At 58.9% G+C, this 57,671-nt stretch carries 50 protein-coding genes and 1 tRNA gene (2 of these 51 cut by a window edge); 31 read left to right on the forward strand and 20 right to left on the reverse strand.

The window, feature by feature from the left end:
• The 4 genes in view from AC2FNC_RS03265 to AC2FNC_RS03280 are tightly spaced (each overlapping or abutting the next) and all read left to right on the forward strand, a layout consistent with a single transcriptional unit that may run on beyond the window.
• Nucleotides 1-537, forward strand: the 3' portion of a protein-coding gene (locus AC2FNC_RS03265; RefSeq protein WP_480519558.1) for an AAA family ATPase. It extends 471 nt beyond the left edge of the window; 537 of the gene's 1,008 nt are visible here — the last part of the coding sequence; its start codon lies beyond the left edge, outside the window; it ends in the stop codon at nt 535-537.
• Complete coding sequence (locus AC2FNC_RS03270; RefSeq protein ID WP_480623209.1) at nt 534-1,409, forward strand: DUF58 domain-containing protein; 876 nt, start codon at nt 534-536, stop codon at nt 1,407-1,409. Before AC2FNC_RS03265 ends, AC2FNC_RS03270 begins: the two co-directional genes overlap by 4 nt.
• Nucleotides 1,406-4,168, forward strand: a complete 2,763-nt coding sequence (locus AC2FNC_RS03275; protein WP_496714610.1) for a DUF4159 domain-containing protein — start codon at nt 1,406-1,408, stop codon at nt 4,166-4,168. The genes AC2FNC_RS03270 and AC2FNC_RS03275 overlap by 4 nt, the downstream gene beginning before the upstream one ends.
• Nucleotides 4,165-6,207 carry a hypothetical protein gene (locus AC2FNC_RS03280; protein WP_480623211.1) on the forward strand — a complete coding sequence of 681 codons (2,043 nt, stop codon included), beginning with the start codon at nt 4,165-4,167 and terminating at the stop codon, nt 6,205-6,207. The genes AC2FNC_RS03275 and AC2FNC_RS03280 overlap by 4 nt, the downstream gene beginning before the upstream one ends.
• Before the next feature lie 20 nt (nt 6,208-6,227).
• Here AC2FNC_RS03280 and pbpC read toward each other — a convergent pair whose 3' ends face one another.
• Entirely contained in the window at nt 6,228-8,285 is a 2,058-nt protein-coding gene (pbpC, locus tag AC2FNC_RS03285; protein ID WP_496714611.1) for a penicillin-binding protein 1C, read from the reverse strand.
• 36 nt (nt 8,286-8,321) lie between these two features.
• Nucleotides 8,322-13,748 (reverse strand): alpha-2-macroglobulin family protein, encoded by a 5,427-nt coding sequence (locus tag AC2FNC_RS03290; protein WP_496714612.1) that lies wholly within the window; start codon nt 13,746-13,748, stop codon nt 8,322-8,324.
• Between the two features lie 115 nt (nt 13,749-13,863).
• On the opposite strand from AC2FNC_RS03290, the gene AC2FNC_RS03295 reads away from it, so the two are divergent.
• Nucleotides 13,864-16,161 carry a response regulator gene (locus tag AC2FNC_RS03295; protein ID WP_496714613.1) on the forward strand — a complete coding sequence of 766 codons (2,298 nt, stop codon included), beginning with the start codon at nt 13,864-13,866 and terminating at the stop codon, nt 16,159-16,161.
• An 8-nt stretch (nt 16,162-16,169) separates the two neighbouring features.
• Here the strand turns inward: AC2FNC_RS03295 and yaaA are convergent, their stop codons facing one another.
• From yaaA to AC2FNC_RS03310, 3 genes are all read right to left on the reverse strand, one after another.
• A complete protein-coding gene (gene yaaA / locus AC2FNC_RS03300; protein WP_480606139.1) occupies nt 16,170-16,940 on the reverse strand; it encodes a peroxide stress protein YaaA in 771 nt (256 codons plus the stop codon).
• Nucleotides 16,941-16,972: 32 nt separating this feature from the next.
• A complete protein-coding gene (gene recQ, locus AC2FNC_RS03305; RefSeq protein ID WP_496714614.1) occupies nt 16,973-19,012 on the reverse strand; it encodes a DNA helicase RecQ in 2,040 nt (679 codons plus the stop codon).
• 78 nt (nt 19,013-19,090) lie between these two features.
• Entirely contained in the window at nt 19,091-19,378 is a 288-nt protein-coding gene (locus AC2FNC_RS03310; protein ID WP_170382138.1) for a YggT family protein, read from the reverse strand.
• 129 nt (nt 19,379-19,507) lie between these two features.
• On the opposite strand from AC2FNC_RS03310, the gene AC2FNC_RS03315 reads away from it, so the two are divergent.
• The 4 genes from AC2FNC_RS03315 (at nt 19,508) to AC2FNC_RS03330 (ending at nt 23,328) form a co-directional block, all read left to right on the forward strand.
• Nucleotides 19,508-20,875: an MFS transporter gene (locus AC2FNC_RS03315; protein ID WP_480474496.1), complete on the forward strand. Its 1,368-nt coding sequence runs from the start codon at nt 19,508-19,510 to the stop codon at nt 20,873-20,875.
• Nucleotides 20,872-21,735, forward strand: coding sequence for a penicillin-insensitive murein endopeptidase (gene mepA / locus AC2FNC_RS03320; RefSeq protein ID WP_480474498.1), 864 nt, complete (start codon nt 20,872-20,874; stop codon nt 21,733-21,735). Before AC2FNC_RS03315 ends, mepA begins: the two co-directional genes overlap by 4 nt.
• Nucleotides 21,708-22,592: an esterase-like activity of phytase family protein gene (locus AC2FNC_RS03325; protein ID WP_480494977.1), complete on the forward strand. Its 885-nt coding sequence runs from the start codon at nt 21,708-21,710 to the stop codon at nt 22,590-22,592. Before mepA ends, AC2FNC_RS03325 begins: the two co-directional genes overlap by 28 nt.
• Before the next feature lie 91 nt (nt 22,593-22,683).
• A complete protein-coding gene (locus tag AC2FNC_RS03330) occupies nt 22,684-23,328 on the forward strand; it encodes a queuosine precursor transporter (RefSeq protein ID WP_480494975.1) in 645 nt (214 codons plus the stop codon).
• Between the two features lie 338 nt (nt 23,329-23,666).
• On the opposite strand, the gene AC2FNC_RS03335 is transcribed toward AC2FNC_RS03330, so the two are convergent.
• Nucleotides 23,667-24,533 carry a LysR family transcriptional regulator gene (locus tag AC2FNC_RS03335; RefSeq protein ID WP_496714615.1) on the reverse strand — a complete coding sequence of 289 codons (867 nt, stop codon included), beginning with the start codon at nt 24,531-24,533 and terminating at the stop codon, nt 23,667-23,669.
• Nucleotides 24,534-24,789: 256 nt separating this feature from the next.
• Between AC2FNC_RS03335 and AC2FNC_RS03340 the strand changes: the two genes are divergently transcribed.
• Nucleotides 24,790-25,038: an EF-hand domain-containing protein gene (locus tag AC2FNC_RS03340; RefSeq protein WP_480474506.1), complete on the forward strand. Its 249-nt coding sequence runs from the start codon at nt 24,790-24,792 to the stop codon at nt 25,036-25,038.
• 48 nt (nt 25,039-25,086) lie between these two features.
• Nucleotides 25,087-25,422 (forward strand): SPW repeat domain-containing protein, encoded by a 336-nt coding sequence (locus tag AC2FNC_RS03345; protein ID WP_496714616.1) that lies wholly within the window; start codon nt 25,087-25,089, stop codon nt 25,420-25,422.
• A gap of 49 nt (nt 25,423-25,471) precedes the next feature.
• Here AC2FNC_RS03345 and AC2FNC_RS03350 read toward each other — a convergent pair whose 3' ends face one another.
• The 4 genes from AC2FNC_RS03350 to AC2FNC_RS03365 are packed head-to-tail and all read right to left on the reverse strand — an operon-like array spanning nt 25,472 to nt 28,198.
• Entirely contained in the window at nt 25,472-26,506 is a 1,035-nt protein-coding gene (locus tag AC2FNC_RS03350; protein ID WP_480474510.1) for a succinylglutamate desuccinylase/aspartoacylase family protein, read from the reverse strand.
• A 5-nt stretch (nt 26,507-26,511) separates the two neighbouring features.
• Nucleotides 26,512-27,417 carry a 30S ribosomal protein S6--L-glutamate ligase gene (gene rimK / locus AC2FNC_RS03355; RefSeq protein ID WP_480474512.1) on the reverse strand — a complete coding sequence of 302 codons (906 nt, stop codon included), beginning with the start codon at nt 27,415-27,417 and terminating at the stop codon, nt 26,512-26,514.
• The gene (locus tag AC2FNC_RS03360) at nt 27,414-27,914 is read right to left on the reverse strand and encodes an ATP-dependent zinc protease family protein (RefSeq protein WP_480474514.1); all 501 of its coding nucleotides are present in this window, start codon (nt 27,912-27,914) and stop codon (nt 27,414-27,416) included. The genes rimK and AC2FNC_RS03360 overlap by 4 nt, the downstream gene beginning before the upstream one ends.
• 5 nt (nt 27,915-27,919) lie before the next feature.
• The gene (locus AC2FNC_RS03365) at nt 27,920-28,198 is read right to left on the reverse strand and encodes a hypothetical protein (protein WP_480474516.1); all 279 of its coding nucleotides are present in this window, start codon (nt 28,196-28,198) and stop codon (nt 27,920-27,922) included.
• A 96-nt stretch (nt 28,199-28,294) separates the two neighbouring features.
• On the opposite strand from AC2FNC_RS03365, the gene mgtE reads away from it, so the two are divergent.
• Nucleotides 28,295-29,659 carry a magnesium transporter gene (mgtE, locus tag AC2FNC_RS03370; RefSeq protein ID WP_496714617.1) on the forward strand — a complete coding sequence of 455 codons (1,365 nt, stop codon included), beginning with the start codon at nt 28,295-28,297 and terminating at the stop codon, nt 29,657-29,659.
• 56 nt (nt 29,660-29,715) lie between these two features.
• Nucleotides 29,716-30,165: a CBS domain-containing protein gene (locus AC2FNC_RS03375; RefSeq protein WP_480606122.1), complete on the forward strand. Its 450-nt coding sequence runs from the start codon at nt 29,716-29,718 to the stop codon at nt 30,163-30,165.
• A gap of 40 nt (nt 30,166-30,205) precedes the next feature.
• On the opposite strand, the gene AC2FNC_RS03380 is transcribed toward AC2FNC_RS03375, so the two are convergent.
• On the reverse strand, nt 30,206-30,592 hold the full coding sequence (locus AC2FNC_RS03380; RefSeq protein WP_496714618.1) for a YybH family protein: 387 nt from the start codon (nt 30,590-30,592) through the stop codon (nt 30,206-30,208).
• A 361-nt stretch (nt 30,593-30,953) separates the two neighbouring features.
• On the opposite strand from AC2FNC_RS03380, the gene arfB reads away from it, so the two are divergent.
• From arfB to smpB, 6 genes are all read left to right on the forward strand, one after another.
• Nucleotides 30,954-31,373 (forward strand): alternative ribosome rescue aminoacyl-tRNA hydrolase ArfB, encoded by a 420-nt coding sequence (gene arfB / locus AC2FNC_RS03385; RefSeq protein WP_480474524.1) that lies wholly within the window; start codon nt 30,954-30,956, stop codon nt 31,371-31,373.
• 60 nt (nt 31,374-31,433) lie between these two features.
• The gene (locus AC2FNC_RS03390) at nt 31,434-32,180 is read left to right on the forward strand and encodes an SDR family oxidoreductase (protein WP_480487861.1); all 747 of its coding nucleotides are present in this window, start codon (nt 31,434-31,436) and stop codon (nt 32,178-32,180) included.
• An 82-nt stretch (nt 32,181-32,262) separates the two neighbouring features.
• Nucleotides 32,263-33,279 carry a P1 family peptidase gene (locus AC2FNC_RS03395; RefSeq protein ID WP_480606202.1) on the forward strand — a complete coding sequence of 339 codons (1,017 nt, stop codon included), beginning with the start codon at nt 32,263-32,265 and terminating at the stop codon, nt 33,277-33,279.
• A 113-nt stretch (nt 33,280-33,392) separates the two neighbouring features.
• On the forward strand, nt 33,393-33,806 hold the full coding sequence (locus AC2FNC_RS03400; protein WP_480474528.1) for a c-type cytochrome: 414 nt from the start codon (nt 33,393-33,395) through the stop codon (nt 33,804-33,806).
• A gap of 200 nt (nt 33,807-34,006) precedes the next feature.
• Nucleotides 34,007-34,549 (forward strand): isopentenyl-diphosphate Delta-isomerase, encoded by a 543-nt coding sequence (idi, locus tag AC2FNC_RS03405; protein ID WP_480606113.1) that lies wholly within the window; start codon nt 34,007-34,009, stop codon nt 34,547-34,549.
• Between the two features lie 58 nt (nt 34,550-34,607).
• Entirely contained in the window at nt 34,608-35,084 is a 477-nt protein-coding gene (smpB, locus tag AC2FNC_RS03410) for an SsrA-binding protein SmpB (protein WP_267365868.1), read from the forward strand.
• Here smpB and glpK read toward each other — a convergent pair.
• The 3 genes from glpK to panB form a co-directional block, all read right to left on the reverse strand.
• On the reverse strand, nt 35,081-36,559 hold the full coding sequence (glpK, locus tag AC2FNC_RS03415; RefSeq protein WP_496714619.1) for a glycerol kinase GlpK: 1,479 nt from the start codon (nt 36,557-36,559) through the stop codon (nt 35,081-35,083). The two genes, smpB and glpK, sit on opposite strands and share 4 nt — an antisense overlap.
• Nucleotides 36,560-36,628: 69 nt before the next feature.
• On the reverse strand, nt 36,629-37,480 hold the full coding sequence (gene panC, locus AC2FNC_RS03420; RefSeq protein WP_480519591.1) for a pantoate--beta-alanine ligase: 852 nt from the start codon (nt 37,478-37,480) through the stop codon (nt 36,629-36,631).
• Nucleotides 37,477-38,316 carry a 3-methyl-2-oxobutanoate hydroxymethyltransferase gene (gene panB / locus AC2FNC_RS03425; protein ID WP_496714620.1) on the reverse strand — a complete coding sequence of 280 codons (840 nt, stop codon included), beginning with the start codon at nt 38,314-38,316 and terminating at the stop codon, nt 37,477-37,479. The genes panC and panB overlap by 4 nt, the downstream gene beginning before the upstream one ends.
• A gap of 168 nt (nt 38,317-38,484) precedes the next feature.
• Here panB and AC2FNC_RS03430 point away from each other — a divergent pair, with 168 nt between their 5' ends.
• The 6 genes from AC2FNC_RS03430 (at nt 38,485) to AC2FNC_RS03455 (ending at nt 46,392) form a co-directional block, all read left to right on the forward strand.
• Nucleotides 38,485-39,972: an ABC transporter substrate-binding protein gene (locus AC2FNC_RS03430; RefSeq protein ID WP_496714621.1), complete on the forward strand. Its 1,488-nt coding sequence runs from the start codon at nt 38,485-38,487 to the stop codon at nt 39,970-39,972.
• A 168-nt stretch (nt 39,973-40,140) separates the two neighbouring features.
• The gene (locus AC2FNC_RS03435) at nt 40,141-41,100 is read left to right on the forward strand and encodes a ligand-gated ion channel (RefSeq protein WP_480519597.1); all 960 of its coding nucleotides are present in this window, start codon (nt 40,141-40,143) and stop codon (nt 41,098-41,100) included.
• A gap of 245 nt (nt 41,101-41,345) precedes the next feature.
• Nucleotides 41,346-42,596: a sarcosine oxidase subunit beta family protein gene (locus tag AC2FNC_RS03440; RefSeq protein WP_480519599.1), complete on the forward strand. Its 1,251-nt coding sequence runs from the start codon at nt 41,346-41,348 to the stop codon at nt 42,594-42,596.
• Between the two features lie 13 nt (nt 42,597-42,609).
• Complete coding sequence (locus AC2FNC_RS03445; RefSeq protein ID WP_480474536.1) at nt 42,610-42,897, forward strand: sarcosine oxidase subunit delta; 288 nt, start codon at nt 42,610-42,612, stop codon at nt 42,895-42,897.
• Nucleotides 42,894-45,839: a sarcosine oxidase subunit alpha family protein gene (locus AC2FNC_RS03450; RefSeq protein WP_496714622.1), complete on the forward strand. Its 2,946-nt coding sequence runs from the start codon at nt 42,894-42,896 to the stop codon at nt 45,837-45,839. Before AC2FNC_RS03445 ends, AC2FNC_RS03450 begins: the two co-directional genes overlap by 4 nt.
• Nucleotides 45,832-46,392, forward strand: a complete 561-nt coding sequence (locus tag AC2FNC_RS03455; protein WP_496714623.1) for a sarcosine oxidase subunit gamma — start codon at nt 45,832-45,834, stop codon at nt 46,390-46,392. The genes AC2FNC_RS03450 and AC2FNC_RS03455 overlap by 8 nt, the downstream gene beginning before the upstream one ends.
• Before the next feature lie 8 nt (nt 46,393-46,400).
• On the opposite strand, the gene AC2FNC_RS03460 is transcribed toward AC2FNC_RS03455, so the two are convergent.
• A complete protein-coding gene (locus tag AC2FNC_RS03460) occupies nt 46,401-47,405 on the reverse strand; it encodes a GlxA family transcriptional regulator (RefSeq protein ID WP_496714624.1) in 1,005 nt (334 codons plus the stop codon).
• A gap of 263 nt (nt 47,406-47,668) precedes the next feature.
• On the opposite strand from AC2FNC_RS03460, the gene AC2FNC_RS03465 reads away from it, so the two are divergent.
• The 4 genes from AC2FNC_RS03465 to AC2FNC_RS03480 are packed head-to-tail and all read left to right on the forward strand — an operon-like array spanning nt 47,669 to nt 52,507.
• Nucleotides 47,669-48,616, forward strand: coding sequence for an ABC transporter permease (locus tag AC2FNC_RS03465; RefSeq protein ID WP_480560124.1), 948 nt, complete (start codon nt 47,669-47,671; stop codon nt 48,614-48,616).
• The gene (locus tag AC2FNC_RS03470; RefSeq protein WP_480606098.1) at nt 48,613-49,428 is read left to right on the forward strand and encodes an ABC transporter permease; all 816 of its coding nucleotides are present in this window, start codon (nt 48,613-48,615) and stop codon (nt 49,426-49,428) included. Before AC2FNC_RS03465 ends, AC2FNC_RS03470 begins: the two co-directional genes overlap by 4 nt.
• Nucleotides 49,425-51,023 (forward strand): ABC transporter ATP-binding protein, encoded by a 1,599-nt coding sequence (locus AC2FNC_RS03475; protein WP_496714625.1) that lies wholly within the window; start codon nt 49,425-49,427, stop codon nt 51,021-51,023. The genes AC2FNC_RS03470 and AC2FNC_RS03475 overlap by 4 nt, the downstream gene beginning before the upstream one ends.
• A 32-nt stretch (nt 51,024-51,055) precedes the next feature.
• Nucleotides 51,056-52,507, forward strand: a complete 1,452-nt coding sequence (locus AC2FNC_RS03480) for an aldehyde dehydrogenase family protein (protein ID WP_496714626.1) — start codon at nt 51,056-51,058, stop codon at nt 52,505-52,507.
• A 444-nt stretch (nt 52,508-52,951) separates the two neighbouring features.
• Here the strand turns inward: AC2FNC_RS03480 and AC2FNC_RS03485 are convergent.
• Nucleotides 52,952-53,027, reverse strand: a tRNA-Lys gene (locus AC2FNC_RS03485).
• A gap of 220 nt (nt 53,028-53,247) precedes the next feature.
• Between AC2FNC_RS03485 and dapF the strand changes: the two genes are divergently transcribed.
• Nucleotides 53,248-54,081 (forward strand): diaminopimelate epimerase, encoded by an 834-nt coding sequence (dapF, locus tag AC2FNC_RS03490; RefSeq protein ID WP_496714627.1) that lies wholly within the window; start codon nt 53,248-53,250, stop codon nt 54,079-54,081.
• Nucleotides 54,078-55,334: a tRNA (N(6)-L-threonylcarbamoyladenosine(37)-C(2))-methylthiotransferase MtaB gene (mtaB, locus tag AC2FNC_RS03495; protein WP_480625082.1), complete on the forward strand. Its 1,257-nt coding sequence runs from the start codon at nt 54,078-54,080 to the stop codon at nt 55,332-55,334. Before dapF ends, mtaB begins: the two co-directional genes overlap by 4 nt.
• Here the strand turns inward: mtaB and AC2FNC_RS03500 are convergent.
• The 4 genes from AC2FNC_RS03500 to AC2FNC_RS03515 all read right to left on the reverse strand — a co-directional run.
• Complete coding sequence (locus AC2FNC_RS03500; protein ID WP_496714628.1) at nt 55,316-55,861, reverse strand: helix-turn-helix transcriptional regulator; 546 nt, start codon at nt 55,859-55,861, stop codon at nt 55,316-55,318. The two genes, mtaB and AC2FNC_RS03500, sit on opposite strands and share 19 nt — an antisense overlap.
• Complete coding sequence (locus AC2FNC_RS03505; RefSeq protein WP_480606087.1) at nt 55,858-56,433, reverse strand: cytochrome b/b6 domain-containing protein; 576 nt, start codon at nt 56,431-56,433, stop codon at nt 55,858-55,860. The genes AC2FNC_RS03500 and AC2FNC_RS03505 overlap by 4 nt, the downstream gene beginning before the upstream one ends.
• Nucleotides 56,434-56,438: 5 nt before the next feature.
• Entirely contained in the window at nt 56,439-56,690 is a 252-nt protein-coding gene (locus tag AC2FNC_RS03510) for a PepSY domain-containing protein (protein ID WP_480519674.1), read from the reverse strand.
• Nucleotides 56,691-56,890: 200 nt separating this feature from the next.
• Nucleotides 56,891-57,671 carry the 3' portion of a cytochrome c1 gene (locus AC2FNC_RS03515; protein ID WP_480474560.1) on the reverse strand. 11 nt of this gene lie beyond the right edge of the window, so the window shows 781 of its 792 coding nt (coding positions 12-792); its start codon lies off the right edge, out of view; its stop codon occupies nt 56,891-56,893.

Genomic DNA, 57,671 nt, shown 5'->3' on the forward strand with positions numbered 1-57,671 from the left:
GCCACGCAAAACCCGATCGAACAGGAAGGCACCTATCCCCTGCCCGAAGCGCAGCTGGACCGGTTTCTGGTGCAGATCGATGTAGAATACCCCGACCGCCAGACCGAACGGGATATTCTGCTGGCCACGACCGGTGTTGAAGAAGACAAAGCGTACCAGATTTTCAGCAAGGAAGAACTGCTGGCTGCGCAGGTCCTGTTGCGTCGGATGCCGGTCGGGGACTCGGTTGTGGAGCTGATCCTTGATCTGGTGCGGGCCTTCCGCCCGGAAGAAGCTGGCGTATCCGAACGGGTTGCCGAAACCGTCGCGTGGGGTCCTGGTCCACGCGCTGCGCAGGCGCTGATGATGACGGTTCGGGCACGTGCGATGTTGCAGGGGCGTCTGGCACCCAATGCCGAGGATGTGCTGGATATGGCGCGCCCGGTGCTTAGCCACCGGATGGCTCTCAACTTTGCGGCACGGGCACGCGGTGACAGTCTGGCTGACCTGATCGACTCGACCGCTGTCGGGTTGATCCGGACCGAGGCGGCGGCGTGAATGCCGCGCTGACCCTTCGCGAAAGATCCGAGGCCGAGGCATCGCGGCTGCCGCCCCTTTTGGCGCGGGCCGAACATCTGGCTGGCACCGTTCTGCTGGGAGACCATGGTCGGCGGCGCTCTGGCATGGGGGATGATTTTTGGCAATACCGCCCTGCGCAGATCGGGGACAGCCGCCGGATGATCGACCACCGTCGTTCGGCGCGTGGAGATCAGCAATATGTGCGGGAACGCGAATGGCAGATCGCGCAATCGGTAATGCTTTGGGTCGATCAGGGGGCGTCGATGCGGTTTGCGTCCGACATATCGTTGCCGACCAAGGCGGATCGCGCCCGGCTATTGGGACTTGCAACGTCCATCTTGCTGGTCCGCGGCGGTGAACGTGTGGGCCTGACAGGGACGACCTTGCCACCCCGGCGTGGCAATGCACAGATCATCCGGCTGGCGCAAGCCTGGTCCGAGGATGATCAATCGGATTACGCGCCACCCGAACATCGCGCCATGATCCCGCATGCCCGTGCCGTGTTCATTTCAGATTTTCTTGGTCCAATGGATGAAGTTGAACTGGCCCTGACCAAAGCTGCCGACCGTGGTGTTCGCGGCGTGATCCTTCAGGTGCTTGATCCGGGAGAAGAGACATTTCCCTATCGTGGACGTACGATTTTCGAAAGCGTCGGTGGGTCCGTCCGACACGAAACGCTCAAGGCGGCAGAGCTGCGGGACCGCTATCTGCAACGCCTCGCCCACCGTAAGGATGCGCTGACGCAACTTTGCCGGGCGACTGGCTGGCAAATGGGCCTGCATCACACGGGCGATAGCGCACAAGCGGCACTGTTGTGGATATACCGTGCGCTGGACGGGGGAACGCGATGACGGTTCTGGCAGGCATCGGCTTTACCGCTCCATGGGTGCTGCTGGGTCTTCTGACCCTGCCGATCCTGTGGCTGATCCTGCGCGCGGTGCCGCCCGCGCCGATCCGCCGGATGTTCCCGGCGGTGACGCTGCTGCTGGGCCTGAAGGATGACGAAAGCGTTTCGGACCGCACGCCGTGGTGGCTCTTGCTGCTGCGGATGCTGGCAGCTGCGGCGGTGATCATAGGTCTGGCCGGTCCGGTTCTGAACCCGTCGCGGGATGAGATCGGGTCCGGGCCGCTGCTGATGGTGCTGGACGCCAGTTGGGCAGGCGCGACCCGATGGTCGGCCACGCTGGATCAGATCGATGCGCAACTGACCGAGGCCGGTCGCGCAGGGCGCACGGTGGCTATCCTGCGCCTGACCGAACCGGAAACACCCGTTTTTCAGGGGGCCGAGGCTTGGCGGGGACATTTGCCGGGACTGATGCCCAACCCATGGCAGCCGACCGAACCTCAGATCGCACAGGCCATTGCGGCGTTAAATTCGATTGATGGGGGGTTTGACACCCATTGGTTCAGTGACCGGCTGGATTATGTGGATCATGCGGCGCTGGTCTCCAGCTTGCAGGCTCGTGGCGATGTCGTGGTGTATCAGGCGGCGTCCCGGCCCATGGCGATCCTGCCAGCGGCTTATCAGGATGGGCTGATCAAAGTGACAGTGCAGCGCGCAGGCCCCGGCCCCGAGGAACGTGTGACAGTATTGGCACAAGGGCGCGACCCGGCGGGAACCGCCCGAGTGCTGCATTCTGTGGAACTGACCCTTGAAGCCGGGGATTCATCGGCGCAGGTCGATCTGGCGCTGCCATCCGAACTCCGCGCCCGGATCACGCGGTTCGAAATCCAGGGCCAAAGGTCCGCCGGGACCGTGACCTTGACCGATGACAGCCTGCGTCGCCGTGAGGTCGCGCTGATTGCCGGGAGTTTGAACCGCGAAGGTCTGGAGCTGCTGTCACCCCTGCATTATCTGACTCAGGTCCTGAGCCCCACGGCGGATTTCGTCGATGGCGGTCTGACTGAGGTTCTGCCCGCCAATCCGGATGTCATTGTTCTGTCAGATGTGGCCCAGATGTCGGAACCTGAAAAGGCGGACCTGATTGAATGGGTCGAACAGGGCGGTTTGCTGCTGCGCTTTGCCGGCCCGCGTATGGCGGCCAGCGATCTTGGGCGTGACACCGAAGACACCCTGCTGCCTGCGCGGCTGCGCAGCGGTGGGCGATCTGTCGGCGGCGCGATGAGCTGGGGTGAGGCCAAGACCCTGGCACCATTCCCCGAAACCTCGCCTTTCTATGGATTGGACATCCCTGATGACGTGGTCGTTTCCACTCAGGTCATGGCGCAACCAGACCCTAACTTGGCGGATCGTGTGATTGCCTCGCTGTCTGACGGCACGCCTTTGGTGACACGTAAGGCGCTGGGATTGGGGCAGGTGGTGTTGTTCCATGTGACCGCCGATGCAGAATGGTCCAGCCTGCCACTGTCGGGCCTGTTCGTTGAAATGCTGGATCGGCTGGCCGTGGCCTCGGCCGCAAAGTCACGGCAAGAGGCTCAGTTACTGGGAACAACATGGGAGCCGGTACAGATCATGGACGGGTTTGGCACATTGTCAGATGCCGGAACCCTGGCCGGTGTCGACGGGGTTGAGCTGATATCGGGCCAGATCGGGCCGGAACTGCGCCCGGGTCTTTATGAAAGTGGCAAGCAGAAGCTGGCGTTGAACGTCGTCTCGGAAGAAACTCAGCTGCGTCCTGTTGTCTGGCCCGCAAATGTGCCGATCAAAGGGCAGGAGGTCAGCACGGAAATGCCGCTCGGCGGTCTGTTGCTCAGCCTTGCGCTAATTTTGCTGACGATCGATGTTATTGCATCGCTTGCTTTGTCGGGCAGGTTGGGTCTGGCCCGGACGACGGCCTTGGCGCTGGCCGGTTTCCTTCTGGTACCCGAAGGTCACGCACAAACGCCTGAGGACACCAAGTTTGCATTGGCTGCGACCCACGAACTGGTATTGGCGCATGTCCTGACTGGCGATGCGCAAGTAGATGATATTGCGCAAGCCGGGTTGCGGGGGCTTGGTCAAACCCTCCTCTATCGCACATCGGTTGAACCGGCAGACCCCATCGGCGTTGATCTGGAACGGGATGAACTGGCGTTCTTTCCGTTGCTTTATTGGCCGATCTCAGCGAACCAGTCGCAACCTTCGGCCGAGGCCTATGTCAAGCTGAACGCCTATCTGCGGTCCGGAGGGATGATCCTGTTTGACACGCGTGATGCGGATATCGCAGGTTTCGGTGCCTCCAGCCCAAATGGCCGCAAACTGCAACAACTGGCCGGGCCGCTGAATATACCCTCATTAGAGCCGATTCCGCGCGATCATGTTCTGACACGCACGTTCTACCTTTTACAGGATTTTCCGGGCCGATATTCAGGCACCGAGGTTTGGGTCGAAGCCGCGCCGCTGGATGCAGAACAGATCGACGGGATGCCCTTCCGCAATCTGAACGACAATGTGACGCCAGTGGTCATTGGCGGCAATGACTGGGCCGGTGCTTGGGCGGTGGATCGCAACGGGCAGGCCCTGTTGCCCGTCGGGCGCGGTTATGCCGGGGAAAGGCAACGCGAGTTGGCCAATCGTTTTGGTGTCAATCTGGTGATGCATGTGCTGACGGGGAACTACAAATCCGATCAGGTTCACGTGCCCGCCCTTCTGGACAGGTTGGGACAATGACAGGAACCGTCATCTTTGATCCGCTGATCCCGTGGGCGATACTGCTTGTCGTGGGTATGATTGCCGTGGCCGGGGTCGCGCTGGCCTTGTGGCGCGGATTGTCGGGATGGGCCTTGCGTGGGTTGGCGGTGCTGGTGATCATCGCTGCGCTGTCCGGCCCGGTCTACCAGATCGAGGATCGTGCACCGCTGACAGATATCGTTCTGATGTTCGAGGATGAAAGCGCCAGCCAGACGCTTTCAGACCGGGTGGTACAAACGGCAATGGCCGCAGAAGATCTGGCCGCCGAGATCGAGGCACGCGACAATACAGAACTGCGACGCATCCGGGTCGGCGATGGTGAAGGCGATGAGGGCACGCAGATCATGGCAGCCCTGAACGAAGCCCTGGCGGAAGAGCCGCGCGCGCGCATCGCCGGTATCCTCGTGGTGTCCGACGGGATTGTGCATGATGTCGATCAGGCCCTGGATCTGCCCGCACCGATGCACCTGCTGCAAACGGGGCGGGAAAGCGACTGGGATCGCAGGCTTATTGTCCGAAACGCCCCTGCTTTCGCCATCATTGGTGAATCGGTGACGTTGACCCTGCGCGTGGAGGACAGCGGAGCAGCCCCTGCAGGTGCAACATCAGCGCCGTTGGAAATTTCGGTGGATGGGGGCGAGCCCGAGCAGTTCAGCATTCCAATCGGTCGCGATGTCGAACTGCCCGTCACTTTGCCCCATGGTGGGCGCAACGTGATCCAGTTTTCTGTCCCTCAGGCTGAAGGCGAGTTGACTGATCGCAACAACACGGCCCTGATCCAGATGAACGGCGTAAGGGACCGCCTGCGTGTGCTGCTGGTCTCGGGTGAACCGCATCCGGGTGGTCGCACGTGGCGTAACTTGTTGAAATCTGACAGTTCTGTTGATCTGGTGCATTTCACTATCCTGCGCCCGCCTGAAAAGCAGGACGGTGTGCCCGTTGACGAGCTGTCGCTGATCGCCTTTCCGACTCGCGAGTTGTTTCTGGAAAAGATCAACGATTTCGACCTGATCATCTTTGACCGCTACAAGCGGCGCGGGATTCTGCCTGCGATCTATCTGGACAATGTCACAAGCTACATCAACGAAGGCGGCGCGGTCCTGGTTGCCGCCGGTCCCGATTTCGCCGGTGCCGACAGCATCTTCCGCTCTCCCTTGGCGCCAGTTCTGCCGGCCCAGCCAACCGCGCGGGTGATCGAGGAACGATATGTGCCGATGGTCAGTGATCTGGGGCATCGTCACCCGGTCACGACCAATCTTGGAGAGTCCGAGGATTGGGGGGCGTGGTTGCGTCAGATCGACGTGAAACACCGCTCGGGCGACGTGCTGATGACCGGGGTCGAGGATCGTCCGCTGCTTGTCCTGAACCGTGTTGGCGAAGGGCGCGTTGCGATGCTTGCGTCCGACCACGCCTGGCTTTGGAGTCGCGGTTTCGAAGGAGGTGGCCCGCAGCTGGAGCTGTTGCGCAGGCTGGCCCATTGGATGATGAAAGAACCGGAACTTGAAGAAGAGGCGTTGTGGGCCGAGGCCAACGGTCAGTCCATGCGCATCATTCGTCAGACGCTTGGGACAGAGGTCGGCCCTGTAACAGTCACCTTGCCGAATGGCGAGACGTTGGAGATTACTTTGAAAGAGGTTTCTCCGGGTCGGTTTGAAGCGCAGTATTACGGCCCTGAGATCGGCCTTTATCGCTTGCAGGAAGGTGACCACATGGCTGTGATCGGCCTTGGCCCTGCTGCACCGAAAGAGTTCGAGCGTACCATCGCGACAGGTGATGTCCTCGAACCGGTGCTGGCCGGGTTGCGGGGCGGTGTGATCCGATTGGAAGATGGGCTGCCATCGATCCGCAACGTGCGCGCAGGACGCCCCGCCGCCGGTCGGGGCTGGATCGGTCTGACCCCACGCAACGCGTATGAAACGCGGGATGTCACGCAGGCCGGGTTGCTGCCACCCTGGCTTGTCTTGCTGCTGGCTGGGGGGTTCCTGCTAGGCGGTTGGCTGCGGGAAGGGCGGCGTTAACGCTGGCCCGTTGCTGTTTTTTAACGGGAACCGGGCGCGCTCTGGTCGATCCGGAACGAGGCCCGGTCGGATTGGCCCTGTGCATCCACCACAACAAGTGAGGTAAACCCGGGTCCGGGATTGGGAATTTCGAATTCTCGCTGCCGTTGCCCGGTCAATACAGGCACGCCGTTAGTCAGAACGGAAAACGGCCCGACACCACCGCGTAGTTTCACTGTCAGAGGGCTACCGAAAGTCTCTAACAGAGCGTTTTCCGGTGGAAACAACAGATCAGGTGCGGTTTGGTCCGTTTCGAAAGCCGCCGCGCGGGGCCGGAAACGTTGCAACGGTTGCGGCAATTGTGCTGCGCCAACCAACAGTGTTGATGGCGGCGGTGGGCGCAGGGGCGTGAGTTCGGGTTTCAACAGACCAAAAGCCTCGGTCAGAAGCGGCGCGGCAACGCCGCCTCCGAATGCGCCGGGAACAGGTGTGCCATCCGCGCGTCCCAGCCAGACCCCGATGACATGCTGCCCGTCAAAGCCAATGGCCCAGGCATCGCGGTGCCCATAAGAGGTTCCCGTTTTGAAGGCCAGCGCCCCTGAAGTGCTGCCCGTGGGTGCTGTGATCCCGGACAAGATATCCGCAATCTGCCATGCTGAGTTTTCGGACAAAACACGAGAGGTGAGCCGTGCATCAGCCAGGGTGTCATGGCGCAGGATCGGGCCTTGCCCACCAGCGGCCAGCGTCACGTAGATCTGTACGAGATCATGCAGGCTCAGCCCGACGCCACCCAAGGATATTGCCAATCCGGGTGTACCACTGCTCAGGCGCGGTTCTGATCCTGCTGTCCGCAGTGCCGCCATTACGCGCGCGGGGCCCAGCTCGTGCGTCAGGCGTACGACAGGGATATTCAGTGACAATTGCAGCGCGTCCCGAACCCTTACATCGCCCCGGAAAACGCCATCGAAGTTTCGCGGGGCGTAGCGCCCGAACATCACCGGGCTGTCGCTGATCAGGGTTTCCGGATGGGCCAGCCCCTGATCGAATGCCAGCCCGTAAACCAGAGGTTTCAGCGTCGATCCGGGCGACCGCACGGCTTGCGTCATATCCACGAAACCTTGTCGCGCATCCCGATACCCGGCAGACCCGACCGAGGCCAAAATCTTGCCGTCGCGATGATCTGCTGCGATCAGGGCTCCGGACACGCGCGGCCCTATGCGCGCCGCGGCCCGAGCGACCAAAGTTTCCAACCGGGCTTGCACCTCTGCATCCAGGGTCAGATCAAATACACCGTTTGCAAGGGTTTGGCCTTTCACGCGGTCGGTCAGATGGGGTGCAAGGCGCGGGAACGGGACCGTTCGATCAGGAATGGTCTCCGTCAGGGCTGCGTGCATCTCAGCCTTGGTCAATACGCCGTAGCGCTCCAACCTGCGCAAAATCCGATCTCGGGCAATTTGGGCTGCCTCGGGTCTGCGATCCGGACGTCGCGCTTCCGGGGATTGCGGCAAAGCGATCAGTAGGGCCGCCTGTGCGGCAGTCAACCGGGTCGCTTCTTTGCCGAACCATGCGCGGGCACCGGCACGGATACCTTCCAGATTGCCGCCATAGGGGGCATGGGTCAGGTAGAGGTTCAGGATCTGTGTCTTGCTCAGCTGCCGCTCCAATGCCAATGCGACCCTAATCTGGCGAAATTTGCCACTCCAGCGTCCGGTCGATCCATCTTCGATCAGCCGCGCGACCTGCATGGTCAGAGTTGAACCGCCTGAAACCGCGCGCCCATTCCAAAGGCTTTGCCCGGCTGCGCGCAGCAATGCGACAGGGTCCACGCCCGCGTGGGTCCAGAAACGCTTGTCTTCGTACCGGAGCAGCATGGCGGTGAAATTGGGATCGACCGCACCGGGTTGCAGCCTCCAGATGCCATCTGCAACCGGAAACACGCGCAGGAGGTCACCGTTACGATCCCGTATCTCGACCGAAGTTTCAGTCAGAACAGGCGGCAGCACTGTGGCGTCGACCCAGCGGTCAACGCCATCCCGCGCCAATGCCGCCAGATAGAGAGCGCCGGCCAACGCAAATAACAGGCGCGGCACCCTAGGCATGAGCGCCGCCCAAACAAGGATATGAACGATGGCCGGTCACTGCACCTCGACCCGTCCCGTCGCCGTTCGTGCGCGGTTCTGGGGGCGATACATATCTTCGACCGAGGCCGCCGGATGGTGGAACACGCCCGGTGTGACGGCACGGGCGACGTAAGCCAGCGTCACGGTCTGGCGCCCCGACAGGTCAACCGCAGCCAGGAACCTGTCCGATCGGAACTCGGTATGCGTGGCATCAGACAGATTCAACCAGTCCAGCGACCGTACATCGCCCGATCGCAGCAGGTTCGGGTTGTCAATCTCGATCCCGGCGGCAAGAGGATCGTCTACCATCAGACGCGCCCCACCGCTTTCAAACGGCGTGACCGTCAGAACCGTGACGAACCGGTCCCCCACGGCAAATCGGCCCGCGTCAATCAGATCGCCGTCCATCGAATAATACTGCCGTTCGATTGCATAGCCGGTGCCACCGGCCCCAGGCGGATCTTCGGGAATTCCGGTCACCGTCAGGGTGATATCGGTTGCCTGACCGTCGGTCGCAGTGATGTTGACCTCTTCCGCCTGCCCGGATTGCAGAACCTGAACAAAGGGGCCGGATACTGACACGCCATTGACCGTCAAACCGGAGCCGGACGGATCAGACACCAGCGCGTGCGCCGCCAGCAGGGACCATGTGGCCTCTTGCGTGGACAGGGGAGTGCGGCCCGTGCTTACCCGTTGGATCAATGCGTTGCGGTCAATCGCCTCGCTGCCCGCATCTACCGCCAGAGTCAGCAGGCCCGCCGCATCCCGCAGGCGGGTGCCGTAATCCGCGCGCCAGTGGTTTTCCTGATCGTTCGGCACCTGTTGCAGCATCCGCGCCGCACGGACGAACATCGCGTCTGCGCGGGTCTGGTCCCCGTACGAGGCCAGCGCAGCGCCCAGTTGCGCTGCAGCCAACGGCGTGTCGAAAGCATCCCCTTTGACATCCGCATAATAGCGCAGATCGCCCATCGCCGCCGCGCCTTCCCGCGCCAGAACCATCAGGGCATAAGCGATATCCTGACCACCTTCGTCAAAATCCGGCGCATAATTGACCCGATTGCGCAGGTTATCCATGGCCTGCGCAAAAGCCTGATCCGGCACCGGGTGTCCCTGCACGCGGGCGCGTGACAGGAAATCGGTCACATAGGCGTCCAGCCAGAAATCACCGCTGCCTGCGCGCCACAGGCCAAAGGCACCGTTTGCAGCCTGACGAGTCAGGATACTTCGGATCGAGTCCGTGATGCGCTGATCCACCTCCGGGCTATTGCCCAGCCCCGAGGCCTGCGCGACAGATGACAGGTAAAGCAGCGGCAGTGCCTTGCTGGTGATCTGCTCGGTGCATCCATAAGGGTAACGGTTCAACTGATCCAGCAGGCCGGGCATATCGAACTTTGCCAGCGCTCCGGCTGACAGGATGGCCTTGGCTGAGCCGGGTTGAAACCCGTCAAAAACATCCTGCGAAAACAGAAAGCTGTCACCCGCACCCAGCGAAAAGCGCCGTGTCCGGGCAATTACGGGATCGTTGGCCCACACCGGCATCCGCAGGGTTTGCGACAGATCGCGCCCATCTGGCGTGGTGATGGAAACGCTGATCTCTGGATTGCCGATGACATGGGCAGTTACAGGGATGTCGAACACCGCTTTGCCACCATCCTCCAGCAGAAAGCGTGCCGGTACCGGGCCCAGTTCCAGCCCACCGGTGGTGGTCAGGCCAAGCGCCATGTCTCCGGATGCACCATCCGCATGGACAATCTCAAGCCGCATCCGGCTTTGATCGCCGGGGGCCAGAAACCGCGGCAAGCTGGCCGTAACCACCACCGGGTCGCGGACGATCATGTCAGCCTCGGCCTGCCCGACGGCTTTTTGTGACCACGCGACGGCCATCAGGCGGACCGTACCATTGAAGGCGGGCAGAGGGATGTCGACCTCAACCTCGCCACCCACACCGACCTGAACCGGGCCGCTGAACACTGCCATCAGATCTTGCGTCGGTGGCGGGGACTGGCGGCGCATCCCGTTGTCATTGTCGCCGCCAGAGCGAACTGTACCTATCGTTCCGTTCATGCCGTCGATCAACCGCCCGTAAACATCACGCAGGTCCACACCCAGCCGGCGTTGCCCGAAATAGTACTCTTGCGGGTTTGGGCTTTCGAACTCCGTCAGGTTAAGGATGCCCACATCCACAGCGGCAAGGGTTAGCCAGACTGGATCATCGCTTGTAACATTTTCGACCCTAACAAGGGCCTTCTGTGTATGACGGGGTGAGGTAACCTCGGGCACCTCAATGGCAACCGACAGCGTGCGATCCGCAGGATCAATGGCGGCATAGGCGACGCCCATGGCGCGTGCCGGGTTCTGACCGGCCGCAACATCCATTGGTCGGATCACTGTGGCCGTGACATAGGCACCTGCACCCCAATCTTCTGTCACCTCTATCGGGATAACTGTCTCGCCTTCCGGCACGGCAACCATTTGGCGATGGATCAGGCGGTTCGACAGCACCTCGACCTGGGCGATACCTGCCATGCGCGGAACGATGCGCAGTTGTGCGGTTTCCCCGGCCCGATAGCTGTCGCGATCCAGCGACATCTCAAGCCGGTCAGGCGTGGTCGAAGCATCTGCGGCCTGATACCAGCCTGCATGGAAATCGACAGCGGTTTCCGTAGAGGTGCCGTCTACGCGTTGAACCACCAACTCGTAACGGCCCCAGTCCACGGGCTGGGACAACGTCAAAGGGTTAGTGGCGACGTCAACGTCTCCGGTGGCAACACGAGTGCGTCGGGTTGTCGGTTCCCAATTCCAGTTTCCGTAAAGCTGATACCATTGATACCGCGTTTCGATCTTGTTCAGCGTCCAACGCATGCGCATCGGGCTGGGGGTCAGGTCGGGTGCAAGGCCAATGATCTGAAATGCGGCCTCGGTACCTTCGGGGATTACGTCCTCGAACATGGGTTTGACACCGATCACAGGTTGCGACGGCAGGACAGGAACGCTCAGGCGACGTTCAACAGGGCGGCCCGAGCCATCGGCCAGTCGCGCAATAACCTCGGCTTCAATTGGCTGCCCTTCCGTCTCTAATGCAGGGATTTCAACAGCTATGGATGCTTTGCCGTTTGCGTCTGTGCGCGTGTCACCGAAATAGGTGCTTTTGATCGATGTCTCGGCGTCATAGCGGCCAAAGCGATACCCCTCGTAGCCTGGCACTGTGTCCGCCGGGCGTCCGATAACCTGACCGTCGATGCTCAGGTCGGACCCCGGCGCACCAAACAGATAGCGCGCGTCGATCGAAAGCGGTGGGCTGTCGCCGGTACGCAGGGGCGCGTCCGGCAGGTTCAGCTCAAAATCTATACGTTCCGGCAGGAAGTCTTCTACCAGCACTGTTTGTCGCGCCAGCGCATCGCCTTTGGGATCTGATCTGATCTCGATCCGCCAAGCGCCGCGTGGTGCATCTGCCGCAACAGGCAGACGAAAGATATGCCCCCCGGCGACGCCGCCATCCGAGACGGTTCGGCGGTATTCCACGCCGTCAGGGCGATACAGAATTGCGGTTAGGGGCAGACCCTCGATAGCCTGCGCCTCACCATCGCGCGACAGGGCGGTGAGGTGGATCACCTCTCCGGCCCGGTAAGCGCCGCGATCCGTGGCTAGAAAAACATCGACCGGCCCCGCGGGCGCACGCCCTTCAACACCGCGATCTGACAGGTCAAAAGCAGGATCGGTCAGGGATAGAAAGCTGAAATCGCTGTCCCCGGTCGACGCCATCACCAGTGCGGGCGCGCTGGCCCCCTTGCCGCGCGTCAGACCGGGGTCGAACCGGACATAACCCGATTCATCCGTCCGCGCTTGGGCGATGACCGCATTTGCGCTTGTGACCAGTGAAACCTCGACACCTTCACGGGGAGCCGCGTCGCTCAGCCCGCGCACCGTGACGTGCAGCCCATCGGTGCCAAGCACGCTGCTGATCCCAAGATCGGACAGAACAAACCATTGCGTCGCGCCCGGGTCGTCATAGGGATCGGCCCCCGGAACACGGGCGGTCAGCGCATAGATGCCAGCGGGCTGATCCGCGATCGCTTCTACCATGGGCAGGCGCGCAGTCATGGTCTGATTCAGTTCGTTGGCCACTTCGGCGGTGCCGGTCCAGATATCCTGGGCAATTTCATCGGAAAATTCTGCTTCCTGCCATTCACTGAGCGGGCGGCCGAAGAAATCCTGCTGAACCGCGCGCAACAGGTTCCGGTCGCTGACCCTCCGCAGGATCAAATCCAGCTCGGTGACGTTGACTGTTTCAACAGGCAAAGCGGCGTCAGCGGATTTCGGCAAAACGTAGCTGCGCCCGGGAAACCGGACCGAAGGCGCCCGGTCGCGCACGTAATGGGCAAGCTCAACATTGCGGTTCAGCGCCTCGCCCGAGGCGGAGGGCAAGCCTTCGCGTAGCGTCAGGCGATAACGCTGACCATGGGCGACACCGTCAACGCAAAGCTGCCTGCCCTCAGCCTGTACCACCAACCCGTCATCGCTGCGCTGGACAAACGGGTCATAGTCGACCCCCGCCTTGACCAGCGGTTCTGAAAACTCGACGCAGATCCGCGGTGCGGCGGCGTCGCTTTCAACAGAACTGTCGACCACGCGAAACCCGTATTTCCCGATGGCATCATTCAGCGCGGCCAGTACATCCTCGCGCGGTTGGATTTCCTGGGCCAGCCGCAGCACGGGGATCATATCGCGCCCACGCTCGACCTCTTCCAAGGCGCGGGCCAATGTCATCAGGGCGGCAATCTGCGTGCCGGGAGCGTCCGCGCGCAAATAGCCATTGGTTGCGGCATTCAGCGCACGGTTGTGCAGATCGCGCCCTTCACTCCGGTCCGTAGGGTTTATCGCCAATAACAAGCGCGCGTATTCCACCCATAGATCGGGCGCGTCACTGAGCGATACGGCCACACCAGTCCAAATCATTGCCAGTCGCGGGCTGCCGGCGCTGCGTGCCGCGTCCAGAACAACCTGCAGGTCGTTACTTTGCGCCATATGAACAAAGCCCAGATCGCGCGCCTGATCAACGGCTTGCTTCAGGTCGGCGGCACCAAGTGCGCTTAACGCGTTTGCACGCGCATCAGCCAATGCTTGGGTCTGATCTGGGGTAGTTACTTTCTGCGCAGATACTGCCCCCTGATAGGCCTCTTGCCGGTTTACACCGCTTTTTGGAAAACAGGCATTGGATCGGGTGTTGTAGGTAAACGCGGTGCAAAGCGTATTGGCGGAACAGGCCTGAATGCAGGACTTCAGATCGGTATCGAAAAGGGCATCCAGATCCGAGCCGTAAAAATCTGCGTCCCGCGTCGTGACATAGCGGAAATCAGGCACTGCATCCTGCGCCTGGGTGGCGCTGGGCAAGACTAAAAGTGAAATGATGTAAGTTATTGAAATAAAAACAAAGCGGCGCATGGTGCCCTCCTCTTTGGGCACAGCGTTGCATGGCGTGCGCCTGTTGTGCAACGGCTTAAACAGTTTTTCATCCTCTGCCGGGATGCTGTGCGCAGAGCGTTCTGGAATCAATCAAATGACTCTTGCACATAAATTGGCACAGGAACGGCGCGCGCGTTTGGCAGCTGAACGGATGCTGGCCCTGAAACAGGTCGAGCTTTCGGCAGCCAATCGCAAACTGGGTCAACATGCCATGGCATTGACCAAACGAATTGGCGAAACGCAGGCTGAGGTTGAAACCGTTCGGGATGAAAACGCAAAGGTCAAATCCGATCTCTGCGTGGCCAACGCCAAGATCGAGGTTGCCGAACGCCGTTTGTTGCACTCGATTCAGACAATTCAGGACGGGTTTGCCTTTTTTGACGGTGACAACCGGCTGATCGGCGCAAACACCGCGTATCTGAGCGTTTTTGAAGGTCTGGACGAAGTCGCGCCGGGAATATCATACCCGCGTATTCTGCATTTGCTGACGTCAGAAGGTATTGTCGATATCGGGGACGAATCCGCGGAAGACTGGCAGGACAGAATGCTGGCCCGCTGGAGCCGCGCCAACCCGCCTCCAATCGTTATGCAGCTTTGGAACGGTCACTATATCCGCCTGATCGACCAGCGCGGCAGCGGCAATGATATGGTGAGCCTTGCTCTCAACATCACAGCGTCGGTCCGGCATGAAATCGAGCTTAAGGCGGCGCGCGAGCGAGCCGAAGCGGCAAACCGGGCCAAGTCGGCCTTTCTGGCCAATATGAGCCATGAAATCCGTACTCCGATGAACGGCATCGTTGGCATGTCCGAATTGCTGGACGAGACAACGCTGGACGAAGAGCAGCGGCTATACGTCAACACGATCCGAAATTCGGGCGAGGCGTTGCTGGTCATCATCAACGACGTGCTGGATTATTCCAAGATTGAGGCGGACAAGCTGGCTCTGCACCCTGAGCAGTTCGATCTTGAACGCTGCATTCTTGAGGTTGCGATGCTGCTACAGCCCAGTGCGCGCGATAAAGGCCTGACATTGCTGGTTGATTACGATTTGTTCTTGCCAACCCTTTTTGTGGGCGATCCTGGTCGGATACGGCAGGTTCTGACCAATCTGGTCGGCAACGCCGTCAAGTTCACCTCCGAAGGGTATGTGCTGGTCCGGGTGACAGGGGTGCCCAATCCGGATGCGCAGATCTGTGATATCCATGTTGCGATCGAAGATACCGGTATTGGCATCGACGCAGAAAAAACCGGCCATATTTTTGGCGAGTTCAATCAAGTCGAAGACGAGCGTAACCGCCAATTTGAAGGCACCGGGCTTGGCCTTGCCATCACCAAGCGGCTGATCACCTTGATGGGTGGCACGGTCTGGGTCGAAAGCGAGCCGGACCAGGGATCCTGTTTCGGTTTTCGCGTGACACTGCCCACGGTAGAAGGCCCGCGACCCGAACCTCCGAACCTGGCGGATTGTTTGAAACATGTCCTGCTGGTCGAAGATCTTGCCGTGAACCGGGCCATTCTTGCCAAACAGCTTGGGCGACTGGGGGCTGAGGTGACGGTTTGCACGTCGGGGACCGAGGCGCTGTCACAGATGAATGATCAGATTGATCTGGTTCTTTGTGACCACGATCTGCCGGATATGGATGGGCTGGATCTTGCGGTCGCGCTCAGGGATCGCGGGTGGGGTGACATTCCGGTGGTCGTGATGTCTGCAAGCCCCGGTTTGATTCACGCGCATCCTGCCCGTGACCTGATCGACGGTGTCTTGCAGAAACCCATCCCTCGATCCGAGTTGTATGGCAGGCTGATGGCACTCGACGGCACATCGTTGGAAAGGGGCGCTCTGGATTTGGACAAAACAGTCTCTAAAAAGCAAGATTCTGAATCTGTGCACCCCCGACACATGAGGGTTCTTGCCGCCGAGGACAACCGCACTAACCAATTGATCCTGAAGAAGATGGTCAAGGATCTGAATATCGATCTTCGCTTTGCCTCGAATGGGATTGAAGCGGTTGAGATCTATCAGGAGTTCGAGCCAGATCTGATCTTCATGGATATTTCCATGCCGAAGATAGACGGCAAACAGGCAACAGCGGAAATTCGCAGGCTCGAGGTTTCAACTGGTCACCACGTTCCAATCGTTGCCCTGACGGCCCATGCCATGGCGGGGGATGATCAGGGAATTCTGTCAGCCGGCTTGGACCACTACCTGACCAAACCGCTACACAAGAACCGCATTCACCAGATGATCCTGCAACACCAACCCGATTGCGTCTGCTCGGTCGCAGACACCATGCCCGGCGCCAAAGCCCGGCGTGAGCGTGGCGCAAACCCGGACCCAACCTCGCCTGGCGGACTCTTCAGGCGATTAACACCGGGTTGCAAGTTCAAGTGACCTGGGTTTCAGGCCGCATATGGTCTGACGAAAACGGGCTTATCCGCTTCCGACAGATCAGGGCGGTATTCATAGCCGCCACTGTCGAAATCCAGCAGCGCCTTAGGATCGGTCAGGCGGTGTTGGATGACATACCGCGCCATGGCACCGCGTGCCTTTTTGGCAAAAAAGCTCACAATCTTTGGGGTGCCGCCCCTATCTTCCATGAAGACCGGTGTGATGACGCGCAGGTTCAGGGCATTCAAATCCACCGCACCAAAATACTCCTGACTGGCACAATTCACCAGAATGTCGCTGTTAATTTCGGCTCCTTGCGCGTTCAGTGCCTTGCTGAGCTGATCGCACCAGTATTCGTAAAGGTTCTTCCCTCTTCGGGTTTTCAGCTTGCTGCCCATCTCAAGCCGGTAGGGCTGTATCGCGTCGAGTGGCCGCAACACACCATAAAGGCCGGAAAGGATGCGCAAGTGGTCTTGCGCCCATAACAGCTCGTCTTCGTCCAGCGAAGCAGCTTCAAGCCCTTGATATGTGTCGCCAGCAAAAGCAAGCGCAGCCGGGCGTGTGACCTTGGCGTCGGGTGCATCCGAAAAAGCGCGATACCGGTCGCGGTTCAGGCGTGCCAGATCGTCGCTCAGGTCCATCAGTTTCTTCAGATCACCCAGCGTCAGGTTGCGAGCGGTTTTGGACAGCCGGATCGCATCCTCCTGAAAATCGGGCTGCGTTACCCCGACATTCCGCTCTGCCCAGTCCAGCCGTTTGGCCGGGGAAATCACGATCAGCATATCCGCCCTCTTTCTTGCCTGTTCGGGGGTATCTAGCCCGGCTCACGCAGCACGTCCAGAAAAGCGGCGCCAAACCTTTCGTGACGTCGATCACCCAGCACCTGTGCAATTCCACGGGGATCATCGGGGCGCAGTTGCGCAACTTTTGCCAATTGTGAGGCCGAGCAGGTCAGGGGCTTGTCGATCCCGGCTGGACCGCGCGACAGCAAAGACTGAACTTTCATCAAGCGGTCGTAAATCTCACCCTGATCGCGTCCAGCCAGCTTTCGCCGCGCCGGATGAACGCTTCTTGCTTCGCCCGCGATTACTTCAAGGAACGTATCGCCATAGCGTTCCAGCTTTTTGGCGCCAACACCGCCGATCCGGGCCATATCGTCCAGCGTTACAGGGCGCTTTTCAGCCATCTCGATAAGCGTGCGGTCGGGAAAGATCACATAGGCCGGAACACGTGCAGCTTCAGACAGGGCACGGCGTTTGGCCTTGAGCGCTGACAGCAGCGGGGCGTCCTCTTCGGAAACCATTGCCTTGACCGCAGGCCGACGTACCGCATTGCGCAACGTATCCTTGCGTAAGTTGATTTGCGCCTCGCCTTTCAGGATTGGTTTTGCCGCCTCGGTCATGCGCAATGCGCCGTGACGGTCGGGGTCGGGGCGGACCAGATCGTGGCCCATCATCTGCCGGAAAATGGCCTGCCATTGCGGGCGCGTCCAATCCTTTCCGATGCCAAAGGTGGACAAATCCTCATGGCGGCGGGCGCAGATTTTGTCGGTCTCGTTTCCCAACAGGATATCGATCAAATGGCCTGTACCGAACCACTCCTCGGTCCGCAGGATCGCGGACAGGGCCATACGTACCGGAGTTGTGCCGTCGAAAACTTCGGGCGGGCTGTCGCACAGATCGCATTTGCCGCAGCGTGCTATGGTCTCGCCAAAGTAACCTAACAATGTCTGACGGCGGCATTCCAAGGCTTCGGCCAGACCCAGCAAGGCGTTCAGGCGCGCATGATCGGCCATGCGGCGCTCGGGCGGCGCTAGACCCTCGTCAATTTGTGAACGCCGCAGGCGAATGTCATCGGGGCCGAACAGGGTCAGCGTTTCGGCCGGGCCGCCATCGCGTCCGGCACGTCCGATTTCCTGATAATAGGCTTCGATCGATTTGGGCAGGTCCGCATGGGCGACCCAACGGATATCGGGTTTGTCGATGCCCATGCCAAAAGCCACTGTGGCGACGACGATCAACCCGTCCTCAAGCGCGAAACGGGTTTCGACAATGCGGCGATCTTCGGGGTCCATTCCACCGTGATAGTAGCAGGCCGAGTGTCCCTCGGCGCGCAGGGCCTGAGCAATCACCTCGGTTTTGTTTCTGGTGCCGCAATAAACGATGCCGGACTGGCCTTTGCGCGCATCTGCGAAATCAAGGATCTGCTTGCGCGGCCCGTCCTTTGCGGCAAAGGCCAGATGAATGTTTGGCCGGTCAAATCCGCGCAGAAATTTGCGCGGCTCAATGCCATCGAACAGTTTTTCGACAATCTCATCCTGCGTTTCGGCGTCCGCCGTGGCGGTAAACGCGGCCAGCGGCACTTTCAGGGCGCGCCGCAACTCTCCGATCCGCAGGTAATCAGGGCGAAAGTCATGCCCCCATTGACTGACGCAATGGGCTTCGTCCACAGCGATCAGGCTGACGTTGATCCGACGGAGCATCCCAAGCGCAGACCCGGCAGCCAGACGTTCGGGCGCCATGTAAAGCAGCTTCAGCCGCCCGTCCTCCAGCGCATCCCAGACGGCCTCGGTTTCCTCGGGCGTGTTGCCGGATGTCAGCGCACCGGCCTCGACCCCGGCCTCTTGCAAGCCGCGTACCTGATCGCGCATCAGGGCTATGAGTGGAGATATAACCACCGTCACCCCGTCGCGGAGCAGGGCAGGCAATTGAAAACATAAGGATTTACCGCCACCCGTGGGCATGATCGCCATCACGTTTTCACCTGCCTTCACGGCGTCGACAATCTCTTCCTGCCCAGGGCGGAAGGCGTCGAATCCAAAGACATCTCGCAGCAAGGGTGCGGCGTCGAACATATGCGGGGGTGCCCTGTTTTAAGGTTTATCTGCTCTTAAGACAGGACAATCACATACTAAGATTCAGTGAACAAGTGGTCAGTAAAAATAGGGCGCGTTGTTGATAAGGATGATCCGCAAAGCATAGACGCCGATCAGCACCACCAGCGGGGTCAAATCCAACCCACCCATATTGGGTAGAACGCGGCGGATCGGCCCGTAAATAGGCTCTAAAATGCGATTTAACCCGTACCAGATTTGTGCAACCAGTTGTTGGTGCAGGTTGAGCACCTGAAAGTTAATCAGCCAGCTCATGATCACATGGGCCAGAATGATGAACCAGACAATGTCCAGGATCAGCAGCAGGATTTGGATCAGCGACAGCATGGGGTCTCCGTTTTCTTGTTGGTCGAGACCTAAGCACCCTTTCAGCAAAGAGCAAGTAGGCTGAACTCTGCGCTTGCGAATTGCCCCAAAGCCCCGTTTTATGACCACAACAAGAAAACAGGGGCAGAAATGGCAGAAATATCCAAGCGCAGGCGTATCTGGGGCTGGTGGTTCTTCGATTGGGCCAGTCAGCCCTATCACACCCTTTTGGTAACGTTCGTGTTCGGCCCTTATTTCGCAGGTGTCGCTGCGGAGTATTATCTGGCATCCGGCCTGGACGCAGGGTCTGCAGACGCACAGGCACAGGTGGTCTGGGCCAACTGCATGACCATAGTCGGTTTGATTATTGCCTTCGGTGCGCCGCTGATGGGGGCGATGGCTGATGTGTCGGGTCGGCGCATCCCCTGGATATTCGCCTTTTCCGTGATGTACGCCGTAGGTTCCGGCGCGCTTTGGTACACGATGCCCGATGGCTCGAACATGTGGTTGATGCTGTCTGCCTTCGGTCTGGGTTTCATCGGTGCGGAGTACGCCCTGATTTTCATCAATTCCCAACTGCCCGATCTGGGTGATGACAGCGAAGTGGGCGAAATCTCCGGCTCGGGCTTTGCTTTTGGCTATTTCGGTGGCCTGATCTCGCTGGCGATCATGCTTGCGCTGTTTGTGGAGCAGGCCAACGGCAAAACGCTGATCGGAATGGACCCCTTGTTTGGGCTGGATGCGTCGCAACAGCAGGGCACGCGCTTTGTTGGCCCGTTTACTGCTGGGTGGTTCATTCTGTTCATGGTGCCCTACTTCCTTTGGGTCCATGACGACGAACCGAAAAACAAAAAGGGCAGCGTTGCCGAGGCGCTGCGACTGTTGGCAAAATCAGTGTCTAACCTGCGCCATCGCACCAGTTTGGCCAGTTACCTGGGCTCATCCATGTTCTATCGGGATGCGCTGAACGGGCTTTACAGTTTTGGCGGGGTCTATGCCCGGCTGGTGTTGGAATGGGACCTGATCAAGATCGGTGTTTTCGGCATCGTCAGCGTTCTGGCCGCAGCGGCCTTTTCCTGGGTGGGCGGCAAACTGGATAAGAAATATGGCCCCAAGCCCGTGATTATCGTTGCGATCTGGGTGTTGATCCTTGTCTGCATCACCATCGTCTCAATGGATCGGTCCCAGATTTTCGGTATCGCCATGTCCGAAGGGTCAGGCTTGCCGGATGTGGTTTTCTTTGGCTGCGGTATCCTGATCGGAGGCATGGGCGGCATTCTACAGTCCTGTAGCCGGTCGATGATGGTCCGGCATACGGACCCGGCAACCCCCGTCGAGAGCTTTGGCCTTTATGGTCTGTCGGGTCGTGCCACCGCCTTTGCTGCGCCACTTCTGATCGGGATCGCCACCACGGTGACCGGTAGCGCTCGTCTGGGGGTGTCACCCATCGTTCTGTTGTTTATTCTGGGTCTATTCCTGATGCGCTGGGTGAGACCTGAAGGGGATCAGAGCAGATGAAAATAAAACGTTTTTTGATCGTTTTGGCTGCGCTTGCTTTTGCAGGCACTGCGGCGGCAGAACCGCTGGCAAAGCAGTTGTTCGGGGCACAGAAACAAGCTTCCCAGCAAAAACCGGCCGCTTTCGGCAGTTATTCGCGCGGATGTGCTGCGGGGGCAATTCAACTGCCTGAAACGGGGCCTACATGGCAGGCAATGCGCTTGTCGCGCAATCGCAACTGGGGGCATCCGCAGACGATTGACTACGTGCAGGACCTCAGCAGGTTTGCAGCCAGCCAGCCGGGATGGAACGGTCTCTATATAGGGGATATCAGCCAGCCACGCGGCGGGCCGATGACCTCGGGCCATCGCAGTCATCAGTTGGGGCTAGACATCGATGTCTGGATGTTGCCCGGCGATAACATGCGCCTGAGCCGCAAGTCGCGCGAAAACATCTCGTCCATCTCTCTTCGTCGTTCCAATGGCGCTTACGTCAACGGAAACTGGACCAAGCAGCATCATGCGCTATTGCGCGAAGCGGCAAAAGACAAGCGCGTCGCCCGGATCTTCGTGTTTCCTGGGGCCAAGGTTCAGATGTGCGACGATGAAAAGGGGAACCGCGACTATCTACGTAAGATAAGGCCCTGGTGGGGACATCACTATCATTTCCACGTGCGACTGAACTGTCCCAGAGGGTCAAAGGGCTGTGTGAATCAAGACCCACCCCCCAAGGGCGATGGCTGCGCTGAGGCCCGTCAATGGGTGCACAACATCCTGAACCCGCCGCCACCCGATCCGAATGCGCCGCCGCCGAAGAAACGCCGGGAATACGTTCTGTCCGACTTGCCGCAACAATGCTCCGCCGTTTTGCAATCCAACTGAGTGTAGCGCTGTTTCTTGCCCCGGTGGCCGCCGCGCTGGATGTGAAATCCGCAGCCCACCTGAATAGTTTCGTTTGGCGGCATCCAGCAAGCTGGTTTGGCGGGTTTTCAGCGCTTCACATCTCGGACGACGGACGCCATATGATTGCGCTTAGCGACCGGGCGCGGATCGTGACTGCGCTGATTGAGCGGAGCGAAGGCCATATCGCGGATATTCACGTTCTTGGTCAATGGCCGGTGCTGTCCAGCCAAGGACACATCATGAAAGGCGGCGTAGGTGACTCCGAAGGGATCGCAGTGACGCCGGATAGCGGGATATTCATCTCGTTCGAAGGGGTGCACCGTGTCGCCTATTACCCTGCGCAGGGCTCCAGCGCGCGCGTATTGCCACGCCCGAATGCGTTCCGGAACCTTGCCGAAAATGGTTCTTTCGAAGCTCTGGCCATTGATGGACGCGGCTGGCTTTACACTTTGCCGGAAAAGAACCGCACCGCTAAGGGGGACATTCCGGTTTACCGTTGGAATGGCGACACATGGTCGACCCCGTTTGTTCTGCCACAGCGTGGCGGCTTTAAACCCGTTGCCGCGGATTTCGGTCCCGATGGGCGGTTTTACGTTTTGGAACGCAAGGTATCCTTGGTCGGTTTCCGATCACGGCTGCGGCGATGGGTCGTGGTAAACGAGAACCCAGGCGCCGAGGAAACCCTGTTCGAAACCGGAACGGGCGCGCATGACAACCTCGAAGGATTGTCGGTCTGGCGCGACGGGCAGGGCCTGTTGCGCGCCACGATGATCTCTGATGACAACTTTCTGGCGGTGCAGCGGACCGAACTTGTGGAATACCTGCTGCCCGATTGACAGGGCGCAGGCAAAGGTCTAAAGGCACGGCTTGCCTTGGGACGGTCCCTTGGCCAAGTCGCCGCTACCTTGTCAAAACGGGCATCAAAACATGCAACGTAACTTTATTCCCGGCATTATTGCCATGGCCGCCATTGTTGTGGCCTCGAACATTCTGGTCCAGTTCCTGATCCTTGACGGGCTGCTGACTTGGGGTGCTTTCACCTATCCGCTGGCCTTTCTGGTCACTGACATCATGAACCGCGTCTATGGCGTTGGTCCGGCCCGCAAGGTCGTGTTTGCCGGATTTGTCACCGGTGTCATCTGTTCGCTGATCGGCAGCCAGATCATGTTGCAGGGTGACGGGTTCACCTATGCTGCCGTACCGCTGCGCATCGCCGTTGCATCGGGAACCGCTTTCCTGATCGCGCAACTGACGGATGTTACCGTGTTCAATTCCCTACGCGGTGGTCGCTGGTGGCGTGCGCCGCTGGTGTCGACGCTGGTAGGGTCGGCACTGGATACCGCGATCTTCTTCACGCTTGCCTTTTCGGCTTCGGTCACCTTCTTCGGCGCCAATGCCGACGCTGCAATCAACTGGGCGTGGGAACCTGTTCCTTTCATGCTGTCCGGCCCGATGGCACCGCTTTGGGTGACGCTGGCTTTTGCGGACTGGATGGTGAAGCTTTCACTGGCGCTGATCGCCCTGATCCCGTTCAAGGTGATCGTTGCGCGGCTGACTGCGCAGCCTGTGTAAAAAAACGCTTTGAGAATGGCACAACTTGTGGCACGCTTCTTTTCAACCGCAACAGATAGAAAAGGAGGTGATCCAGTGTCAAGAAAGAGATTGGAGAGAGGTGTCGGAACAACCGGGGGGATCGCCCGTTAGGGCAGCCCTTGGCGGAGCGCTCGCTCCGGCTGGTCGATTGATCTAACCGACCCGACCTCCTGAACTTTCGAAGGGCCGTCCTGCTGGGGCGGCCCTTTTTGTTCCCGTCACCTTCTGGGGGCGGTCAAAATTCACTATGCGCTGGGGCTGGCTGAGTTCGATCCAATGTTAGAACCCGATCGCGGCAAAGGCGTGAATACGTGTTGTCAAAGCTTCGGTGCCTGGCCGCGTGCACTTGATGTCTGGCAAAGCTGCCGAGCGGCCTGACCCGGATATCCTTCTTCCTCACTTTCATCGAACACGACATAGGCGGCATAAGCGAATCTGGGTGCCGTTTCGACCAGCTTGAGCCACCCGTTGCAAAGTTCCGGTTCGACAACGCGCCTTGGGAAATATCCGGCCGAGGGAACCGACCGAAGATATTGCAGGCCGAGGGTGCCTATGCCCAACTGAAGGCGCGGCGCATCAAGCCCTGGAAAGTTCAGCATATGATCGGCGCGAAACTCCGGGCCCCAGTCTATCAGGATATAAGCGTTACCCAGATCAGCGGGGAGGGCTTCCGGGCCGCTGCTGACAAGGACAAACTCGTCCTCGAAAAGCTGGAGCGCGGTCAAGCCAGGTGCGTTTCGCGGCCGGTACATGATGGCAAGATCCAGGTTGCCTTCCTCGATCTCGCGCGTGAGTGTTTCCGACGGGGCCGCTGTCGCCCGGATAGCGACGTCAGGTAGTGCCGCCATCAACTTGGGAAGGGCGTTGATCAGATAGCCGTCCCAAAGGCTTGGTGTTGCGCCGATTTCCAAAGCAGCTGCCATCGAGGCAGGCAGACCGGCATCCAGCTTGGCCTGGGTCCACGTTCGCACCAGAACCTGTGCATGTTTGAGGAAATGTCGACCGGCAATGGTCAAGGTCGCACCAGACTTGCTGCGTTCAAACACGGGCTGTCCAAGCTGTTGTTCGAGCGTTCGGATTCGCATGCTGACGGTCGATTGCGTAACATGGACCTTGTCCGCTGCATCAAGAAAAGTGCCGGTTTCAACGACCGCAAGGAAGGTTCGGGCGAGTTCAATATCCATCGTTCACCTATTTGAATATTCGATATTATTGGCGATATAAATTCGTTATTCAACGCTATGCGAATGTGCGATATACGCCTTGTAGCGCGAAAGTGCCCCCACCGGATCGGACCGCCAATCAACAGTTTTCATCGCAAAGTGGACAACCCGATCTGCGGAACAGGTGCAATCTGTCTGCCTTAGATAAGCCTCCGACACCCTAGCGCTGCACCAACCCCTCAATGGGTAAACCGCCCATTCCCTGATGGAGAACAAAATGAGTCGAGTTTCTGTTGTTGCTCTGCTCGCGTCATTCCTTGCCCTTCCGGCCGCTGCCTTGCCGGTAGGACTGGACACGGACGGTGATGGTCTGGCTTCGCTGACCGAGCTACAGACAAAGTACCCCGATATTACCAGTGAGAGCTTTGCCGAAATTGACACGGATGCCGATGGTTTCGTCAATGACGAAGAAATGGTCGCCGCGGTCGAGGCCGAGTTGCTTCCTGATCCCAAAGGTGACGAATAAGCCGGGGTTGCCAAGAACATGAGAAACCCCTCTCCACCCTACAGGTGGATGCTTGCCGGGATGGGTATCTGGTTAGTGCTGTCCCCATTTGTACTGTTCAGCCAGAAAACCCTAGCTCACGGTTCGTCTGACCGTGAGTCGCTCGCCTTCATGACGATCGGTATTGGTGTGTTGGTCATGTCAGGCGCTAGCGGCCGGGGCCACCTTCTCGCACGGGTGGCTCCGGTATTGGCGGTTGGGGCAATACTGATCGCCGCGCCGGAGGTGCTGCATTTTACCGGTCATGGTGTGGCAGTGGCAAATGCTTGGCTCACGGGATCTGCGCTGATCGCGCTCGCCGCTTGGGAGGCGCTGGCGAGCAACAGATTGCGTGCAATCCTGTAGGCTGGCGCGGGGCGGGCAACTGCCCCGCGTTTTCTTTTGGCTCCAAAATCTAAATGATCTCGTCCTCATCGAACATCGGATCGCCGTCAAGCTGGCTGGCAATCGTATCGACCCGCATTTCGACATCCGAGCCGGTCGTTTCAGCTATATGAAACAACGCGTCGCCTTCATGAACGACAGGCAGATTTGTACGCCCAACGATGATACCCGTGGTTTCGCAGATGATATCGGTCCTGAGTTCTCCGAACGGGTCGGAAATGCGTCCAAGCAGGTCACCAGCGGCGACGTATTCTCCGGCGGCTTTGAAAGTCCGCAACAGGCCACCGGCGGGCGCGCGCATCCACGAACTTGACCTGACATGGACAGGCTTTTCGCGCACAGCGGCGATGCCACGCTTGGCAACCATTCCCTTTGCGTTCATCACCCGAAGGATGCCTGCAACCCCCGCCCGCGCAGACAGTTCGTCGAAACGCAGACCCTCACCACCTTCGAACAGCAGGATATCCACACCACGCTCTTGCGCGGCCTTGCGCAGTGACCCGTCGCGCAGCTTTGAAATCAGCACAACAGGCGCACCGAACGCATCAGCGTATTTGAGGGTGACATCCGAAGCCGGAGAGACGCGGATCTGCGGCAGATTGGTGCGGTGTATCGCGGCAGAATGAAGATCAATCCCCAGGTCCGACCGCTCGACGATCTCGGTCATGAAAAGATGCGCCAGCCGACCGGCCAGCGACCCTCCTTCGCTGCCGGGGAAGGATCGGTTCAGGTCGCGCCTGTCAGGAAGGTATCGGGAATGTGTCATGAAACCAAAGGCATTCACGATCGGGATAACCAGCAAGGTACCCGCAAGCTTGTCAAGCTGTGGCGCCCGAAGCAGCCGCCGTGCGATCTCCACGCCGATCACCTCATCGCCGTGAACGGCGGCACTGACAAACAGGACCGGTCCGGGGCGGCGGCCGTGAACCACGTGTACTGACATGCTCACTGGGGTATGATCCGACAGCACGCTGACCGGCAAATCCAGAGTGGTTCGTGTACCGGGCGGTACGCGAAAACCCCCGATTTCAAAGGGACCGCGCATCGCCTCTACCCACGGCCTCGTGTCTTCGTGTTGCCTTTGGCCGCATTCTTTTCGAGAAATTCGATGATTTTGCCCGCGACATCGATGCCGGTGGCCTTTTCAACGCCTTCAAGCCCGGGTGAGGAGTTCACTTCCATAACCACGGCACCGTGATTGGCCCGCAGCATATCGACACCACAGACATTCAGGCCCATCGCTTTGGCCGCACGCACGGCTGTCGAGCGTTCCTCGGGCGAGATTCTGATGGGCTTGGCGCTGCCACCCCGATGCAGGTTTGATCTGAACTCGCCCTCGGCCCCTTTTCGTTGCATCGCCGCGATCACCTTTCCACCGACCACAAGCGCACGAATATCCGTGCCGCCTGCTTCCTTGATGAACTCCTGTACCATGATGTTGACCTTGGCACCGCGAAACGCCTCGACCACGGATTTTGCCGACCGGTTTGAATCCGCAAGCACCACGCCGATGCCCTGCGTGCCCTCCAGCAGCTTGACCACCAGCGGAGCGTCCCCTGCCAGTTTGAGAACTTCGTCGGTCTGTTTCGGGTCATGCGCGAAGGTGGTGACCGGCAATCCGATCCCGTCACGTGCCATCAGCTGCATGGACCGCAACTTGTCACGGGATCTGCCAATTGCAACCGACTCGTTGAGCGGAAAGACACCCATGATTTCGAACTGCCGCAACACGGCCAGCCCATAGAATGTGACCGAAGCGCCGATCCGTGGGATCACCGCGTCATAGCGCCCAAGCTTCTTACCGTCGTAATAAACCTCGGGTCGGCGCGACGCGATATTCATGTAACAGCGTAGCGTGTTCACGATATCCAACTGGTGCCCGCGTTGTTCAGCAGCCTCTTTCAGACGCTGGTGGGAATACAGGTTTGGATTCCGGGCAAGCATGACAAGCTTCATTGATGTCGTCCTTCTGCGTCCTTGGATCTTGTCTTGCTTTTCATCTTTTTCGGATCTTTTCGTGCATCCAGAAGATATGAGTGGCCGGGATCGACAAGGATCCCACGCCTGCGAATGGCGGTACGGCCAAGGATCAGATCAAACTCCATCCTCGCGCGATTGGCCAGCGAAACGTCGATTAGCCACCGATGCCGTCCAAGCAGAAGCTGTGTTCTGACGATCAACCGGCGTTCCGGAATGCCACCAGTGTTCTTGATTTCCCGCTCGTCTACAACCCGCGTACGCACCCGGCCCGATGACCGGCGGTTATGGACCGGGATCATGAACTCGACCCATCGTTCGCCATCAACCTCGAACACGGTCTGGTCCACGGCATGCAGGGCTGCGGTTCTGGCACCTGTGTCTATCTTTGCCGGAATATGCTCGATCCCGAAATCAGGCAGGCTGATCCGCTCGCGCCATCCTATGACTTCGGGGTATCCTGTTTGTTTGACCATGGCGACTAAGCCACGCTGTCATCATTGGCGCGCCGGTAATTCACAAACGAATTCGCGCTCATTACAACGTAAAAACTATCCATATCGATTAACACGTACCCAAGTTCAAAAAGCGCGATCGACAGGGCGCGGATATCTGTTTCATACAAACGCCTGCGCCTGGCGATCCGACGCACCAGCTTGTCCGGAATGCGATACCGTCCGCTGACCTTGCCGCCAAACTCCTGATCGTACAAGGCGGCCAGACGTTCGGCTGCGGCTGATATCCAGTCATTTTCCTGCATGCACTTTCTTACAAATCAGAAATTTTTTTGTCTATAGGCAAATATTTTCTGTTATATGGGTGAAAGTAAGAAACTTTTACCCCCACAGGTCGGCGGATGAGCGATACGGACTCCTTACCAAGGGAAACAGGGACGCAGCTTCAGCTGGCGTTGGAAAATCGCGACGGGGCGGCGCTGGCAGACCTGCTTGATCCGCTTTCGCTCAGCGATGCCTTGCGGGAATTGCTCAACCTGCCCGTTGACCAGCGAAGCGCCGCGCTCTCGTTGCTGCCGCCGGAACGTGCGGCCGAACTGGTCGAAGAAGCGCCAAACGCGCTGGCGGTCGATCTTGTTGAACGCATGTTTTCCGATCAGGCCGCCGAAATTATCCTTGAGCTGGATTCCGACATTCAGGCGGATGTCATCGGGGAACTTGAAGACGCCGATGCAGAAGCGATCCTTGCCCGGATGAATCCGGAAGATGCGGCGGATGTCCGGCGACTGGTCGAGTATGACGACGATGTCGCCGGTGGTCTGATGGTGGCCGAAGCCTTTACCTTTTCCGATGGTGATACAGTCGGAAAGGTTCTGCGGCGTTTCGCTCATGAAGAGTACGACCTTGAACGTTACCGTGGCCAGCACCCTTACGTTTTGAATTCCGATGGCGTGCCTGTCGGGGTGCTTTCATTACGTAGCCTGCTGTCCACACGGCGAAGCATCAAACTCACCGATATCATGGTGCCCCCTATCACGGTTCCGGCCAGCATGCCGCTGGAAGAACTGGAGGACCTTTTCGATGAGCACCCTTTTCTTGGGTTGCCGGTTGTCGAAACGGACAGGAATCTTGTGGGTGTCGTTTCCCGCTCTGCCGTGAATGAGGCCCTGCTGAAGCGCGCGGAATCGGCAAGCCTGAAACGCCATGGTGTCTTTGGAGACGAACTGCGATCGATGCCTTTGCCGCTCAGGGCGCGGCGGCGGCTTCAATGGCTGTCGGCCAACATCGTGCTCAACGTAATCGCGGCCAGCGTGATTGCCGCCTACGAACAGACCCTTTCTGCCGTGATCGCTCTGGCTGTGTTCCTGCCGATGGTCTCGGATATGAGCGGTTGTTCCGGCAATCAGGCCGTTGCGGTCAGCATGCGCGAGCTGTCGCTTGGTCTGGTCCGGCCCATTGATGCTATGCGGGTCTGGCTAAAAGAGGTTTCGGTCGGCATCATCAACGGCTGTGTCCTTGGCCTGCTGATCGGACTCGTTGCCTGGATGTGGAAAGGAAACCCGTTTCTGGGTTTGGTGATTGGCGGCGCGCTGGGTTTGAACACGATCATCGCGGTATCGATCGGTGGCGTTCTGCCTTTGCTGTTAAAGCGCATCGGTCAGGACCCGGCGGTCGCCAGTGGCCCTTTGCTGACAACGATCACAGACATGGCAGGGTTTTTCCTGGTCCTGAGCCTTGCAACAGCGATGATGCCGCTCCTGAATTAGTGTTTTTCATGCACCCCGATCAACACAGGGGTCGGGCGCTCAACCACGAGGAAGACATGACGATCTCAAGCATTGTCAAAACGCAGAACCTTAAAAAGCCGCCATTTTGCGACACTGACACAACGGTGTTCGATGCGGCCGTCACCATTGCGTTGCTGGATGTGAACGCGCTGGCGGTTCTCAGCGAAGGGAAGCTGGTCGGGATAATCACGGATCATGACGTGCTGCTGTGCCTGGCGGATTCCGGCTCAGCTTTCTACAAGCAGACAGTGGGTGACTGGATGACGGAAAAACCTGTCACCTGCGCGCTGGGCTCGAAGTTGTCCAATGGTCTTAATCTGATGGCCAAACACAAAATCCGAAATCTTGTCGTAACTCAGAATGGAAAAGCAATTGCCATCGTCAGTAGTAAAGAAATCCTGGCACGGGTGCATGAGGAAGACGAGTTGGAGCTGAATGTGTTGCGTGACATCGCCCGCGGTGCTCAGGGCCAATCAATAGCCTGACACCCCGGTTCCATGTCTGCTCACTCTACATTCAGGGCCGCTATGGAAAGTCACTGTTAAAGATGGAAATGCTGACTTTCCAGGTGCCATCCGTCTGGCGTTTCAGGACGTTCACAAACTTCCCTTTCTCTGGCGGGTCAGAATCAGCGATAGCAAAAGACCCGACCTGATAGGCGGTATCTCCATCCACACTGAAATCGATCAACTCATTTGTATGCGTTCCACCGGTGTTTTCTTTAATTCTTTCCCGATAGGCTGCGATGAACGCCTCGCGCCCGCGCAGCAGGGGTTCTCCGGGCGCCAACAACATGACGTCTTCGGTAAAGAACGCAGCGCAGCCAGCAGCATCGCCTCGGTTAAATGCCTGATTGTACGCTTCATCAAAGTCTTCGAGCACGCGCCTCATATCCATGACGATCCCTTTCACAACCAACATTCACGAAAGATCGTTGCAGCCCTTCGCGCATTCGATTCTGCATAAGTAACGCAATATGGCCACAGCGTTGGCGGCACCTGACGTTAAATGAGCTGGGCTTGGAATACCTGACGGCGAACGCAACTGATGCGAACGGACGTCCCAGCCACCGCCAGGATTCTGCATTGCGCGAACTGCCAAAGCAGGCTTGATCGCACATATGCACTGCGCTAGGCACCGAGGATGAGGAGACTTGCTGAAATGCTGTGCCGCTATGGCTTACGCCCGCCCGCTTGTTGCGGGTTTCCGACGGCTCGGGTCAGGATCGCGACTCTTCCTTTTTATTCGCCCAAGTCACCAAGCTGACACTGACATGCTGCGCATCACCGAAGATATTGCTCTGCAAGACTGGGAAATGACCGAAAGTTTTGTACGATCGTCCGGTCCCGGAGGGCAGAATGTCAACAAGGTGTCGACCGCAGTCGAGCTGCGCTTCGAAGCGGTACGCTCACCGTCCTTGCCCGATCCGGTCAAGGCCCGGCTAAAGCGACTGGCCGGGCGACGCTGGACCAAAGATGGCGCAATCATCATTCAATGTGAGGAAACACGCTCGCAGGCCCGCAACCGTGAAATCGCGCGCGCGAGGCTGGCAGAACTGATCGCCCGCGCGCTGGTCAAACCCAAACGGCGGATCGCAACGAAACCGACCTATGGTTCGGTCAAGCGTCGACTTGCCGCGAAAAAGGCGCGTGGCGACGTCAAGGCGCTGCGGGGCAAGGTGTCTGAAGATTGATCTGGCATCTTGCCGGGGCGTTGATAGTCTGGCCCGCAAAGGCTGCAAAAGGGCAACGTCATGAGGCTGGAGGGAAAAACCGCAATCGTCACCGGTGGTGCATCGGGTTTTGGCGCGGGGATCGTGCAGAAATTCCTGGCCGAAGGCGCACGCGTCATGATCGCGGACATCAATGGTGACGCAGCCGCTGATATGGCGGGGCAACTTGGGGCCGGGGTATTGGCGCACCAGGTCGACGTCGGCAATAGGGCTTCAGTTCAAAAGATGGCGGACACGGCACTCGCCGCCTTTGGGGCGCTCGATATTCTGGTAAACAACGCAGGTGTCACCCACTTGCCAACCCCTCTGGAAAATGTCACCGAGGATGATTTCGACCGGGTCTTCAAGGTGAACATGAAGTCCGTCTATCTGACCGCCCGGGCATTTGTTCCCCATATGAAGGCGCGCGGCGCGGGTGCAATTCTGAACGTAGCCTCGACGGCGGGCCTGTCTCCGCGCCCGAATCTGAACTGGTACAACGCGTCCAAAGGGTGGATGATCACTGCAACCAAGACCATGGCGGTCGAACTGGCCCCAACCGGCATACGCGTGAACGCGATCTGCCCAGTGGCGGGCGAAACACCGCTGTTGAAATCTTTCATGGGCGAAGACACGCCCGAGATCCGCGCCAAGTTCCTGGCGACCATCCCACTGGGACGGTTTTCAACACCCGAAGATATGGCCAACGCCGCCTGTTTCCTGTGTTCGGACGAGGCCAGCATGATCACCGGCACCGCGCTCGAGGTCGATGGCGGCCGATGTATCTGATCCGATCTTCATCTGGCCAAAAATATCCCCGCCAGAGGCAGCGCGCGCCCGCGCGCTTCCCCGCACCAATCCCGAGTTCAAGATGATCCCTGGACCAAGAAACCTGATTACCGATGTCCCCGGCCTGGCAGTTGGAAACGCTCAGGACGATGCGCTGAAGTCCGGGACCACGGTCCTCACGGCAGATAAACCGTTCGTTGCGTCGGTCCATGTGATGGGCGGGGCACCGGGTACGCGCGAAACCGATCTGCTTGCGCCTGATAAAACCGTCACAGGGGTGGACGCGCTGGTTCTGTCCGGCGGATCGGCCTTTGGACTGGACGCCTGCTCGGGTGTTTCAGATGCGATGTGGGCTGAAGGGCGCGGGTTTCCCGTCAGTTCAGCGAAGGTTCCGATCATTCCCGGCGCGATCCTGTTTGACCTGCTCAATGGCGGTGCAAAGGATTGGGCGGAAAACCCCTATCGTGCGCTGGGGCGGGCTGCTTATCTGGGCGCTTCAAAAGATTTTGATTTGGGGTCCGTCGGGGCGGGCACCGGGGCGTTGGCCGCAATGCAGAAGGGCGGGCTTGGCTCTGCCTCGTCCATTCTGCCTGATGGAGTCACGGTCGGGGCCCTCGTTGCGGCGAACCCGCTGGGCAGTGTCACAACACCGGGTGACCGGCATTTCTGGGCAGCCCCCTTCGAAGTTGGCGATGAATTTGGCGGGCTGGGCCCCGATATGTCGCCGGATCAAAGCCGGATCCGCCGCAGCCGCAAGGCGTTGGCCATGAGTCCAGCGGAACCCGAACAGACAAACACGACCATCGCCATTGTCGCCACCGATGCCGTTCTGACCAAACCACAATGCCAGCGCCTTGCAGTAGCGGCGCATGACGGAATCGCGCGGGCCATCCTGCCTGCCCATACCCCCAACGACGGCGATTTGGTCTTTGCCCTCAGCACAGCAGCACGTCCGTTGCAGTCAGAGGCCGATCTCACTCTGATCGGGCACGCGGCCTCGCTGTGCCTGTCCCGGGCCATTGCGCGGGCGGTCTATCTGGCGACCCCGGCGGAAGGAGACCTGTTGCCCTGCTGGACCACTGTACATGACTTAAGTTAAGGACACACCATGTGTCGCAGTGGCACTGTAGATGCGCGCGGCAATCCGCGCGTTGACACTTTTATGCGCCGGGGGTCCATTCGGTGCAGCCAATTTGTATCGGAGCACAAGCTATGAATCGTATCCTCACTATCGCAATCGCTGGCCTGCTGGCGCTGCCCGCTCATGCCGAAGGCGATGCCGAAGCCGGTGAGAAAGCTTTCAACAAATGCAAGTCCTGCCACATGATCGCTGATCCGGCCGGAGAAGTCATCGTCAAAGGCGGAAAAACCGGCCCCAACCTCTATGGCGTCGCTGGCCGCACTGCCGGAACCTACGAAGACTTCAAATATGGCGACAGCATCGTCGCAGCCGGTGAGAAGGGTTTGGTCTGGGATGAGACGTCCTTTGTGGAATACACGCAGGACCCTAAGGGCTTCCTGCAATCTTATTTGGACGACACCGCTGCCAAGTCGAAAATGACCTTCAAGCTGAAAAGTGGCAGTGAAGACGTCTTTGCCTATATAGTCAGTGTATCAGGCGAATAAACGCTAGCATTGTGCACCCACGCACAAGGACCAAAGGCCGCAGCCCCTGCGGCCTTTGGTGCGATTGATACCAGTGTAGAACAGCGCCACTTTGGTATCTGACGGCAAACCGCAGAGTGTGCCGCAACGCCAAGCCGACCCGGCAATAGCTAAACCCAACATCAGCGCCCGTCAGGCGGATTGGCAGCAGGAGAGGACAGATGGGCATTATGATCCCGGCTTGGGTTGATGGTGAATTGACCCCGGTAGACAAACTTGAAGCTCACGAAAAGGGCCTCAAGCACAAGGCCGTGTCGGTGTTTGTCGTAAGGGGCACCGAGATTTTGTTGCAGCGCCGGGCGCTGGGCAAATACCACACGCCCGGCCTGTGGGCGAACACTTGCTGCACGCATCCCGACTGGGACGAAAGCTCCTCAACCTGCGCCGTGCGCCGCTTGAACGAAGAGCTGGGGATCACAGGTCTTTACCCTGAATACCGTCACCGTTTGGAATACCACGCCGATGTTGGGAACGGCATGGTGGAAAACGAAGTTGTCGACGTTTTTCTGGCCCATGTGCGCGGACCGCTGAAAATCGCACCTAATCCGGACGAAGTCATGGATATCCGCTGGATCGACTACCATGACCTGTTGGCCGAAGTGGCCCGCCACCCGGACCGGTTTACACCGTGGCTCAAAATCTACCTGCACAACCATGCGGACACGATTTTCGGCCCGGACCTGATCATTTCTGCCAAATCCTGACGCACTCCGAAAATCCCTGCCTTGCAAGGGCGGCCCAAGCCGCCTAAATCAACGCGTCATGGCCAAGCAGAAGACAGACCCGAATTACAAGGTAATCGCCGAAAACCGGCGCGCCCGCTTCGATTACGCAATCGAAGAGGACATTGAATGTGGCATCATCCTGCAAGGGTCCGAGGTCAAATCCCTGCGCGCGGGCGGCTCGAACATCGCCGAAAGCTATGCCACGGTCGATGACGGAGAGCTCTGGCTGGTCAACAGCTATATCGCGCCGTATGAGCAGGCCAAGATGTTCAAGCACGAAGAACGTCGCCGCCGCAAACTGCTGGTGTCCCGCAAGCAGATGTCGAACCTGTGGAACGCGACGCAGCGCAAGGGCATGACTCTGGTGCCGCTGGTTCTGTATTTCAACCACAGAGGACTGGCCAAGGTTAAAATCGGCATCGCCAAGGGTAAGAAAACCCACGACAAGCGCGAAACTCAGGCCAAGCGTGACTGGTCAAGGCAGAAGCAGCGCTTGTTGAAAGATCACAGCTAGAACGCCATCGCCGCTTGAACCGCCCGTTGCCAGCGATCATAGGCCGCGTCGCGTTCGGCTTGTTCTTGCGTTGGCTCGAACCGGCGGTCCAGCGCCCATGTTTGGGCAAAACCGGCCTGATCCGGGTATATCCCGGCTTTCATACCTGCCAGCCATGCGGCGCCAAGGGCGGTCGTTTCCTGCATAACCGGGCGATCCACCGGGGCACCCAGACAATCTGAAAGACCTTGCATTGTCCAGTCAGATGCACTCATCCCGCCATCGACGCGCAGGATGACATCCGCCTCGGCCCCCCAGTCGCCCTGCATGGCGTGCCACAGGTCGCGGGTCTGAAAGGCGATGCTTTCCAGCGTGGCACGGGCAATCTCGGCCCGGCCGGAATTGCGCGTCAGACCGAACATCGCACCGCGGCAATCCGGCTTCCAGTAAGGAGCCCCAAGGCCCGTGAATGCGGGCACCAGGATCACATGCTGGTTCGGGTCGGCCTGCGCTGCCAGATCGCCGCTTTGCGGGGCCGAATCGATGATCTGCAACGCATCGCGCAGCCATTGCACGGCGGCCCCGGCGATAAAGATCGACCCTTCCAGCGCATAGGTGCGCTGACCGTCCAATTGGTAAGCGATTGTCGTCAGAAGACGGTTTTTCGATTCAACCGGCTGCGCGCCCGTGTTCAGCAGTGCGAAACAGCCCGTGCCATAGGTTGATTTCATCATACCGGGCTGGAAACAGGCCTGACCGATGGTGGCCGCCTGCTGATCGCCTGCCACACCCAGAATGGGGATGTTCCCGCCAAGCAAGGTGGTTGCGCCGAAATCCGAGGCGCAATCCTGCACGTTAGGCAACATATGAACGGGTACATCCAGCAACTCGCAAATCTCAGCACTCCAGGCGCCTTTGTGAATGTCGAACAGCAGGGTGCGGGCGGCGTTGGTGGCGTCAGTGGCATGGACACGACCTTCGGTCAGACGCCAGATGAGGAAACTGTCGATGGTGCCGAACAGCAACTCTCCGGCCTCAGCCCGCGCGCGTGCGCCTGAAACGGTGTCCAGCAGCCATTTGACCTTGGTGCCCGAGAAATAAGGGTCCAGCAGCAGGCCGGTCTGGGCGGTGACGTCATCCTCACACCCGGCCTGCTTGTATCGGGCGCAGATTTCGGCGGTGCGGCGGTCCTGCCAGACAATCGCGTTATGGATGGCCTTGCCGGTCTGCTTGTCCCAGACCACGGTGGTTTCACGCTGGTTGGTGATGCCGATACCGGTGATCTGGTCAGCCGAAACACCGGCGCTTTCCATCACCTCGCGACACACATGCAGAACGCTGGACCAGATATCCTCGGGGTCGTGTTCAACCCAACCTTCTTGCGGGAAATGCTGGGGGAACTCCTGCTGAGCGGTGCCAACACGGTTCATCTGCCCGTCGAACAGGATCGCGCGCGAGGACGTGGTGCCCTGATCAATTGCTAAAACATAGGTCATGTCCGCTCTCCCCCGGTGTCATTTTGCGCGACTTTAGCGCAAACAACGGCGCCGGGGCCAGAGCAGAAATCAGACCGGATCGACGGGAATATTGTCGATCAGGCGGACGCCATCGGCCCAGGCCGTGACGAACAAGCGCGCGGGTTTGCAGGCATTGGGCAGGCTTTCCAGCGTCTCGGCGCAGCGCAGATCGATATATTCCACCTCGGTAAAACCAGCGTCCAATAATGCGGCTTTTGCGTCTTGCGCCAGCACCGTGAATTCCTTGCCAGCGGCAAGCTTATCCGCCACCCGCCGCATGACCTCGTTCATGCGGGACGCGACCTTTACGCCCTCGGGCGACAACAGCAGATTGCGCGACGACATCGCCAACCCCGAAGGCTCGCGCACGGTTGGGCAGCCAACAACCTCGATGGGAATGTCCAGATCGCGGGCCATGCGGCGCACCACCAGCAGCTGCTGGTAGTCTTTTTCCCCGAAATAGGCTCGATCCGCCTGCGTTTGCAGGAACAGCTTGGCCACTACAGTTGCCACGCCTTCGAAATGGCCGGGGCGGAAAGGGCCTTCCATCATGTCGGTCAAACCGGCCACGGATACCGTGGTGGAAAAGCCGTCGGGATAGATTTCCTGAAGGTCCGGCACATAGATCGCATCCACGCCATAAGGGGCCAGCTTTTGCGCGTCTTCATGTTCCGTGCGGGGATAGTTCGCCAGATCTTCGGGGTTGTTGAACTGCTTGGGGTTCACAAAGATCGTCACGATCACCCGGTCACAGTTTTCCTTTGCGGCCTGCGCCAGCGACAAATGCCCTTCGTGCAGTGCGCCCATTGTCGGTACAACGCCGATAACGTCACCTGCGCGGTGCCATTCTGTCGTCTTGGTTCGCAGTTCCGCCAGCGAGCGCAGGATCGGCGCGGTCACGTCTTTGGTCCTTTCGCCGGAGCCTGAACAGCAAAGACATGTTCGTCCGCCGGAAATGTCCGCGCACGCACTTCGGCCGCGTATTCTGCGATGGCGGCTTCGGCCAACGGGCCAAGCTCGGCATAGCGTTTGACGAATTTGGGTTTGAAGGCGGTGAAAAAGCCGACCATGTCATCGACGACCAGAATCTGACCGTCACAACCGGCGGACGCTCCGATTCCGATGGTGGGGATGGCAACCTGTTCGGTGATCCTGTCGGCCAGACCTTGCGGCACTTTCTCAAGCACCACGGAAAACGCGCCAGCCTCGGTCACGGCGCGGGCGTCTGCCATGACGGTTTCGGCCTGTTCGTCACGCCCCTGCACCTTGTAGCCGCCCAGTGTGTTGATCGATTGCGGCGTCAGACCGATATGGGCCATCACCGGGATGCCGCGCCTGACCAGAAAGCGGATGGTTTCGGCCATCTCGACACCGCCTTCCAGCTTGGCTGCCCCCGCACCTGTTTCCGCCATCAGCCGCGCCGCGTTGCGAAACGCTTGTGCCGGGCTTTCCTCATAGCTGCCAAACGGCATGTCGATAACCATCATCGCCGTGCTCAGCCCGCGTGCGACGGCCTGACCGTGCAGGATCATCATCTCCATCGTGACACCAAGGGTGGATTCCAGCCCGTGCAAAACCATCCCGACGCTGTCCCCCACAAGAACAAAGTCACAATGCGTGTCCATCAGGCGCGCCATAGGCGTCGTGTATGCGGTCAGCGAGACCAGAGGCACGCCGCCTTTTCGGGCTCGAATATCTTCGGCGTTCGGGGCCTTTTTGCGGGCGGTGGCGCTCATGGTTGGCTCCTGCAGTGCATATGTTGCAGTGCGGCATAGCAGATCAGCCGGGGCCAAAGAAACCCCGGTTGCGCGAACATTCCCTTGATTGACCTCAGGTTTAAAGGAACACTGCCGATAAAACGGCCCGGAAAACATGGGCGCAGATTTTCAGTTGGGAGAGTTCACATGACAAAACACGTGCTTCGGACATTCGCGTCGACCGTGGCGATCGGCGCCAGCCTGTTGGCAACGCAGGTTTTGGCCAAATCCGACATCACCATCGCCATGCAGCTGGAACCCCCGCATCTAGATCCGACCAGCGCAGCAGCTCAGGCCATCGATTCGGTTGTCTACACCAACATTTTCGAAGGTCTGACCCGTTTCATGGGCGACGGTTCGGTCGTGCCCGGCCTTGCGGAAAGCTGGGAGATTTCCGAAGACGGCAAAACTTATACCTTCAAACTGCGCGATGGCGTGACCTTCCATGACGGCACGACCATGGATGCCGAGGATGTCAAATTCAGCCTTGACCGGGCCACGGCCGAGGACAGCGCCAACGCGCAGAAAGCATTGTTTGCAGGGATCGAAAGCGTCGAGGCCGTGGATCCGCTGACAGTCAGGATCACCCTGGCCGATCCGAACGGTAACTTCCTGTTCAATCTTGCCTGGGGTGACGCGGTGATCGTCGCGTCTGAAAGCATCGAGACCATCAAGACAAGCCCGGTTGGTACCGGCGCTTACACCTTTGGTGACTGGGTTCAGGGCGACAGCATAACACTGAACCGCAACCCCAATTATTGGGGCGATCAACCCGCTTTAGAGACTGCGACGTTCAAATTCATCTCAGACCCGACAGCCGCTTTTGCGGCCATGATGGCCGAAGATGTGGACGTGTTCGACAACTTCCCGGCACCGGAAAACCTGCCCCAGTTTGAAGCTGACCCGCGGTTTCAGGTTCTGGTTGGATCGACCGAGGGTGAAACGATCCTGTCCACCAACAACAAACAGCCGCCATTCAATGATATTCGTGTCCGGCAGGCGTTGGCCCATGCAATTGACCGGCAGGCCATAATCGACGGCGCCATGTTCGGATACGGCACCCCGATCGGGACACACTTCGCGCCACACAACCCCGCTTATGTCGATCTGACGGGCCAGTCTTCTTACGATCCCGAAAAGGCCAGGACTTTGCTGGCAGAGGCGGGATTTGAAAACGGGTTCGAGACAACTCTGCACTTGCCACCGCCATCTTATGCGCGCCGGGGCGGTGAAATTATCGCCGCACAGCTGGCCGAGGTCGGCATCACGGCTGAAATCATCAATGTGGAATGGGCCCAGTGGCTGGAATCGGTGTTCAAAGGCAAAGAGTTTGGCCTGACCATCGTCAGCCACACCGAACCGATGGATATCGGCATCTATGCGCGGCCCGACTATTACTTCCAGTATGACAGCATCGACTTTCAGACGCTGATGGAGACGCTGAATACCACCACCGACCCCGAGGCACGGACCCGTCTTCTGGGTGAGGCACAGCGCCTCATCTCGAACGATTATGTCAACGGGTACCTGTTCCAGCTGGCCAAGCTGGGCGTCGCCAAGGCAGGTGTTCAGGGCCTGTGGGAGAACGCTCCAACTGCGGCTATCGACCTGACTGCCATTTCCTGGTCGGAATGACACCAGTTGGCTGGGCCTGTTTGACGGGCCCAGCCTCACCATTGCGAAATGCGTTTCTTAACGATCATGAATAGCTTTGTTGCCGGAATCCTTCTTTTTCTTTTCGCGTCTGTCCTTCCCGGCGCAGGTTTTGCGCAGGGCTTGTTCCAAGGGCAGCAGGACACGCTTGTGGGAACCCCGGACAACCCGCTGCAAGTCGGGGTTGGTATCAAGATCGACCAGATTACCAGCGTCGATCAGCAATCGGAAAACTATGGTGCCGTGGTTGTTTTGCGGTTCGAATGGACAGACCCGGAGCTGGCGTTTGATGCGGAAAGCCTTGGTCGTGATTTTCGGGTTTTTGAACCGCCCGCTTTCGTGAAATACGCCGCTGAGCTGGATGTGGTAACCCCGGCTTTTGTTATCCACAACCAACAGTCCAATCGATGGATTCATGAATCCGCAGTTGCCGTGCGTCATGATGGTCACGTGACTTTTGTCGAAAAATCCTCGCTAACCTTGCAGGCTCCGCATTTCAACTTTCGCAAATACCCGTTCGATACGCAGGAATTTCACTTCGAAGTCGTATCGGTGTTTCCGTCGCAATTCGTTCTCTATCACGCGCTTGATGAATACTCCGGTCTGGGTGACATGCTGGGCGAAGAGGAATGGATACTTGGCAATGCCAGGGCTCTGACGTCAACGACGACCGGTTTGTCGGGCAACGAAAGCGACCGGGTCGAACTTGTCTTCGAAGGCACCCGGCACCTGACATATTACACCATCCGCATTTTCCTGCCGATGCTGGTGCTGATCACGGTGGGATGGGCGCTTTTCTTTCTGGATGAATACCGAAAACGGATCGAGATCGCAGGCGGCAACCTGTTGGTCTTTGTGGCCTTCAACTGGGCCATTTCCGCTGACTTGCCCAAGCTTGGCTATCTGACGTTTCTGGATTTCATTCTGCAATGCATGTTCCTGATGACAGGAACGATTATCGTCTTCAGCGTGATGTTGCGTAAATTGAAAGTTTCCGGTCGGGAAGAGACGGCCAGAAAGCTCGACAATTACGCGATCAAATGGATTTACCCGTTGGGATATGCCGCCATCATCGGCTATGCCGTCGTTGTCTTTCTGATGACGTCTTAGGCGCCGAATCCCACATCTATGTGGTTCTGAAATCGCGTGTATAGCTTTGGCTACCGGCTGTTCTGACCCTTGTCGGCGCAGCAGGACGGCGTGGCGGACACCGCGCACTGCCAACAACAGTAAAAATCGCAAGATTAAGCAGGCCCTGCTGATTGTCGTGGTGTCTGATTCAACACAACAGATGTCGGATTCAAGAGTATCCAAATTCGGTTATTTCGCGGATTCTGAAAAAAAAGGTCCGATTCATGCGATACTCTGGTTTCAAGGTCATCAAAGAGGCTCTTACCGGGCACAAAGGGTGGACACCGGCCTGGCGCGAGCCAGAGCCCAAGCCACATTACGACATCGTCGTCATCGGCGGTGGCGGTCATGGCCTATCTACGGCGCATTACCTGTCCAAGGTATTTGGCCTCCGCAATGTGGCGGTGATTGAAAAAGGTTGGATTGGTGGCGGCAATGTCGGGCGCAATACAACCATCATCCGCTCCAATTACCTGCTGGACGGCAACGAACCTTTCTACGAGTTCTCGCTGAAACTGTGGGAAGGTCTTGAGCAGGACGTAAACTACAACGCGATGGTCAGCCAGCGCGGGATCATCAACCTGATCCACACAGACGCCCAGCGCGACGCCTTTACGCGACGTGGCAACGCCATGATCCTGAATGGCGCGGATGCCGAGTTGCTGGATGCCGAACAGGTGCGCAAGGAATACCCGTTCCTGAACTTCAACGATGCCCGGTTCCCGATCAAGGGCGGGCTTGCCCAGCGGCGCGGCGGCACGGTTCGGCACGACGCGGTGGCCTGGGGATATGCCCGGTCGGCAGACAGCCACGGTGTCGATATCATCCAAAACTGCGAAGTGACCGGTTTCCGTATCGAAAACGGAAAATGTCTGGGCGTTGAAACTTCGAAAGGGTTCATTGGCGCAGGCAAGGTTGGCTGTGCCGTGGCCGGGAATTCGGGACGTGTCATGGGCATGGCGGGTATGCGGCTGCCAATCGAAAGCCATGTCCTGCAAGCCTTCGTTTCAGAAGGTCTTAAGCCGGTTCTGCCCGGCGTGATCACCTTTGGCGCGGGACATTTCTATGTCAGCCAGTCCGATAAGGGCGGGCTGGTCTTTGGCGGCGATATCGACGGGTACAATTCGTACGCACAACGCGGCAACCTGCCGGTGGTCGAAGATGTCTGCGAGGGCGGCATGGCCCTGATGCCGATGATCGGTCGCGCGCGTCTTCTGCGGATGTGGGGCGGGATCATGGATATGTCCATGGATGGATCGCCCATCATCGACCGGACCGGCATCGATGGCCTCTATTTCAATGGCGGCTGGTGTTACGGCGGGTTCAAGGCAACTCCGGCGTCGGGGTATTGCTTTGCGCATCTGCTGGCAAAGGATGAACCGCACCCGACAGCCACCGCCTATCGGTTCGACCGGTTCCGCACGGGCCGCATGATCGACGAAAAAGGTATGGGCAACCAGCCCAACCTGCACTGAGGGGAGCAGCACCATGATCATCCATCATCCCTTGCTGGGCCCGCGCGACAGTTCCGAATTCGTCTATCTGGGAGACGCTTCGTTGATCAACAGGCCCGATTGGCTGGCCGAAGACGCGGCCGAAGCGTTTTATGACTACGCCTATCTGCGCGACAATCCAGCCGGCGAACACCGCGAGTTGTGGTTCCACGAGGGGGGCGACCGATCTTGGCTGGTTGTTACTCGCAACACCGCGACACATGAGATTTCCAAAGTGGAACTGGCCCGTGACGTGGCCCGGGCACAGGGGCGTTCCAAATGACTCAAGACAATAGGCTGAGTGGCGGTCAGATCGACCGCACCAAAACCCTGAATTTCAAATTCGATAATCGCAGTTACCATGCACATCCGGGCGATACGCTGGCCTCGGCCCTTCTGGCCAATGGCGTGCGCCTGATGGGCCGGTCGTTCAAGTACCACCGCCCGCGTGGCGTGCTGACTGCCGGTTCGGAAGAACCCAACGCCATTGTCGAGCTGCGCACGGGCAGCCGTCAGGAACCCAACACTCGTGCCACGACCGTTGAGATGTTCGAGGGGCTTGAGGCCCATTCCCAAAACCGATGGCCCAGCCTGAGATTTGACGCTCTGGCAATCAACGACAGGTTTTCGACCTTTCTGACGGCGGGGTTCTACTACAAAACCTTCATGTGGCCTGCCGCGTTCTGGGAAAAGCTGTACGAGCCGATGATCCGTCGCGCCGCAGGTCTTGGGTCATTGTCGATGCAGGAAGACCCCGATGAGTATGACAAGGGGTTTCGACATTGCGATCTGCTGATTATCGGCGCGGGTCCAGCCGGGCTGATGGCGGCACTGACGGCGGGCCGGGCCGGTTCCGAGATCATTCTTGCGGATGAGGATTTCGCACTTGGCGGGCGGCTCAACAGCGAATCCTTTTCGCTGAACGACAGCGATGCGACCGATTGGGTTAAACAGAGTGTCGCTGAACTTTCTGCAATGCCAAACGTTCGCATGATGTCGCGCACGACCGTGATCGGTGCCTTTGATCACGGCATTTATGGCGCAGTTGAGCGGACGGGCGATCATCTTGCTTCTCTGCCTTCCGGTAAACCGCGGCAGATCCTCTGGCGCATCTACGCCAAACGCGCCTTGTTATGCGCTGGCGCGACCGAGCGGCCCATCGCGTTTGAAAACAACGACAGGCCCGGCATCATGCTGGCAAGTGCGTTGCGCAGCTATGCAAATCGGTTTGCAACCACGGCGGCGCAACGTGTCGCCATATTTACGAACAACGATGACGGCCACCGCACCGCTGCGGACCTGCACGCAAAGGGTGTCAGGATTACTGCTGTCGTCGACGTCCGTGACGACGCCCCGACCAGCCATGACTATGAAGTTCTGCGCGGCGCGCAGGTTAGGGACACCAAAGGCCGACTGGGGCTGACCTTTGTCGAGGTCGAGCTGGCAGACGGGTCGTCGCGCACGCTGGACTGCGGCGCGCTTGGCGTCTCGGGTGGCTGGAACCCCAACGTGCATTTGACCTGCCATCAACGGGGGCGTCCCGCGTGGAACGAAGATCTGGCGGCTTTCGTGCCCGGCGCGGACTTGCCGCCTGGGCTGTCCGTCGCAGGGGCGGCGAATGGTGTGATGTCCACCCATGGCGCCCTGCAATCCGGGGCAGAAGGCGCGGCGCAGGCGCTGGGCCTGAAAGGTCCGCTGCCCGATCTGCCTAAGGCCGAGGATACCCCGATCTCGCAGACACCGTTCTGGCATGTTCAGGGTTGCAGCCGCGCGTGGCTGGATCAGCAGAATGACGTGACCGTCAAGGATGTTAAGCTCAGCCATCAGGAAGGGTTCCGCTCGGTCGAGCATTTGAAACGCTATACCACGTTGGGCATGGCCACCGATCAGGGCAAGACATCGAACATGGGCGGGCTTGCGATCATGGCCGAGCTTGCGGGTAAGTCCATTCCGGAAACCGGCACAACGATCTTCCGCCCGCCCTATACGCCCGTTCCGATTGCAACCTTTGCTGGCCGGGTGAAAGGCAAGGAGTTTCATCCAACCCGCCTGACCCCGTCACATTACTGGGCCAAGGAACGCGGCGCGGTGTTTGTCGAGGTCGGCAATTGGCTGCGTGCACAGTGGTTCCCGCTGCCCGGTGAAACCCATTGGCGGGAATCCGTGGACCGTGAAGTGCGCCAGACCCGCGCCTCGGTCGGGGTGTGCGACTGCACCACGCTTGGAAAGATTGATGTTCAGGGTGCGGATGCGGCGGATTTCCTGAATAGGCTATATTGCAACGGATTTGCCAAACTGGCCGTCGGCAAAACTCGCTATGGGCTGATGTTGCGCGAGGATGGAATTGCGATGGATGACGGTACCGCCGCGCGTCTGGCCGAGGATCATTTCGTGGTCACCACCACAACCGCCAATGCGGTCAAGGTCTACCAGCATATGGAATTTGTCCGGCAATGCCTGTTCCCGGACATGGATGTACAACTGATCTCGACCACCGAAGCCTGGGCACAATATGCGGTAGCCGGGCCCAATTCGCGCAAACTTCTACAAAAGATCGTGGATCCCGAGTTCGACATCTCGAATGAAGGCTTCCCGTTCATGGCTTGCGGCAACATCACCGTATGCGGCGGGTTGCGCGCGCGGTTGTTCCGTATTTCCTTCTCGGGCGAATTGGCCTTTGAAATCGCGGTGCCATCGCGATACGGCGACGCGCTGATGCGGCGTTTGATGCAGGAAGGTGAAGAGTTCGATGTCGTACCCTACGGCACCGAAGCGCTGGGCGTCATGCGGATCGAAAAGGGTCACGCCGCAGGCAACGAGTTGAACGGAACCACCACCGCCCTGAACCTTGGAATGGGTCGGATGGTCTCCAAGAAGAAAGACAGCATCGGCTCAGTCCTGTCCGAGCGTGAAGGGCTGAACGAACCAGATGCTTTGATGATGGTTGGCATCAAGCCTGTGAACGCTGGCGACAAGGTAACCGCCGGAGGGCATCTGATGAATGCCACGGGTCCCGTGGATGCTGCCCATGATCAGGGCTATGTCACATCGGCAGCATATTCGCCGTCGCTGGACAGCCATATCGGCCTTGGCTTTTTGAAAAACGGCATCACACGTCAGGGCGAAAAGATGCGCCTTGTGTCGCCAGTGACCGATCTCACGGTCGAGGTTGAAATCGTCTCGGCCCATTTCGTCGACCCCGAGGGAGAACGGCTCCGTGCATGATCTTGAAGCAATAACCGCGCTGGGTGAAACCGAACCCAAGATCGACAGGGTCGGAAGCGTGACCTGTACCGAAACTCCGGGTGTGGCGCTGGCCTCGGTCGCCGCTCGGCTGGGTCGGGAAAACAAGACCCGAAACGTCGTATCCCAATTGATCGGAGTGGAAACGCCTGGCGTTGGTAAGTTTACCGGCGGGCCGATCGTAGCCTTCTGGACCGGGCCTGATCAATGGATGATAGAAGCGCCCTTTGTGACGCATGAAGATCTGGCGCATCTGGTGAAAGAAAGCACTGGGGATAACGCATCGGTTTCCGAACAGACAGACGCATGGGTCAGGTTTGATCTGGACGGAGAGGGCGTGTTGGCAGTGCTGGAATTGCTAAGCAGTCTGGATTGCCGAAAAATGGCGGTCGGTGCCGCATCCCGCACGTCAATCCATCACCTGGGATGTTTCGTCCTGTGCCGTGCTTCTGGTTCGTTCAGTGTCTACGGGCCAAGATCGTCTGCCGGGTCACTGCATCATGCGATTGTGGCCGCAATGAAATCGGCGCTTTGAAGGCAAGGTCAGCTTGAGGGCAGCGGGGCGTTGTCTTCGACCCGAAACCGGTTGATCCGTCGCCGGTCCTCGCTGGGGCTTAAACCAAAGGCGGACCGATAGTGTGTCACCAAAGGCGTGACCGAGCTGTATCCGATGGCCGCAGCGATGTCGGCAATAGGGTCCTTGGTATAGACAACCATCTGACGGGCCGCCTTCATCCGCATGGACCGGAAATAATGGCTGGGGCTTTGCCCCGTGGCCTGTTTGAAGGCGCGCTCGATCTGGCGGGAGGTGACGCCCGTTTGATCCGCTATGTCCGCGATCGAGATCGGATTGCCGATACGGCTTGCGAACAGGTCGACACATCGCGCCACAAGCGGCGGCAGCTTTTCACCCGTGGCAGGTTTGCTTGCACTGGGCACCTGTTGCTGAACACCCTCCCCTCTCATCATCGGATGCTGGAACCAGCAGGCCACCTCATGTGCGACTTCGCCGCCCAACCGGTCCTGAATCAGATGCAGGGCCAGATCAAACGCGGCCGCCGCGCCGGCCGCAGTATACCGCGTGGCATCCGACACGATCACTTCGCGCCGCGCATCTATCTGGGGAAACTCGGCCAGAAATGCAGCCTCGTAACACCAGTGCACCGATACCGGATGGCCGGTCATGACCCCCGAGCGCACGAGCGGGAAAACGCCGCCGCTGATACCGCCCAGAATTGTCCCGTGTCGTGACAAGGCCCGCAACGCACCATTCCCCTGGGTCGGGTTTCTGAAGTCCGAGGTCGGACTGCTGAGCAGGAACAGAATATCAATCGGCTGGCAGTCTGAGAGGTTGCGTTCAGCCTCAAAACGCACATGAGCGCTGGAGCTGACCTTTCCCCCGTTTTCCGCCACAAGAGACCAGCGAAATGCCTCTTGCCCGGCGATCTCATTTGCAGCGCGCAGCGGTTCGATGACCGAGGTCAGGCAAGCCATCGGAAAGCCATCGAACAGCAGAAACCCGATCTCAATTCTATTTTCTGTCAGCATGAGCGCTACACTATCAGTAAATCCTGGTTCGGCCCGGATTGCTCCTTGGCCGCTCTGGCCTGCGGAAACGGTTCCAACAAGTGTAGCAAAACACGGAACGTGCGAAATCGAAAAAACACGCAACAAACATGGCGAAAATCGGGGTCAGGGGTCTCATTCGGATTGACAGGCTGAAAGGGACAAAGGTTGCGCAGCGCCATTTGCCGGTCTGGCGATGCCGTAGATGCTGGACCCGTGACGGCTGAGACCCTAACGTGGCCTCAATGCTTCGCTATACCCTTAAACGACTGATCTCATTGCTTGCCAGCCTTGCTATCGCCTCGGTGGTTATCTTTGCCGTGATCGAGGTCGCGCCGGGGGACCCGGCCTCGTTCATGCTGGGTGTCAACGCGCAGGAGGATACGTTGGCCGCGCTGCGGGCTGAACTGGGTCTGGATGGATCAAGGGTACAGCGGTATTTCAACTGGGTCGGGGGGATGGTGGCCGGGGATTTCGGCACCTCGTACACCTACCGCACACCGGTGTCGCAGATGATTGCGGACCGGCTGTGGGTATCGTTGCCTTTGGCGCTATATGCGCTCACGCTGTCCACACTGATCGCCTTTCCCGCCGGGATCTATGCCGCCGCGCGTCGGGGCAAGCCCGGGGATCTGGCGGTGATGGGGGCGACACAGCTTGGTATCGCGGTGCCGAATTTCTGGTTCGCGATGATGCTGGTGCTGATCTTTGCCATAAACCTACGCTGGTTCAATGCCGGTGGGTTTGTTGGCTGGGGCGAGGGCCTTTGGGCAGGGCTGCGTTCGCTGACTTTGCCCGCCATTGCGTTAGCCCTTCCTCAGGCCGCGATCCTGGCCCGCGTCATGCGATCCGCGCTGCTGGATATTCTGGGCGAGGATTTTATGCGCACCGCGCGGGCTAAGGGATTGTCGCGTCGTCAGGCTCTGTGGCGGCATGGGGTGCGAAACGCGCTGATCCCCGTGCTGACGATCATCGGCTTGCAGTTTTCCTTCCTGCTGGCCGGGTCGATCATCATCGAACAGGTGTTCTACCTGCCGGGCCTCGGGCGGTTGGTGTTTCAGGCCATTTCGGCCCGCGATCTGATCGTGGTTGAATCGGTGGTGATGCTGCTGGTCTTTGCGGTGATCACCGTGAATTTTCTGGTGGATCTGGCCTATGCAGCCGTTGACCCAAGGCTAAGGAGCCGGTCATGAGCCGCAACCTGATTCTGGGCGCGGCGCTGTCGTCGCTGGTGGTGCTGGCGGCGCTGGCCTCGTTTGTCTGGACACCCTACGACTATGCCGCGCTGGATATCCCCAACAAACTTCAGACGCCCGATGCACGGCACTGGTTCGGGACGGATCACTTCGGCCGCGACATGCTCTCGATGATCATGGTCGGTGCACGCACGTCGATTGCGGTGGCTCTGGTGGCTGTGGGGATCGGCATGGCGCTGGGCGTACCCCTTGGCCTGACAGCCGCCGCGCGCAAAGGATCGTGGTTGGATGAGGTGATCATGCGTGGCAACGATCTGGTCTTTGCCTTTCCCTCGCTGGTCATCGCCATCCTGATCACGGCTGTGTTCGGTGCCGGTGCCATCAACGCGATCATTGCGATCGGTATTTTCAACATCCCCGTCTTCGCCCGCATCACCCGCGGGGCCGCATTGTCGCTGTGGGAGCGCGAGTTCATACTTGCCGCCCGTGTGTCGGGCAAAGGCGCAGCACGGATTTCAGCCGAACATATCCTGCCCAATGTTGCCAACCTGCTGATCGTTCAGGGTACCATCCAATTTTCATTGGGCATACTGGCCGAGGCGGGTCTGTCCTATGTCGGTTTGGGTGCGCAGCCGCCGACACCCAGTTGGGGCCGTATGCTTGCGGACGCGCAGACAATGGTCAGTTTTGCTCCGCATTTGGCTCTGATTCCGGGCATGGCCATCATTGTCACCGTGCTGGGTTTGAACCTGCTGGGTGATGGTCTGCGCGACTGGTTGGATCCAAGGATCAGGGTGGCGCGGGCATGACGTTGCTGCAAGTCGAAAACCTGTCCCTGTCGATCCACGGGGTGTCGATCCTGAAACGGGTGAACCTGTCTATCGATCCAGGCCAGATCGTGGCGGTGACAGGTGAAAGTGGTTCGGGCAAATCCATGACAGCACTGGCTGTGATGCAGCTTCTGCCAAACGGGGCAACGGCAGACGGCGTGATCCGACTGGACGGCACTGACCTGCTGACCCAATCCGAGGCCGAGATGTGCGCCTTGCGTGGCGCGTCTATCGGGATGGTGTTTCAGGAACCGATGACGGCACTCAACCCGGTGAAAACCATCGGCGATCAGGTGATGGAGACCATCCTGATCCACAAGGCAATGCCTCCTGCTCAGGCTCGGACCCGTGCCACAGAGGTTTTGACCCGGGTTGGCCTGCCGCCCGACAGGTTCCCTCTGTCGCGGTATCCGCATGAGCTGTCGGGCGGGCAGCGTCAGCGTGTGGTCATTGCAATGGCCATCGCATTGCGCCCTAGGCTTTTGATCGCGGATGAGCCGACGACGGCACTGGATGTCACAACGCAGGCGCAAATCCTTGATCTGCTGAAAGGGCTGGTTCGCGAATATGATATGGGCTTGCTGATGATCACCCATGATCTGGCTGTGGTCTCGGACATGGCCGATCAGATTGTCATCATGCGTCACGGCGAGGTCGTCGAAAGTGGCGCGACCCGAAACCTGTTTCGAGATATGCAGCACCCCTATACCCGCATGTTGTTCGAAGCTTCGGGTCATCAGGTCACCCTGCCTGAACCTACACAGCAACGCCCGCTTCTGGAGGTTTCGCAGGTCGTCCGGGATTACCGCCTTCCCCGCAAAGGTCTGCTGGAACCGCCGCGTCACCACCGCGCGGTGGATGGTGTCAGCTTTACCCTCAACCGAGGGGAGCGTTTGGGGCTGGTGGGCGAGTCCGGTTGCGGAAAATCGACCCTAACACGGGCTATTCTGGGATTGGAAGAGATCCAATCCGGTCAGATCCTGCTGGACAGTCAGCCGGTTTTCACCGGCCACAGGCCCAACCTTGCGGTGCGTCGCAAGATGCAGGTCGTGTTTCAGGATCCCTATGGCAGCTTCAACCCCCGCCACCGTGTCGCGCGCCTGATTACCGAACCCTTTCACCTGTTGGAAACGCCACCAAAGGGTTCCGAACGCCAGGACCGGATCGCAGAGATGCTGACGGCAGTGGGCCTCGGCCCCGATGATGCGGGCAAATACATTCACGAGTTCTCGGGCGGGCAACGCCAGCGGATCGCCATTGCCCGCGCTCTGATCATTCGGCCGGAACTGATCCTGTTCGATGAGGCGGTCTCAGCCCTCGACGTTTCGGTGCGCGCCCAAATCCTCGATCTGCTTGCCGAACTCTGCGATGCTTATGATCTGACTTACCTGTTCATCAGCCACGATCTGAGTGTGGTGCGTACCATCACCGATCATGTTCTGGTGATGCAATCCGGACGAATTGTCGAACAAGGCAAGACCAAACAGGTATTCTCGGACCCGCAGCATCCCTACACGCAAACCTTGATCGCCGCCGCGCCCCAATTGCCTGAAATCGGGAAGTTGTCGGCGTAAAACCCTTTGTTAGAGCCTGAATGGAGGCCAAAATGACCCAACCACTCTGGTTTGACCCCACCCTTTGCATGATCGGTGGAAACTGGACGCCTACGGCATCGGGCGAAACATTGCCGTTGACCAACCCGTCAGACGGGACCGAGATCTGCCGGATCGCGCGCGGCTCGGGCGCGGATATTGACGCGGCGGTCTCCGCCGCCAGATCTGCGTTAAAGGGCGACTGGGGGCGCAAGGCGGCCTTGGAGCGTGGTCGCATCCTGACCCGGCTGGGACAATTGGTGTTGGAGCGCGTGGACGATCTGGCGCGGCTTGAGGCGATGGATGTGGGTAAGCCCCTGACGCAGGCTCGCGCCGATGCCATTGCGCTGGCGCGCTATTGTGAATTCTACGGCGGTGCAGCGGATAAGGTGATGGGTGAGACCATCCCCTATCTCGATGGCTATACCGTCTATACCCTGCGCGAACCCCATGGGGTGACGGGCCACATCGTGCCGTGGAACTATCCGATGCAGATTATCGGGCGTTCGGTCGGGGCGGCGTTGGCCATGGGCAACGCCTGTGTTCTGAAACCGGCAGAGGAGGCCTGCCTGACCGCGCTGGCCTTTGCCCATCTCGCACAGCAAGCGGGTCTGCCAGCAGGTGCACTGAATGTTGTGCCCGGTCTGGGGGCCGAGGCCGGAGCCGCACTGTCCGGGCATCCGGGGGTCAACCATATCTCGTTCACTGGTTCGGTCGCCACGGGGGGCCTGGTGCAACAGGCTGCGGGGCGAAACGTTGTGCCTGTGACGCTGGAGCTGGGCGGAAAATCCCCGCAGTTGGTGTTTGACGATGCCGATCTGGATGCCGCTCTGCCATTTCTGGTGAATGCGGGCATTCAAAACGCGGGGCAGACCTGCTCGGCCTCCTCCCGCATTCTGGTACAGCGCGGTGTCTATGATCAGGTCAAATCCCGCATGACCGCGGCCTATGAACAGCTTAGCGTTGGGCCCGCGATGCAGGATCTTCGCGTTGGGCCGCTGATTTCCGAGCGGCAAAAGCATATCGTAAACAGCTTTCTGGACAAATGCGCCGATCTGACCATTGCGGCAGAAGGGACGATCACACAGGATGCGCCAGAAACCGGGGCATATGTCCGGCCCACCTTGTTCGCTGATGTGCCACCGGATCACCCGCTCGCCCGCGATGAAATCTTCGGCCCGGTCCAGGTTCTGATCCCCTTTGACACCGAGGAACAGGCTCTAATCATTGCCAACAGCACAGACTACGGCCTTGTCGCCAGCGTCTGGACACGCGACGGTGCGCGGCAGATGCGGTTGGCGAAAGGGCTGCACGCGGGTCAAGTCTTCCTCAACAACTATGGGGCAGGTGGCGGCGTTGAACTGCCTTTTGGCGGCGTGGGCAAATCCGGCCACGGCCGCGAGAAAGGCTTTGAGGCGCTTTATGGCTTTTCACAACTCAAGACAGTGGCCGCCTATCACGGGTAACAAGCGCCCGACCTGTCAGATCATCGTTTCTTTGGCGCATGCGCGCCCCAGATTTGTTGATGAATTCGCAAGGTGTGGAACCGCTGAAGGTGGCGAGACTACGCGTAAGTTTGTAACCCGCGGTGAAATCACCAAAGCGCGGGTGACTCAGCACGAGGACAGCAATTTTGAGAAACGGTTTCGCACGGTCTGAAGGCATAGGAGATGAATCCGTAAACGGAACTCCTACCAACGAGGTACCCCCACCCCCAACACTGGATGGATCTGGTTCGCTCTGAGCATTCCAAGGAGGATTGCGCAGCCCCAACCGACACCGGAGAAAGCGGTAAGCAAAGTGATACTGGCCCGTCGCATCGGTGTCGCCCGTGATTAGTTCGAAAAACCGGACGTACTTATCCGCAAAGCAATGGCATGCGCATCGCAATATATTTGTTTGTTAAAAAGTGGTGAGCCGTGCAGGATTCGAACCTGCGACCCACTGATTAAAAGTCAGTTGCTCTACCAACTGAGCTAACGGCCCACTCTTTTGTTGGATCTTCTCGATCCGTGGCGCTCTTTACGGCAATTTCCCAACCGGGTTCAAGCCCTTATTTTGCGCCTCGTTTCGCTGAAACAATCTGTGTTTCCAGCGACCCGATAGGCGGCCTAATTAGGCAGGTGGCGCAGGGGGGTCAACCCCTTTTTTCACGATTCTACGCGACAGGGTGGATTCATGTTCCGACCGACGTTATATCGCCGCCATGCAACAGAAACGCGATATCAGTTTGCCATTTGTTAAGATGCACGGGTTGGGCAATGACTTCGTCATTATTGATGCGCGTGCGCGGGATGCTCTGATTACCCCGGCACTGGCCCGAGGAATCGGACATCGGCATTTTGGTGTGGGATTCGATCAGCTGGCCGTAATCGAAAACGGTGCGGCTGACGCGCATCTGGTGTTCTACAATTCGGATGGATCAACTTCGGCGGCGTGTGGCAACGCCACAAGATGCATCGCGCGAATGTTGATGGATGAGACGGGCAAAACCCAACTGACGCTGACAACCGAACGTGGAACGCTTGTTGCGCAGGACGCAGGTGATAGGCTGACCTCGGTCAATATGGGTCTTCCTCAGTTGGAATGGCACGAAATTCCGTTGGCTGAAGAGATAGACACGTTGGAACTGCCAATCGAGGGTGCCCCTACAGCGACGGGTATGGGCAATCCGCACTGCACATTCTTTGTTGAAAACGCCGAGGCGATTCCGCTGGCCGAGTTCGGCGCCCGCTATGAACACCATCCTTTGTATCCCGAGCGCACCAATGTGCAGGTGGCTCAGGTCGTGGGTCCGGATCACATCCGCATGCGGGTGTGGGAACGTGGCGTGGGCATAACCCTGGCATCAGGGTCGTCATCCTGTGCAACCGCGGTGGCTGCGGCGCGGCGTGGGCTGACAGGGCGAAAGGTGCAGATTGATCTTGATGGCGGAACCCTTTGGGTTGACTGGCGCGAGGATGGCGTCTGGATGACCGGGTCAACCTGTCACGTCTTCTCGGGCACGTTGTCGCCCGAGTTTCTAGGGACGCTGGGATGAACCCGCCTAAATTCACCACATTGGGTTGCCGCCTGAACGCCTATGAAACCGAGGCGATGAAAGAGCTGTCGCAACAAGCCGGACTGACGGATGCCGTGGTGATAAACACCTGTGCCGTCACGGCTGAGGCTGTGCGCAAGGCACGGCAGGAGATCCGGAAACTTCGACGTGAAAATCCGAACGCCCGGCTGATTGTCACCGGGTGCGCTGCCCAGACAGAACCCAACACCTTCGCGCAGATGGCCGAGGTCGATGCGGTGATCGGCAACACGGAAAAGATGCGGCCAGAAACCTGGAAAGGCATGGCCGCCGACTTTATCGGCGAGACCGAGGCCGTTCAGGTCGATGACATCATGTCTGTCACCGAAACGGCCGGGCACCTGATCGACGGGTTCGGCACACGCTCACGCGCTTATGTGCAGGTTCAGAACGGGTGTGACCATCGCTGCACCTTCTGCATCATTCCCTATGGCCGGGGCAATTCGCGCAGCGTGCCTGCCGGTGTTGTGGTGGATCAGATCAAGCGGCTGGTGGATCGGGGCTATCATGAGGTGGTGCTAACCGGCGTTGACCTGACCTCATGGGGGGCCGATCTGCCTGCGCAGCCGAAACTGGGCGATCTGGTGATGCGTATTCTAAAACTGGTGCCGGACTTGGCTCGCCTGAGGATCAGTTCGATCGACTCGATCGAAGTGGACGAGAATCTGATGCAGGCCATAGCAACCGAACCACGCCTGATGCCGCATCTACACCTGTCGCTTCAGCATGGCGACGATCTGATCCTGAAGCGCATGAAACGTCGCCACCTGCGCGACGATGCCATTCGGTTTACCGAAGAGGCCCGAAAACTGCGCCCCGACATGACCTTTGGTGCCGACATCATCGCAGGTTTCCCGACCGAGACCGAAATGCATTTCGAGAACTCGCTGAAGCTGGTTACCGATTGCGATCTGACTTGGCTGCATGTTTTCCCATATTCGAAACGCGAAGGCACTCCAGCAGCCCGCATCCCGCAGCAGGTGAACGGGAATGTAATTAAGGATCGCGCCGCCCGTCTGCGTGCGGCTGGGGACGTTCAGGTCAGGAAACACCTGTCAGAACAGATCGGCAAAACCCATCGGATCCTGATGGAGAACCCGCATATGGGGCGGACCGAACAATTCACCGAAGTTACGTTCAATGCACCTCAGCCCGAAGGTCAGATCGTAACCGCCCGAGCCATTGGGGCGAATGATCACAGTTTGGTTGTCTGAAGGTCCGCAGCCTCACCATCTGCGGCAAGCAATTCTTCCATGAATACGCTTATCAGTTGCGCACGCCCATCAACCCCGGCCTTGGCATAGATCGAGGCGGTCTGCGCGCGCACGGTTCCGACGGCCCGTCCCCGGATGCGCGCGATGTTTTCGTTATCCAGCCCTTTCAGAACCAAAAGACCCACGTCTCGCTCGGCAGCGGTGAGCCCCCAACGGTCGAAAAACGTGTTGATGACCACGCTCATTTCACCCTGCGCGGCCTGTAGGCCAAGCTTGGTCTGTTCCACCCTTGCCAGCAGGCGTCGAAGTTCAATCATGAAAAAAACAATTCCGGCAAGCAGAACAAATGCGACAAACGCCTCAAGACTTACATGAGAAGGTCCCTCGCCTTCCTTCAAATCCAGGGCGACATCGCCAAGGTAAAACACCACACAAAGTACCTGAACAACGATCATTATCGACATAAGTACAGCCCGGTGAGCGTCTGCATCGCCGGGCCGCCAATAGCTTCTGATCCATTTGATCATTTGATTGACCAGTCCTCAGGTATATTCTTCCGCCCTGTTATCATAGCCTTTGCCAAAGCGACACCTGTTCGCCACTGATCGATGACAACCCCGGCAACATGCAGCAGAACAGATAGCATCAGCCAGTTGAAGGCCAGTTCGTGCAGGTCTTCGACCCATTCGACGCCAAAGAATCGAACTGTTCCCATCATGATTCCTGTCACACACAAAGCCAGCAGCGTCGCCCAGAGGTTATAGACCATAAGGGCCCCCAGAGGGTTGTGTGAAAGGTGCACGCTTTGATCACCCCGCCCCATGTCCCGCAGGTGATTAAGGGCCGCACGGGGGCTGAAAGGAAAGGCGGTGAACCTGGCAAAAGCCGGACCCGTTAACCCCCAAAGCAACCGCAACAAGACCAAAGCCAGGACAACATAGCCCACATACTCGTGGAACGCGCCCTCGGGATTGGAAATCGCCCCATTGATCAGAACGCACAGGGCTACGATCCAGTGAACCAGCCGGACCAGTGGATCCCAAACCTGAACTTCGTGGGCGCCTGTGCGCCCACGATGCATCAATTCTGTTTCAGACATTCCGGTTACTGGTCCTCAATCTTGACGACTTTGCCGCTTGCGGGGTCGACATAAACCTCGGCCAATTGACCATCCTTGACGACATAGGCTTCGATCTTGCCATCTTCCGTCTCGATTTTGCGGACATCGAATCCCATGCCCGTCAGCGTTTGCCGAATTTCGGCCTCGGATTTTCCAAGTTCCGCATTGGGTGCAAGATCCAGCGCCAATACCGGCGTTGCAAATAGAATTGAGGCAAAAAGAATAGGAAGTTTCATTGTCGTGACTCCGTGTTTCAGACAAACGGCAATTGATCAGCCGTTGTGGCTGATGTGCGCCTGTGAAGCTGTCCAATCCATTGACCCGGCGCTTATTTCGACCAAATAAGCGCGCGCTGATGGCGGCTTGGCAAAAGAAAACCCCCGCAACCTGACGGCGCGGGGGGCTGATTTAGTAAAATCCGGTAGGACGGATCGGATCAATCTTCCTTGCGGAGTTTGCCCTTGTGCGGCGCCCATAGACGCTTGTTGACCAGGTACAGCAGCACCGACAGAACGGTCAGGAAGATCACACCGACAAAGCCTGCGTTCTTGCGGTCTGTCAGCTTTGGCTCGGCTGCCCACATCAGGAATGCGGCAACGTCCTCGGCCATATGCTCGACCGTGTTCGAGTGCCCGTCTGCGAACTCGACCTGCTCATCAGCCAGCGGAGGCGCCATCGAAATCCAGCCGCCGGGGAAGGCAGTGTTTTCATAGAGCACCGCACCCGCCTCTTCTTTTTCGTGGCCGGTGTAGCCATGCAGCAAAGACGCGATGTATTCCGGTCCACCCATGCCTTTGACCAGCTGGTTGATGCCCAGGCCATAAGGCCCATGGAATCCGGCACGGGCCTTGGCCATCAGGCTCAGGTCAGGTGCGCCGACGCCGGTATTGGCCGGGAAGTGGTCGGTGGGAATCGCCGGACGGAAATCGTCCAGCTCGGGGTCGAAGACTTCGAAGTTGCCAGCCGCGTATGCGATGACTTCTTCTTCCGAGTAACCCAGCGCTTTCAGATCGCGCAGCGGCACATATTGCAGACCGTGGCAAGCCGCGCAGACCTCGGTATAGATCTGCAGGCCACGTTGCAGCTGATGCTGGTCCCAGGTGCCGAACGGGCCTTCGAACGAGAAGGCGAAATCTTCGATATGCTGCTCACCACCGCCTGCTGCAATGGAAGCAGCAGGGGTCAGGGCCAGAGCAAACGCGGCGCCGATTGCAAGT

It is taken from the genome of Ruegeria sp. BHSA123 (assembly GCF_059613425.1).

Bases quoted from the DNA above. Each gene is read 5' to 3' on its own strand.
- AC2FNC_RS03345 (WP_496714616.1), top strand. From the start codon at position 25,087: ATGCTTGCCGGGATGGGTATCTGGTTAGTGCTGTCCCCATTTGTACTG.
- AC2FNC_RS03340 (WP_480474506.1), top strand. From the start codon at position 24,790: ATGAGTCGAGTTTCTGTTGTTGCTCTGCTCGCGTCATTCCTTGCCCTT.
- AC2FNC_RS03505 (WP_480606087.1), bottom strand. From the start codon at position 56,433: ATGTCTGAAACAGAATTGATGCATCGTGGGCGCACAGGCGCCCACGAA.
- AC2FNC_RS03430 (WP_496714621.1), top strand. From the start codon at position 38,485: ATGACAAAACACGTGCTTCGGACATTCGCGTCGACCGTGGCGATCGGC.
- arfB (WP_480474524.1), top strand. From the start codon at position 30,954: ATGCTGCGCATCACCGAAGATATTGCTCTGCAAGACTGGGAAATGACC.
- AC2FNC_RS03280 (WP_480623211.1), top strand. From the start codon at position 4,165: ATGACAGGAACCGTCATCTTTGATCCGCTGATCCCGTGGGCGATACTG.
- panB (WP_496714620.1), bottom strand. From the start codon at position 38,316: ATGAGCGCCACCGCCCGCAAAAAGGCCCCGAACGCCGAAGATATTCGA.
- pbpC (WP_496714611.1), bottom strand. From the start codon at position 8,285: ATGCCTAGGGTGCCGCGCCTGTTATTTGCGTTGGCCGGCGCTCTCTAT.
- mtaB (WP_480625082.1), top strand. From the start codon at position 54,078: ATGAACCCGCCTAAATTCACCACATTGGGTTGCCGCCTGAACGCCTAT.
- AC2FNC_RS03390 (WP_480487861.1), top strand. From the start codon at position 31,434: ATGAGGCTGGAGGGAAAAACCGCAATCGTCACCGGTGGTGCATCGGGT.
- AC2FNC_RS03395 (WP_480606202.1), top strand. From the start codon at position 32,263: ATGATCCCTGGACCAAGAAACCTGATTACCGATGTCCCCGGCCTGGCA.
- AC2FNC_RS03440 (WP_480519599.1), top strand. From the start codon at position 41,346: ATGCGATACTCTGGTTTCAAGGTCATCAAAGAGGCTCTTACCGGGCAC.
- AC2FNC_RS03275 (WP_496714610.1), top strand. From the start codon at position 1,406: ATGACGGTTCTGGCAGGCATCGGCTTTACCGCTCCATGGGTGCTGCTG.
- AC2FNC_RS03325 (WP_480494977.1), top strand. From the start codon at position 21,708: ATGCTCCGCCGTTTTGCAATCCAACTGAGTGTAGCGCTGTTTCTTGCC.
- AC2FNC_RS03445 (WP_480474536.1), top strand. From the start codon at position 42,610: ATGATCATCCATCATCCCTTGCTGGGCCCGCGCGACAGTTCCGAATTC.
- recQ (WP_496714614.1), bottom strand. From the start codon at position 19,012: ATGTTCGACGCCGCACCCTTGCTGCGAGATGTCTTTGGATTCGACGCC.
- glpK (WP_496714619.1), bottom strand. From the start codon at position 36,559: ATGACCTATGTTTTAGCAATTGATCAGGGCACCACGTCCTCGCGCGCG.
- mepA (WP_480474498.1), top strand. From the start codon at position 20,872: ATGAAAATAAAACGTTTTTTGATCGTTTTGGCTGCGCTTGCTTTTGCA.
- AC2FNC_RS03400 (WP_480474528.1), top strand. From the start codon at position 33,393: ATGAATCGTATCCTCACTATCGCAATCGCTGGCCTGCTGGCGCTGCCC.
- AC2FNC_RS03460 (WP_496714624.1), bottom strand. From the start codon at position 47,405: ATGCTGACAGAAAATAGAATTGAGATCGGGTTTCTGCTGTTCGATGGC.
- AC2FNC_RS03450 (WP_496714622.1), top strand. From the start codon at position 42,894: ATGACTCAAGACAATAGGCTGAGTGGCGGTCAGATCGACCGCACCAAA.
- AC2FNC_RS03330 (WP_480494975.1), top strand. From the start codon at position 22,684: ATGCAACGTAACTTTATTCCCGGCATTATTGCCATGGCCGCCATTGTT.
- AC2FNC_RS03290 (WP_496714612.1), bottom strand. From the start codon at position 13,748: ATGCGCCGCTTTGTTTTTATTTCAATAACTTACATCATTTCACTTTTA.
- smpB (WP_267365868.1), top strand. From the start codon at position 34,608: ATGGCCAAGCAGAAGACAGACCCGAATTACAAGGTAATCGCCGAAAAC.
- AC2FNC_RS03465 (WP_480560124.1), top strand. From the start codon at position 47,669: ATGCTTCGCTATACCCTTAAACGACTGATCTCATTGCTTGCCAGCCTT.
- AC2FNC_RS03360 (WP_480474514.1), bottom strand. From the start codon at position 27,914: ATGGTCAAACAAACAGGATACCCCGAAGTCATAGGATGGCGCGAGCGG.
- AC2FNC_RS03480 (WP_496714626.1), top strand. From the start codon at position 51,056: ATGACCCAACCACTCTGGTTTGACCCCACCCTTTGCATGATCGGTGGA.
- idi (WP_480606113.1), top strand. From the start codon at position 34,007: ATGGGCATTATGATCCCGGCTTGGGTTGATGGTGAATTGACCCCGGTA.
- AC2FNC_RS03375 (WP_480606122.1), top strand. From the start codon at position 29,716: ATGACGATCTCAAGCATTGTCAAAACGCAGAACCTTAAAAAGCCGCCA.
- mgtE (WP_496714617.1), top strand. From the start codon at position 28,295: ATGAGCGATACGGACTCCTTACCAAGGGAAACAGGGACGCAGCTTCAG.
- AC2FNC_RS03475 (WP_496714625.1), top strand. From the start codon at position 49,425: ATGACGTTGCTGCAAGTCGAAAACCTGTCCCTGTCGATCCACGGGGTG.
- rimK (WP_480474512.1), bottom strand. From the start codon at position 27,417: ATGAAGCTTGTCATGCTTGCCCGGAATCCAAACCTGTATTCCCACCAG.
- AC2FNC_RS03335 (WP_496714615.1), bottom strand. From the start codon at position 24,533: ATGGATATTGAACTCGCCCGAACCTTCCTTGCGGTCGTTGAAACCGGC.
- dapF (WP_496714627.1), top strand. From the start codon at position 53,248: ATGCAACAGAAACGCGATATCAGTTTGCCATTTGTTAAGATGCACGGG.
- AC2FNC_RS03350 (WP_480474510.1), bottom strand. From the start codon at position 26,506: ATGCGCGGTCCCTTTGAAATCGGGGGTTTTCGCGTACCGCCCGGTACA.
- AC2FNC_RS03315 (WP_480474496.1), top strand. From the start codon at position 19,508: ATGGCAGAAATATCCAAGCGCAGGCGTATCTGGGGCTGGTGGTTCTTC.
- AC2FNC_RS03470 (WP_480606098.1), top strand. From the start codon at position 48,613: ATGAGCCGCAACCTGATTCTGGGCGCGGCGCTGTCGTCGCTGGTGGTG.
- AC2FNC_RS03500 (WP_496714628.1), bottom strand. From the start codon at position 55,861: ATGATCAAATGGATCAGAAGCTATTGGCGGCCCGGCGATGCAGACGCT.
- AC2FNC_RS03510 (WP_480519674.1), bottom strand. From the start codon at position 56,690: ATGAAACTTCCTATTCTTTTTGCCTCAATTCTATTTGCAACGCCGGTA.
- AC2FNC_RS03310 (WP_170382138.1), bottom strand. From the start codon at position 19,378: ATGCTGTCGCTGATCCAAATCCTGCTGCTGATCCTGGACATTGTCTGG.
- AC2FNC_RS03295 (WP_496714613.1), top strand. From the start codon at position 13,864: ATGACTCTTGCACATAAATTGGCACAGGAACGGCGCGCGCGTTTGGCA.
- yaaA (WP_480606139.1), bottom strand. From the start codon at position 16,940: ATGCTGATCGTGATTTCCCCGGCCAAACGGCTGGACTGGGCAGAGCGG.
- AC2FNC_RS03365 (WP_480474516.1), bottom strand. From the start codon at position 28,198: ATGCAGGAAAATGACTGGATATCAGCCGCAGCCGAACGTCTGGCCGCC.